39 protein-coding genes (1 of these 39 running past the window's edge) are annotated in these 40699 nt (G+C 37.4%); 29 read left to right on the top strand and 10 right to left on the bottom strand.

Annotated features, from left to right (window positions below; genetic code table 11):
• Positions 1–903 precede the first annotated feature (903 nt).
• Together J7E67_RS12120 and J7E67_RS12115 are read left to right on the top strand one after the other, a co-directional pair.
• Entirely contained in the window at positions 904–1773 is an 870-nt protein-coding gene (locus J7E67_RS12120; protein ID WP_214713244.1) for a Cof-type HAD-IIB family hydrolase, read from the top strand.
• A 233-nt stretch (positions 1774–2006) separates the two neighbouring features.
• The gene (locus J7E67_RS12115) at positions 2007–2798 is read left to right on the top strand and encodes an enoyl-CoA hydratase (RefSeq protein WP_214713243.1); all 792 of its coding nucleotides are present in this window, start codon (positions 2007–2009) and stop codon (positions 2796–2798) included.
• A gap of 38 nt (positions 2799–2836) precedes the next feature.
• Here the strand turns inward: J7E67_RS12115 and J7E67_RS12110 are convergent, their stop codons facing one another.
• A complete protein-coding gene (locus tag J7E67_RS12110; RefSeq protein WP_214713242.1) occupies positions 2837–3022 on the bottom strand; it encodes a YhzD family protein in 186 nt (61 codons plus the stop codon).
• A gap of 122 nt (positions 3023–3144) precedes the next feature.
• Here J7E67_RS12110 and J7E67_RS12105 point away from each other — a divergent pair, with 122 nt between their 5' ends.
• The 6 genes from J7E67_RS12105 (at position 3145) to J7E67_RS12080 (ending at position 10993) form a co-directional block, all read left to right on the top strand.
• Positions 3145–4044 (top strand): ABC transporter ATP-binding protein, encoded by a 900-nt coding sequence (locus J7E67_RS12105; RefSeq protein ID WP_214713241.1) that lies wholly within the window; start codon positions 3145–3147, stop codon positions 4042–4044.
• Positions 4037–5290, top strand: coding sequence for an ABC transporter permease (locus J7E67_RS12100; protein WP_214713240.1), 1254 nt, complete (start codon positions 4037–4039; stop codon positions 5288–5290). The genes J7E67_RS12105 and J7E67_RS12100 overlap by 8 nt, the downstream gene beginning before the upstream one ends.
• 148 nt (positions 5291–5438) lie before the next feature.
• Positions 5439–6659: a metallophosphoesterase family protein gene (locus J7E67_RS12095; RefSeq protein WP_214732015.1), complete on the top strand. Its 1221-nt coding sequence runs from the start codon at positions 5439–5441 to the stop codon at positions 6657–6659.
• An 18-nt stretch (positions 6660–6677) separates the two neighbouring features.
• Positions 6678–9683: an AAA family ATPase gene (locus J7E67_RS12090; protein ID WP_214732012.1), complete on the top strand. Its 3006-nt coding sequence runs from the start codon at positions 6678–6680 to the stop codon at positions 9681–9683.
• A gap of 50 nt (positions 9684–9733) precedes the next feature.
• Positions 9734–10678 carry a 3'-5' exoribonuclease YhaM gene (gene yhaM / locus J7E67_RS12085; protein WP_214732011.1) on the top strand — a complete coding sequence of 315 codons (945 nt, stop codon included), beginning with the start codon at positions 9734–9736 and terminating at the stop codon, positions 10676–10678.
• A 114-nt stretch (positions 10679–10792) separates the two neighbouring features.
• Positions 10793–10993 (top strand): sporulation YhaL family protein, encoded by a 201-nt coding sequence (locus tag J7E67_RS12080; protein ID WP_168242420.1) that lies wholly within the window; start codon positions 10793–10795, stop codon positions 10991–10993.
• 45 nt (positions 10994–11038) lie between these two features.
• On the opposite strand, the gene J7E67_RS12075 is transcribed toward J7E67_RS12080, so the two are convergent.
• Entirely contained in the window at positions 11039–11911 is an 873-nt protein-coding gene (locus tag J7E67_RS12075) for a peptidylprolyl isomerase (RefSeq protein WP_214713237.1), read from the bottom strand.
• 209 nt (positions 11912–12120) lie between these two features.
• Here J7E67_RS12075 and J7E67_RS12070 point away from each other — a divergent pair, with 209 nt between their 5' ends.
• Both J7E67_RS12070 and J7E67_RS12065 read left to right on the top strand, forming a co-directional pair.
• Complete coding sequence (locus J7E67_RS12070) at positions 12121–12207, top strand: YjcZ family sporulation protein (protein WP_214713368.1); 87 nt, start codon at positions 12121–12123, stop codon at positions 12205–12207.
• Positions 12208–12242: 35 nt separating this feature from the next.
• Positions 12243–12335 (top strand): YjcZ family sporulation protein, encoded by a 93-nt coding sequence (locus tag J7E67_RS12065; RefSeq protein ID WP_066251949.1) that lies wholly within the window; start codon positions 12243–12245, stop codon positions 12333–12335.
• Between the two features lie 93 nt (positions 12336–12428).
• Here the strand turns inward: J7E67_RS12065 and J7E67_RS12060 are convergent, their stop codons facing one another.
• Complete coding sequence (locus tag J7E67_RS12060) at positions 12429–12608, bottom strand: hypothetical protein (RefSeq protein WP_214713367.1); 180 nt, start codon at positions 12606–12608, stop codon at positions 12429–12431.
• 241 nt (positions 12609–12849) lie between these two features.
• Between J7E67_RS12060 and J7E67_RS12055 the strand changes: the two genes are divergently transcribed.
• Complete coding sequence (locus J7E67_RS12055) at positions 12850–13185, top strand: DUF1878 family protein (protein WP_214713236.1); 336 nt, start codon at positions 12850–12852, stop codon at positions 13183–13185.
• Between the two features lie 7 nt (positions 13186–13192).
• On the opposite strand, the gene J7E67_RS12050 is transcribed toward J7E67_RS12055, so the two are convergent.
• A complete protein-coding gene (locus J7E67_RS12050) occupies positions 13193–13768 on the bottom strand; it encodes an HTH-type transcriptional regulator Hpr (protein WP_214732009.1) in 576 nt (191 codons plus the stop codon).
• Positions 13769–14104: 336 nt separating this feature from the next.
• Here J7E67_RS12050 and yhzF point away from each other — a divergent pair, with 336 nt between their 5' ends.
• Complete coding sequence (yhzF, locus tag J7E67_RS12045) at positions 14105–14296, top strand: membrane protein YhzF (protein ID WP_168242423.1); 192 nt, start codon at positions 14105–14107, stop codon at positions 14294–14296.
• 57 nt (positions 14297–14353) lie between these two features.
• Here yhzF and J7E67_RS12040 read toward each other — a convergent pair whose 3' ends face one another.
• Positions 14354–14881: a tryptophan transporter gene (locus J7E67_RS12040; protein WP_088086002.1), complete on the bottom strand. Its 528-nt coding sequence runs from the start codon at positions 14879–14881 to the stop codon at positions 14354–14356.
• Between the two features lie 145 nt (positions 14882–15026).
• On the bottom strand, positions 15027–15446 hold the full coding sequence (locus J7E67_RS12035; protein ID WP_214732007.1) for an HIT family protein: 420 nt from the start codon (positions 15444–15446) through the stop codon (positions 15027–15029).
• Between the two features lie 596 nt (positions 15447–16042).
• Between J7E67_RS12035 and J7E67_RS12030 the strand changes: the two genes are divergently transcribed.
• The 3 genes from J7E67_RS12030 (at position 16043) to J7E67_RS12020 (ending at position 18811) form a co-directional block, all read left to right on the top strand.
• Positions 16043–16783, top strand: coding sequence for an ABC transporter ATP-binding protein (locus tag J7E67_RS12030; protein ID WP_214713234.1), 741 nt, complete (start codon positions 16043–16045; stop codon positions 16781–16783).
• A complete protein-coding gene (locus J7E67_RS12025; protein WP_214732005.1) occupies positions 16776–17987 on the top strand; it encodes an ABC transporter permease in 1212 nt (403 codons plus the stop codon). The genes J7E67_RS12030 and J7E67_RS12025 overlap by 8 nt, the downstream gene beginning before the upstream one ends.
• A gap of 98 nt (positions 17988–18085) precedes the next feature.
• The gene (locus tag J7E67_RS12020; RefSeq protein WP_214732003.1) at positions 18086–18811 is read left to right on the top strand and encodes an EcsC family protein; all 726 of its coding nucleotides are present in this window, start codon (positions 18086–18088) and stop codon (positions 18809–18811) included.
• A 16-nt stretch (positions 18812–18827) separates the two neighbouring features.
• Here the strand turns inward: J7E67_RS12020 and J7E67_RS12015 are convergent, their stop codons facing one another.
• Positions 18828–20006 (bottom strand): M20 family metallopeptidase, encoded by a 1179-nt coding sequence (locus J7E67_RS12015; RefSeq protein WP_285291924.1) that lies wholly within the window; start codon positions 20004–20006, stop codon positions 18828–18830.
• 146 nt (positions 20007–20152) lie between these two features.
• Here J7E67_RS12015 and J7E67_RS12010 point away from each other — a divergent pair, with 146 nt between their 5' ends.
• The gene (locus J7E67_RS12010; protein WP_214713231.1) at positions 20153–20791 is read left to right on the top strand and encodes a phosphatase PAP2 family protein; all 639 of its coding nucleotides are present in this window, start codon (positions 20153–20155) and stop codon (positions 20789–20791) included.
• Positions 20792–20830: 39 nt separating this feature from the next.
• On the opposite strand, the gene J7E67_RS12005 is transcribed toward J7E67_RS12010, so the two are convergent.
• A complete protein-coding gene (locus J7E67_RS12005) occupies positions 20831–22228 on the bottom strand; it encodes a hypothetical protein (protein WP_214713230.1) in 1398 nt (465 codons plus the stop codon).
• Positions 22229–22529: 301 nt separating this feature from the next.
• Between J7E67_RS12005 and hemE the strand changes: the two genes are divergently transcribed.
• The 8 genes from hemE to J7E67_RS11965 all read left to right on the top strand — a co-directional run bounded on the left by hemE (position 22530) and on the right by J7E67_RS11965 (position 33653).
• Positions 22530–23576, top strand: a complete 1047-nt coding sequence (gene hemE, locus J7E67_RS12000; RefSeq protein ID WP_214713229.1) for a uroporphyrinogen decarboxylase — start codon at positions 22530–22532, stop codon at positions 23574–23576.
• Between the two features lie 172 nt (positions 23577–23748).
• Entirely contained in the window at positions 23749–24681 is a 933-nt protein-coding gene (gene hemH / locus J7E67_RS11995; RefSeq protein WP_214713228.1) for a ferrochelatase, read from the top strand.
• Positions 24682–24711: 30 nt separating this feature from the next.
• Positions 24712–26154 carry a protoporphyrinogen oxidase gene (gene hemY / locus J7E67_RS11990; protein ID WP_214713227.1) on the top strand — a complete coding sequence of 481 codons (1443 nt, stop codon included), beginning with the start codon at positions 24712–24714 and terminating at the stop codon, positions 26152–26154.
• A gap of 212 nt (positions 26155–26366) precedes the next feature.
• Positions 26367–28721, top strand: coding sequence for a YhgE/Pip domain-containing protein (locus J7E67_RS11985; RefSeq protein ID WP_251026722.1), 2355 nt, complete (start codon positions 26367–26369; stop codon positions 28719–28721).
• Between the two features lie 108 nt (positions 28722–28829).
• On the top strand, positions 28830–29564 hold the full coding sequence (locus tag J7E67_RS11980) for an MBL fold metallo-hydrolase (RefSeq protein WP_214713226.1): 735 nt from the start codon (positions 28830–28832) through the stop codon (positions 29562–29564).
• A 16-nt stretch (positions 29565–29580) separates the two neighbouring features.
• Positions 29581–30570 (top strand): lipoate--protein ligase, encoded by a 990-nt coding sequence (gene lplA, locus J7E67_RS11975; protein WP_214713225.1) that lies wholly within the window; start codon positions 29581–29583, stop codon positions 30568–30570.
• Positions 30571–30721: 151 nt separating this feature from the next.
• Positions 30722–32284, top strand: a complete 1563-nt coding sequence (locus J7E67_RS11970; RefSeq protein WP_214713224.1) for a fatty acid--CoA ligase family protein — start codon at positions 30722–30724, stop codon at positions 32282–32284.
• A 97-nt stretch (positions 32285–32381) separates the two neighbouring features.
• Positions 32382–33653, top strand: a complete 1272-nt coding sequence (locus J7E67_RS11965; protein WP_214713223.1) for a M48 family metallopeptidase — start codon at positions 32382–32384, stop codon at positions 33651–33653.
• Between the two features lie 162 nt (positions 33654–33815).
• On the opposite strand, the gene J7E67_RS11960 is transcribed toward J7E67_RS11965, so the two are convergent.
• Entirely contained in the window at positions 33816–34052 is a 237-nt protein-coding gene (locus J7E67_RS11960) for an IDEAL domain-containing protein (protein WP_088086018.1), read from the bottom strand.
• 192 nt (positions 34053–34244) lie between these two features.
• Here J7E67_RS11960 and J7E67_RS11955 point away from each other — a divergent pair, with 192 nt between their 5' ends.
• Positions 34245–34820, top strand: a complete 576-nt coding sequence (locus J7E67_RS11955; RefSeq protein ID WP_246869705.1) for a competence protein ComK — start codon at positions 34245–34247, stop codon at positions 34818–34820.
• A gap of 21 nt (positions 34821–34841) precedes the next feature.
• Here the strand turns inward: J7E67_RS11955 and J7E67_RS11950 are convergent, their stop codons facing one another.
• Positions 34842–35207, bottom strand: coding sequence for a YhjD family protein (locus J7E67_RS11950; protein ID WP_088086020.1), 366 nt, complete (start codon positions 35205–35207; stop codon positions 34842–34844).
• Positions 35208–35478: 271 nt separating this feature from the next.
• Between J7E67_RS11950 and J7E67_RS11945 the strand changes: the two genes are divergently transcribed.
• The 4 genes from J7E67_RS11945 to addB form a co-directional block, all read left to right on the top strand.
• Entirely contained in the window at positions 35479–36414 is a 936-nt protein-coding gene (locus J7E67_RS11945; protein WP_168242440.1) for an LCP family protein, read from the top strand.
• A 41-nt stretch (positions 36415–36455) separates the two neighbouring features.
• Positions 36456–37121, top strand: a complete 666-nt coding sequence (locus J7E67_RS11940; RefSeq protein ID WP_214713222.1) for a TVP38/TMEM64 family protein — start codon at positions 36456–36458, stop codon at positions 37119–37121.
• Complete coding sequence (lepB, locus tag J7E67_RS11935) at positions 37111–37665, top strand: signal peptidase I (protein WP_214713221.1); 555 nt, start codon at positions 37111–37113, stop codon at positions 37663–37665. The genes J7E67_RS11940 and lepB overlap by 11 nt, the downstream gene beginning before the upstream one ends.
• Positions 37666–37834: 169 nt before the next feature.
• Positions 37835–40699: the 5' portion of a helicase-exonuclease AddAB subunit AddB gene (gene addB, locus J7E67_RS11930; RefSeq protein WP_214713220.1), read on the top strand. It continues 618 nt past the right edge of the window; the window shows 2865 of its 3483 coding nt (coding positions 1–2865); the start codon lies at positions 37835–37837; its stop codon lies off the right edge, out of view.

Here is a 40699-nt window from a genome sequence, read left to right as displayed (position 1 = left end):
TAATAATTCACCGCGTTAATTTATAATAATAATAATATATAGGATTTTCAACTAGTCTGTTGATTTGCGCTCCAGGCGCTTCGCTTTCCGCGGGCGTGCCGGGGAGCCTCCTCGTCGCTTTGCTCCTGCGGGGTCTCCCCTGCCCCGTACTCCCGCAGGAGTCTGCGCGCCTTCCGCTCCAATCAACGGTGTAGTATTCAATTTAAGCTCTTCAACTCATCTAAAAAATACGCTCTTTTCTAAAAGAATGTTGCTTCTTAAACTCGCTCATAAAACACGAGATTCGCTCATAAAAGCTCATTATTCGCTCATTGAAACCCAATATTCGCTCATTGAAGGAAAAAGACGAATAATATATCATGAATGTTCAAATGTTGAAGTGTAATTTTACACAAAATATCCTTTTTAATTATCTGATCATTGATTTATAACAACATTATCTTCTAAAACAGCCAAAGAATATAAAGAATAAGTGTGAAATCAATGTTTAAGCCAAAATAGTTTTGCCAAAGTGAATATGAATTTGTGTCTATTGATGAACTTATATCAGAAGATTTAGTTGGGCTAGAAAAAGAATGTTGCAATGCTTTAGGTTAATTTGTCTCCCTGTTGATTGGAGTGGAGGGCACTCGACTCCTGCGGGACAGAGAGGTCACGGGAGACCCCGGAGGCGCCAAAACGCCGAGGAGGCTCCAGGACCTCCCCGCGGAAAGCGAGTGCCCGGAGCGGAAATCAACAGGCCAGTTAGCAGGGACAATCAATTAATAATTTCACCCATACCTAACGACTATGCTTTGGTCAATATGCCTGTAAGGTAAAGCTTCCGCTTTTCTGTTCTATAAATGCCTAAAAAATCATAAAAGTGATATAAAGGCTAATTCACCAAGAACAGGGGGCAACGTAATGATTTATCGCTTGCTTGCTTTAAATATTGATGGCACACTTCTTCAAACAAATGGAAAAATTCATAAATCAACAAAAGAAGCAATCGAATATGTTCAACAAAAAGGGATATATGTCACACTCGTTACATCAAGGAGTTTTCCTTCTACAAGGAAAGTAGCGAAGGCCTTAAAAATAAAATCACCATTAATCACTCATCAAGGCGCTTTTATTGCCAGTTCAGAGGACAAACCAATTTATGTGAAAAGGATAAATGAAGATATAACCTACGATACAGTAAGCTTTTTAGAGGCCCTGCCCTGTCAAATTCGTCTAGTCCACGAACAATTTTCATTAGCAAATAAATTAAAGATAAATAATAATTTGTTGGCTAAAACCGTTTTTACCTCAGGAGATCCAGTCTTCTATTCACAGCAATTTGTTTCATCACTATCGGAATATTTACATGACCAACCAGTGAGCCCGCCTAAGATTGAAGTATATTTTGAAGAAGAGAGTGACCTTCAAGATGCCAAAAAGGCGCTTAGAAAAATGTTTACAGAGATTGAATTGATTGAGCTTGACTCGTTACGGTTAGATATTGTACCCGTGGGTGTTTCAAAGTTATCAGGGTTATCCTACCTAGCGAGCCAACTTGGAATCCATCGAAAAGAAATGGTCTATATCGGTGATGGTCTAGATGATATTCCATTGCTTGAAGCCGTAGGTCTAGGAGTATCAATGTGGAATGCCGATTTCGAAGTAAAGAGAGCATCCGATTGGGTTACCAGATCAGAGAATGAACATGGTGTTGCATATATGGTCAAAGAACATTTTAGAAAGCAGCAGCCAATTGAGTTTTTAAGAAGGATGAACATTATCAAAAAATAATCCCAGAAAGATATCAGTGGCAGAGCCGTTGATATCTTTTTTTGTTTGAACTATTATCTAAATAATTTCCACTGTATTGATTTAACTTTCAGTGGGTATTCCTTTGCCTTTTTGACTGTGATAAGAAAAAGATTAGGTAATAGAAAATTCACTATATTTTAAAAACTTTTATTTATTTATCCCATCAATTCCCTATATAATGGAATTGATGAAAGAGGATGGGAGGGTTGGGCATGTCGATAAATTTTATTACCGATAAGGTGCATGTGAAGATTGCTGGCCGTGTTGCAACATTAGAAATGAATAGACCCGAAGCTTTAAACGCAATGGATCCAGATATGATTAGGGGGCTTGTCTGCAAGCTTAAAGAAATCAGTGAATCCGATGAAATTGATATTGTTGTAATAACCGGAAAAGGTAGAGCCTTTTCAGCCGGCGGTGATATTAAAACAATGATTTCTAGCATGAATGAAAATGAATTTTATCCAGTCATGGATAGCATTAGTGAGCTTATTATTACTCTTTATAGTATGCCGAAATTAACGATTAGCGCTGTATCAGGGGCAGCAGCAGGCTTGGGATTCAGCCTAGCATTAGCTACAGACCATATCATTGCCGAAAAGACTAGTAAGTTTGCAATGAATTTTATTGGAATTGGTTTGATTCCTGATGGAGGTGCCCATTTCTTTTTAGAGAAAAAATTAGGAGAAGCAAAAGCGAAACACGTAATCTGGGACGGTAAAATGATGAATGCTGCTGAGGCATTGGAGTTGGGGTTAATTGAAGAGGTAGCCACTGGAACGCTTCAGGAGACATTAGATGCTAGAATCGCAGATTGGTTAAGCAAACCGGTTCAAGCAATGATAAAAACAAAAAAAATATTGGCAGACATGAATCGTCCATATTTACTAAAAATATTAGAATTAGAAAAACTCTCCCAACAAAAAATGCGTGAAACGATTGACCACCAAGAAGGAATTCGAGCATTTATTGAAAAAAGGCCACCTAGATTTATAGGAAAGTAAACAAAGAAGCCACCCGGCTTCTTTGTTTTTTAGCCATTTTAAGAATGAAACAGTAATAATTTTCCACTTGGCGAGGTGCAGCGATGTGTACATTCTAATAAGTTTTTTTCAGTTAACATCTTTTCGGCTAATTCTTTTGCAGCCTCATCATGTTCAGCCTGAATAGATTCGTCTAAAATCTTTTCTCCATTGGTTTCAAATGCTGTTAATTTATAAGTCTTCATTCCACCAACCCCTTAATAAACTAATGTTACTTAATATTTTCACATAATTAAAAAAAAAGTGCAAAAAGAAAGTGAAACAATTTTGTGTAATATTCGTAATTAAATGGAGAGGAGTGTGTGAAATGGGTCTGATACTTGAACATGTCACGAAAAGGTTTGGAGATTTTGCTGCTGTTGACGATTTATCTTTAGAAATACCCGAGAAAGAAATGTTTGGCTTTTTAGGGGCAAATGGAGCAGGAAAAACAACGACATTCCGTATGATCTTAGGTCTACTCGATTCTAGCGGTGGAAAGATTACATGGGACGGGAAGCCGATTGATTATTCTTCGAGTCACTTAGTCGGCTATCTTCCGGAGGAGCGAGGCTTGTATCCAAAACTAAAAGTCCGTGACCAAATTGTCTATTTAGCAAGATTAAGAGGGATGCGAAAGACGGAGGCACTTGCAGAATTAAGGTCATGGCTTGAGCGATTTAAAATTCAAGAGTATGAGAATAAAAAAGTCGAAGAACTTTCCAAGGGGAACCAACAGAAAATTCAATTCATTGCTGCTGTCGTACATAAACCGAAATTATTAATTCTCGATGAGCCATTTAGCGGGCTTGACCCGGTAAATGTGGAAATGCTGAAGGAATCAGTTTTATCCTTAAAAGAAAGTGGAGCAACCATCGTGTTTTCGAGTCACCGGATGGAACATGTAGAAGAAATGTGTGAGCATCTTTGCATTTTACACAAAGGAAGTCCAGTGGTCCATGGTTCATTAAAAGAAATAAAGCGGTCGTTTGGTAAAAAGAACTTGGTTATTCATGCTGATTTTTCGTTAGATTCCTTAAAAAGTTATCCTGGAGTTGTTAAGTCAAAACCTACTATGGAAGGAATTCATCTACAAATTGAAGGAGAGTACATAGCCGAAAAAATTCTTAAAGAGATAGTAAATCAAGGGTTTATTCGGAAATTTGCTCTTGAAGAGCCTTCTTTAAATGATATTTTTATTGAGAAAGTAGGTGACTCTTATGAATAGTTTTTGGATTATTTTGTTCCATACTTATATAAACAAATTAAAAACAAAATCCTTTATCATCACAACCCTTTTAACAGTTGTAATCGTCTTAGTCTTAACTAACTTATCAAATATCATTGATATATTTGATAAAAATGATGGGAAAGAAATGGTTGTTGTTTTAGATGAAACAGGACAATTATACAAACCATTGGAAAAACAAGTTAGATCAATTAATAAAAATATTAAACTGTCTCTTTACGAGGGCAGTGAAGCTGAAGCTGAAAAAGCGGTAGAAAAGGGAGATTATCAAGGAATTCTTCTGCTCAGTTTCAATGATGAAAAACTGCCAGAAGCACAATTTAAAGCCATGAGTATGGCTGATTCAGCCTTGTTTACTGATCTTCAAACGAGCCTCCAGCAATTAAAAACAATGCTCGCAGCTTCTCATATCAATCTGACACCCGTCCAGCTTCAAAAGCTTTATGAACCCGTTTCTTTTGAGAAAATTGCCCTTGAGAAGAACGCAAAAACAGAGGAGGAATTAAATCAAGCAAGGGGTCTTGTCTACGTCCTGCTATTTATCATTTATTTTTCAGTTATTATGTATGCAAATATGATTGCGATGGAAGTTGCGACAGAAAAATCTTCAAGGGTAATGGAAATCTTAATATCAAGTGTCTCACCGATTAAGCAAATGTTTGCAAAAATAATCGGAATAGGTCTTTTAAGCCTGACACAACTTGCTGTATTTCTCTCTGTAGGCTATTTCTCGTTTAAACAGAATATGGAATCCTTAAAAGAAGGTTTTTTTGGTGTATATGGTTTTGGTGATATCCCTGGAGATACGATCGTGTATGCGGTCATTTTCTTTATTCTAGGCTATTTTCTTTATGCCACACTTGCAGCATTTCTCGGGTCACTTGTCAGCAGAATTGAAGATGTTCAGCAAATGATTACGCCAATGACCATGCTCGTTGTTGCTGGATTTATGATTGCTATGTTTGGCTTGGGAAAGCCTGATGCACCGTTCATCACGATAACATCTTATATACCGTTCTTTACACCAATGATCATGTTTCTGCGTGTTGGAATGTTGACAATTCCGGTCTGGGAGGCTCTATTAGGAATAGCTATCCTGGTAACAACTATTATTTTCTTAGCGATATTTGGGGCTCGCGTATATCGTGGCGGAGTCTTAATGTATGGACAGTCAAACTCCTTTAAAGATATTAAAAAAGCATTACAGTTAACTAAGAAAGAATAAAGGTGAACTTGAGTTTTTACCTAGGGTAAAAGTTTTAGCTTTTACCCCAGGTAAAAGCTCTTTATTTTTTCATCCTACTATTAACAAGAACGTGCATTCGTATTTCAGAGGTGCTACAATGGAGAAAAGATGAGGAAAGGAATTTTTTATGAAAAAGATAACGTTTATTCATGCAGCTGATCTGCATTTGGACAGCCCGATGGTTGGATTAAAGTATTTGCCTCATAATATCTTTTTACGAGTGAAAGAAAGTACGTTTACAGCCTTAAAAAAGGTTACGGCAGCTGCGATTTACCATCAGGTCGACTTCGTTATATTAGCAGGGGATTTGTTCGATGGTGAGGACCGCAGCTTGCGGGCACAATCCCGCTTTCGGACCGAGATGCTTAAGCTTGCAGAAAAAGAAATTCCTGTTTATATCGTCCATGGTAATCATGATCATTTAAACGGGTCCTGGGTTCACCTCGACATGCCACCAAATGTACATGTTTTTAATAATGAGGTAGGAACCAAAGTTTTACATACAAAGAGCGGAGAAATCATCCATCTATATGGCTTTAGTTATCCAACGAGACATGTCTATGATAGAAGAATAGATGATTATATAAAGAAAGAAGGAGCCGACTTCCATATCGGAATTCTTCATGGAAATGAGAGTTCTGGGGTTGAGCATGATAACTATGCTCCATTTACAGTTAGTGATTTGCTTCGAAAAGATTTTGATTATTGGGCATTGGGCCATATCCATAAAAGAACGATCCTATCTGATAAACCGCCGATCATTTATCCAGGCAATATCCAAGGTAGAAATAAGAAAGAAACAGGAGTAAAAGGAATTTATCATGTATCGTTAACCGAACTTGATCTGAAAATGACCTTTTTAGAAACAGCTGATATTATTTGGGAAGAAGCAGTGGTTGATGGATCTTCAGCCAGAAGTTTTCATGAACTATTACAATTATGCCAAACTCAAATCAATAGTGTAAGGAAGGAACAGAAGGGGACGCTATTATCTCTTGTTTTGAAAAATATTCAATTAGACGATGAACGGGAAAAAAGAAGCGTCGATGCCGAACTTTTAGAGCTTCTCTTAGAGGATGAAAAAGATGAGGAATCATTTGTTTGGGTTGTCGACTTAACCATCACAGTTAGTCAGCAAATAGATAAAGAACAAATGAAAAGGGACGCTAATTTTTATGCAGAGCTCTTTGAAACCATTGACCATTATGACGATGTGGAGCATGCTTTGGCTCCATTGTACGAACACCATTTAGGGAGAAAATATTTAGCTCAGTTTACGGCTGCAGAGCAAAAAGAACTAGTCGGAAAAGCAGAGAAGTTGCTTATACAATTACTTTATCAAGCTTAGGGAAGGTGTGAGGGAGATTTGAAAATCCTCGAACTACACATATACGGGTATGGCCAATTAGAGAATGTCCAAATTACCAACCTTCACGATTTTCAAGTTTTCTATGGAGAAAATGAAGCTGGTAAGTCCACAATTATGGCCTTTATCCATGGTATCCTATTCGGTTTTCCTACAAAACAACAATCATTAGTGCTCCGATATGAGCCAAAACATAGTACCAAATACGGAGGAAAAATTAGAATTTATCATGAAAGTCACGGCGGGGCTGTGATTGAACGTGTTAAAGGAAAAGCTGCCGGCGATGTCAAGGTCGCTTTGGACAATGGTAGGATGGGCGGCGAGGAATTACTTAAAGAATTAACTGGAAACTTTGATAAAAGCTTATTTCAAGCTATTTTTTCTTTTAATTTGCATGGTTTGCAAAATATCCATCAAATGAAAAGTGAAGAGATAGGGAAATTCCTATTTTCCGCTGGAACATTAGGAACTGAAAGGTTGTCAAAAACAGAAGGTTTCCTGCAAAAAGAGTTAGACGCGCGCTTTAAGCCTTCAGGAAAGAAACCTTTATTAAATGAAAAGTTACAAGCACTTCATGAAATCAATGAAGAATTGAAAATAGCAGAAGCAAAAAATAAAAATTATTCAAATCTAGTAGAAAAAAAAGAGATGCTCCAGGAAGAACTAACCGGAATAAACAGGTCTATACAGGAGCTTGGGGCAATGATTGAAAAACTAAATGAATGGAAAAGGATCGAATCCACCGTCAAGGATGAAAAGTGGACATCGAAGGAGCTAAAGGAACTAGGAGAGATTGGGTTTCCGGCACGTGGTATTGAACGGGTCGAAAACATAAATCAACTCATCCATCCTTATCGTGCAGAGATTAACAGTATGACCGAAAGAATTGGAATTTTAAAAAAAGAAATAGCGATGATTCAGCCAGACCATTCTTTTCTAAAAAACGAGCCGGCTCTTCTTTCCTTGCTTGACCAAGTCCCGCTCTATGAGCAATTAAAGCAGGAGAAACTGAAATGCGAAACGAAACTTTTAGCTATTGAAGAAGAGCTTTCTATAACTAAAGAAAAGCTTCATTTAAATTTAAATGAGGAAAATATCTTTTCTATTAATACAAATATTTATATGAAAAACCAAGTTGATGTAGTTTCTCGGAAAGTTCAAAGGCTAGAAGAAGTAAAGGAAGAATTAGAAAATCAATATCAAGAAGAAAAAGGCAATTTAGAAGAAATAGAAAAAGAGGTCCGACTAACAGAGAGACATGTTCTAACTGTACAGGAACGGTTGCGGCTTGAAGAGAAGTTAACTTCGGGAAATGATAAGAAGAGCATAGAAGGAGAACTAAGGGCCTTACAAGATAAAATAGAATTCTACCATCAGGTAAATGAACGAGATAAAGTAGCTTCAGTCAAGCAAGAGAAGCAGAAGAAACATCAGTTATATCTTTTTGAGTTTATTCTAGCTGCAGTTACACTTTATGGCATACTTTCAAAGCAATGGTTTTTAGTTACTTTAGGTTTACTAGGGTGTAGTTTAATAGCCATTTTTATGACTAAAAGGAAGAAGCAATCGAAGGAAGTAGACTTAAATCAAACATTAAACGGTTTACGAGAAAAGGAAAAAGAGTTAACGAAAATACTCCACTCAGCTGAATATATCGAAATAACAAATTTTGAGGAGCAGTTAGAGCTTGATAACCAGAGGAAAGAAGAACTGCAAATAGTAAAAATGAAGTTAAAGCAGCAGCAAGCTCAATATGAAAAGGTCATTGCAAAATTTGAACAATGGGAATTGGAGTCAGCTCAAAATAAAGAAAAGCTGTTATCCATTAGCAATGAATTAAGGATTCCTGAATATATTGCAAATTCCTTTTTACTAGAAGCATTTGAACTAATTGAACACTATAAGTTGATTTATAGAGCGAAAAAACAATTACATTCAAGAATTGAGCAAATAAATCAGCAGCAGGAAAAAATAATAAAGAGTCTCCATCATTTTGAGAAGCTTTATTTAAATGAAAAAGGTTTAGATTTGTATAATGCTGCCTATGTATTGCGAAACAAGTTGAAAGAAGAACATGGCAAGCTAATAACGAGTCAAGAGAGACTAGCTAAGCTTACCGACCTTGAAGCTGATTTAAGGCAAAAGTCTCAGGAGTTGACTCATCTGCAATCAGAATATAAAAAACTTATCTCTTCTGCACAGGTGGAAACGGAGCACCAATTTTATGAACTTGGGGCAAAGGCAGAAAAGAAAGTAAAGCTGACTGAAAGATTAGAATCATTGCAGAGCCAACTACAATATTCGATTCTCTCTGAACAGGAACGGGAAAACTTCCTCCAAATGCGACCTAGTGATGAATTACTGACTGAATGTAATCAGGAGGTCCAATTATTACAAGCAAAATTAAAAAAAATTCTGGAAGAACAAGCTTCCACTAAATATGAAATTCAAGTCCTAGAAGAGGGGGGCATTTATTCAGATATTCTCCATCACTACAAGCAGAAAAAATTTGAATTGGAAGAGGCAGCGAAAGAGTGGTCCGTCTATTGTTTAGCACAAGAGATCCTCTCAGATACGATTGAAAAGTATAAAAATATTCATTTACCAATGATGCTCTCCAAAGCAGAGGAATATTTATTGTTTCTCACTGATGGCAACTATCATAGGATTCACTTACAGGACACAGGATCGGGTTTTTTAGTTGAGCGCAAGGATCGTACTATATTTGAAGCAAATGAACTAAGCCAAGCGACAACCGAACAATTATACGTAGCCATACGACTTGCCTTTGCAGTTACGTTATATGAGAAACATCTGCTCCCAATTATTATTGATGATAGTTTTGTAAATTTTGATGCAAATAGAACAGAAAAAGTGATAGAACTACTAAAAGGGCTGGAGCGAAATCAACTATTATTTTTCACTTGTCATAAACATTTGCTTCCACATTTCCCAAGGGAAAATGTTCTTTTTTTAGAAAAAGGTGCTGTTCAGATAATTTCATAGAGTGATAATTGGATATGTTATACTCTTACTAGTGGAAAGGACGTGAAATTATGGGTAAAGGAATATTAAAGCATGAAGTAGGGGAACAGGTGGAACTTTTTTTATTAATAAAAAGTTCTACTAAAGGAATTGCAAGTAATGGCAAACCTTTTTTAACACTAATTCTCCAAGATAAAAGTGGGGAAATAGAAGCAAAGCTTTGGGATGTTAATGAAGAGGATGGAAAGAGTTATGCACCACAAAGCATTGTAAAAATACAAGGTGATGTGCATAGTTATCGAGGGAAAAGTCAACTTAAAATCCGTCAAATTCGCCGTACTGGGCCGTCAGATGACGTAAAATTGGATGACTTCTTAGAGACCGCTCCACTAAGCCAAGAAGAAATGTCAGGCAAACTCACTCAGTATATTTTTGAAATGAAAAATCCTAATATCCAAAGAATTACACGACATTTAATTAAGAAGCACCAGGAGGCTTTTTTAGAGTTTCCAGCAGCAACTAAAAATCATCATGAGTTTGTGTCAGGACTTGCATATCATGTTGTGAGTATGCTTGATCTGGCCAAATCAATTGCCATGCTTTATCCAAGCCTTGACAAGGATTTACTCTATGCAGGGGTTATTTTACATGATATGGGTAAAGTATTGGAACTATCCGGTCCCATTTCGACGGTCTACACGATTGAAGGGAATCTGCTTGGGCATATTACGATTATGATTAATGAAATAGGCAAAGCAGCTGAAGAACTCGGTATTTCTGGGGAAGAAGTCCTTATTCTCCAACATCTTGTTCTAAGTCATCATGGAAAAGCAGAATGGGGCAGTCCAAAACCGCCAATGATTAAAGAAGCTGAGATTTTACATTATATCGATAATCTTGATGCAAAAATGAATATGCTTGACCGTGCATTAGAAAGAGTGAAGCCAGGTGAATTTACCGAGCGAATTTTCGCCTTGGATAATCGTTCCTTTTATAAGCCAGTTTTTCATAAATAAAATAACCCTCTTTTGGGTTATTTTTTTTGCTTTAAAAGGTAATATGAATAATTTCATTTTAAGGGAATATCATTTAGTAAAGGTGGACAACCACTAAGAAAGGAGCAAGAAAAATTGACTATTCCTATTTGGGTATATGCTGTTGTGGTTGGTATTGTAGTGAGTGCACTAATGGCACTGAAAACAGGAAGAGAAGAGCGACTAATGGAAATGGAAAACATTGAGCAGGAAGGCGAGATCTATATGAAACGCCTGGAGAGAGAAAAGGAATTGAAGGAAGAACTTAAAGAAGAACTTAAGGCAACTGGTGAATAAGAAAAGCGGAAGCGCCCATAGGAGGCGTTCCGCTTTTTTCATTTCTTATTGTGCAGCAGTTGCTGCTCCTGTTTGTGGGTTAAGTGCGTCTTTTAAGTCTTTATCACTAACCTTTACATCTGCAGCTTTAAGTTCACGTTCCATAGCTTTATTAATTTCTTCAGTGGTTAATTTAGAAGATTTTACTTGTGTTTCAATTTCGTCCTTCATTTCTGCGTATGGTTTTTTCTCTTTTTTGTCAGTTAATTGGATAATATGATAACCAAATTGTGATTTTACTGGAGCACTAATTTCATTGACTTTTAAAGCATATGCAGCTTTTTCGAAGTCAGGATCCATCTTTCCAGTTCCAAACCAACCTAAGTCCCCGCCGTTTGCTTTAGAGCCTTCATCTGTTGAATACTGTTTTGCCATATCTTCAAATTTCGCTCCACCATCAAGCTTTTTCTTCACTTCATTTGCTGTTTTTTCATCAGCAACAAGGATATGACGAGCCTTTATTTCAGGTTGATAAGTAGCGTAGTAATCCTTTAATTCCTTTTCAGTTACCTTAACGCCTTTCATCGCAGCTTTTTCCTGCATCATGCCGAGCTTCATCGTTTTCTTCAAGTCATCTTCGCTTTTATAACCATATTGTGCAAGCGTAGATTCAAAATTTGCACCAAGATCTGTTTTTAATTGGTCGATTTTCGCATTTAATTCCTTATCAGTAACCTTGTATTTCTTAGATAGAACTTTTTCATATACAAGCTGCTGAAGGGCTTGGTCCCCGTATTTATCCTTCATTGTGTTGTAAAGTTCTTCTTGCGTAACGTTACCAACTTTGCTCTCTGCCACTGTATCAGATCCGCTTTGATTACATGCAGTTAATGCAAGTACTCCACCAGCCAATGAAAGGGCTAATAACCATTTTTTCATGATGAAATCTCTCCTAAACAGTAAATTCTTGTCCACAAACTCTACTATAACATAAATGGGAACTACTGCAAAAATTATAACGATGTTTATTTTTTGAAATTTATAAAAAAGGCAACCTAAAAATCATTTCAAAAAAAGTGGGAAGTGCCTAAACGAAATGAATACGGTTTGAATAGTATATCGTAGTAAATGAAAAAGGAGGTATTACGATGAGCCATGGATATGGAGCGGGCTTTGCTCTAATTGTAGTACTTTTCATACTATTAATTATTGTCGGGGCTTCTTGGATTTGGTAAGACCAAATTAAACATTTATGAATGGAGGTAAATATATGTCTGGTGGAGCAGGTTACGGTGGAGGATTTGCCTTAGTGGTTGTCCTATTCATTTTATTAATTATCATTGGAGCTTCTTGGGTTTATTAATAAAGTACCAAACTAAAAGCGATGAGAAATGCTCTCATCGCTTCTATTTTTAATGAATACAAATCCCTTCGTTCGCTAAGAGTTCTAATTGGATTATGTATATAAAATTTCCAAATATGAAGAGATCAGAAGAATCGTAATTAGGATATTAATGGTACGAAACACCTTATGTTGGCTTTCTTCAGGAATTTCTTTTTGGATACAGAGTGAATTGGTCATTTTATTTACATAAAACAAGATAAAAATAGCGAAGACAATAAAAATGGAGATCATCAATGATTCCCTCCCTGATGTTCGTGTTATGATTAATACAATATCAAAAATCACCCAAAAAAGATAGTCAAAAAGAATGGAAGAATGTTAGGCTCTTAATGGATGCTTTAACCATTTATATTCTGTCTGGAACTACTAATTAATAATTTTACCTGTTATTATTAAAAATGGTTTACCCAATGTTTTAAAAGGTTAATAATAAACATATAAAAATGTTAAAGTTCTGAAAAGAGGGCATAGGATGAATGAATATGAATTACTGGAAAGAATAAACTTGCTTGAATATCATCAAAAGCTATTATTAAAATTGCTTAATGATCCCAAGCTTGAATTATATAAACTAATAATTGAAAATGGGATTACCGAACAGGAAATAGAGAAGTTTTATTCTTTATGTGAAAAAATGAACCTAAAAATGGAAGAACAAAAAGCGGAGGGATATGTTTACTTCCATCCGCTTTTTCATGAATTATCTGTATCATTACCATCTACGCTAAATATAAGAGAAGTAATTAACGCGTGTTTAACGCAAAAGCTTTACTTACCTCTTTTTCAAGAGATGGTAAAGTACTTATAATACAATATTAAACGAGTTCTTGTTCAGTATTTTTTGATTTTCTTAGCTTACCATCTTCTTCAACAAACCTACTTTCAATATTATGAAATGAACGTTCAAAGATTTCCATGAAATCTTCCCCATAAATGTTACGGACGATCGCCATCATTTCAACAATCTCTGGAAACTTGCCGTATAAGTCACGAAGCGGCAAAGCACCAGAAAATACAGCATTGCCATTAGGCTCATAGGTTTCCATTAGTTGAAGTAAAATCTCTTCACCCTTTTCAGTAAGCTGGATATAAGTATTACGTTTGTCATTTTCCTTTTTTGAAAATTGAAGCAAACCTCGTTCTTCTAACTTTTTCGAAAAGTTAAATGCTGTTGAAACATGCATAACCCCGAACTTGGCCACATCCGATATAGAAGCCCCATTTAAATGGTAAGCAATCCATAGAATATGATGTTCATTAATATTTAAATCAAAAGGCTTTATCCATTGCTGCCAATCTTTCTCAATCGATTTCCACAAGGCTTTACTTAATTGTGCAACTCTCTGAGTAAAAATCATCGCTTCCTTCATTGAATATTGTTTTTCAGTCATCCCCATTTTCACCCACTTTATATTTCTCTATTTTCATTATGCCAATAAAGTAAAAATTAATAAAGTATAAATTCACAAAATTTTTAAAAATTCGAATAATATCCTATTGAATTTTAAAAAAATATGCATATTCTTGAAAAGAATCATATTTTTTGACTAGATCCACCGAAAAATAGCAACATTTAGAAAATTCACTCTAGAAATTTATTTAAAGAAAAGTTCCCATTCATCCCTTTTTTTAACTTATAGACCTTGTTCATAGGAATGGACGCCTAAACATATAAATAGTTACAACAAATGGTCGAATTTTTGAAACTAAATAGGGGGATAAGATAGATGAAGCTTGCTGCAACCCTTTTTTTTATTTTTGGTGCGATCCTTTTATTAGGAGCAATTAAATATTTTTTAAGATTAACAAGCCCCGGTGTATATCCACCTAAACAAATATTAAAGAAAAGAACATTTGCATTAGCTGGAGGTGGAGGGATTTGTCTGGTAATTGCTGTAATGATCACCTATTTTTTATAGAAAGTATATTAAGAAAAGAACCCCTCTGGGTTCTTTTCTTAAAAAGGATCCCGTTCATTATTTTTGAATGACGGAAGGTGTTGTTAATTTAGTTCGCTTAACAATTGATTGAGCTACTGGATACAAAATAACCATTGTAACGGTATTGAGTGCAATGGCCGGCAAAACACCTGCTGCAAATAGTGCGGTAAAAGACATAGGTAAGCCTACAAGATAGAATGCTGATGTTAAAAAGATTGTCCCTGAAACAGCAGTTCCAACCGCAGTTAAGACGGCAACACTTACAATAGAGTTTCGGTATTTTTTTAAGGATAAAAATAAACCGAGGAAGACCAAAGCAGTGATGGGCTTATCAATGATATTTGGAATTTGTCCACCTGGAAATCCAGTTGTTAATGCAGACAATACTCCGGTCACAATAGACAAGAGCAAGACACTCTTTATCTCAGGAATAAGGATTATTCCTAAAAACATCATAGCAAGCATCATGTCAGGTTTAATTCCAAGAAAACTTGGCATTACCGTATGCAAGACCACCCCAATCCCCGCTAATAGGGCTAAAATTACAATGTTCTTCGTATTCATTTCTCTTCTCTCCTCTGCTATACTAATCTATTTGTTCCTCCTGCAGTGCTCTAGTTGCCTGCAGCGAAAAACCTGCTTTCATTATAACATAATTATATAATAATAATAAAGATATAATTTTCAGACAATTAAAAATACATCAGTTTTACACTTGATTGTTAATATTTGCAGCCATTTCTTCTAACATTTGGAAAGTATATTCACTTTGATTACTTTTCCATATAGCTCCAAATCCGTCCCCTTTTCCATAACGCGGAAGTAAATGCATATGAAAATGAAATACGGATTGACCGGCATGTTCACCATTATTATTTAGAGTATTTAATCCAATCGGTTCAAATTCTTTTTTTAAGGCATTCGCAATGGCAGGGACCACTTCAAAAAGGTTCCTGGCAATTTCTGGAGTTAGTTCAAATAAGTTTTCCTTATGTATTTTCGGAATAACTAATGTATGTCCTTTTGTTACCTGTGTAATATCCAAAAAGGCTAATACATGCTCATTCTCAAAAACTTTTGCGGATGGAATTTCTCCATTAACAATTTTACAAAAAATACAATCGCTCATTACATACACGATCCCTTCTAATTGGTTTGTATTATTTTACCATACAAACTCCAAAAAGAAAAAGGCAGGATCCGCATGGAATCCTGCCCTCTCGAAGGGGAATTGCTTCAAAAGGTACGTTCAATAGGAGTGTTCTTTGATAAACACCTCATTTTTCATAGAGTGTTTTTTATAAAGAGACATTATTGTTCAAGCTGACCATCCCCTATATTGTTTTTATATGTTTTCCCAACTTATAAAAACAGGTAGCGATCTGCGGTAAACACCTCATTTAATGTTTATTTTTTTAAGATAAACAGTTACTTGGTGTTACTAGAACTCAAAATGGTTCCTGTGCACTTTGTACAAAACAACCATCCCCTTATCTGAAACGGATTGGAAGCTCACTTATTTGAAATGTAAATTGTCTTTGACAGACACCTCATCTCAAGTTTTGATGAATCGCTTCATCGAAGTAAGTTATTTCCCCTTCGAATATTATGATGTCCGATGTGAAAAGAAATATACAAAAAAAAGATAAAAAATTGAATTTCTATTTTTATCAAGGACAATTTGTTAAAATAATAAAATAATCGTGCTTAGGAAGGACGTTGCAAATGTCTTTATTAATGATCGAAAATCTTGTCGGTGGATATACCCGAAACCCTGTCTTAAAAGATGTTTCCTTTGAAGTAAAGGAAAAAGAAATCGTCGGCCTTATTGGATTAAATGGGGCGGGCAAAAGTACAACCATAAAACACATTATTGGATTAATGGAACCACACCGTGGTGCAGTAAAAATAAATGGACAAACCTTTACAGAAAATAAAGAAGCTTATCGTAAATTGTTTACGTTTGTTCCAGAAACCCCGGTTTTATATGAAGAATTGACCCTTGAGGAGCATTTGAAACTTACGGCAATGGCATACGGTCTTGATGAGGCCACTTATAAAGAGCGTATTACATCATTGCTGACAGAATTTCGTATGGAAAAGCGTTTAAAGTGGTTTCCTGCCCATTTTTCTAAAGGCATGAAACAAAAGGTAATGATTATGTGTGCATTTTTAATTCAGCCGTCTCTATATATTGTTGATGAACCTTTTGTCGGGCTTGACCCGCTGGGTATTCAATCTCTACTTGATTTAATGAAAAAAATGAAAGATAACGGTGCAGGTATTTTAATGTCCACTCATATTTTGGCCACTGCGGAAAAGTATTGTAATCGATTTGTGATCTTGCATGAAGGAAAAATACGTGCAAAAGGGACGCTTGAGGAGTTGAGGGTGCAATTTTCCATGCCAGCTGCTTCTTTAGATGATTTGTATATTCAATTAACAAAGGAAGAAAATTATGTTTGATGAAAAAAAGCTTTGGAAAGACCGAGCTAGCAGTCGTATTAAAGATTTAGGCAGGTATTTACGCTATATTTTCAATGGGCATCTGGTCGTTGTTTTATTGTTTTTAATTGGAACGGCCTCATTTTATTATCAAAAGTGGATTGAAACCCTTTCAGATGGTTTTCCTGCAGAAATAATTATCGCTGTATTGATTGGTATCTTGTTAACCTATAGTCCTGTTTACAATTTCCTGCTTGAAGCCGATCAGGTGTTTATACTCCCGCTTGAGGATAAATTAAAAGGATATTTTCTTCGTTCAGGAGGAGCGAGTCTTGTTTTTCAAGGGTATCTTCTCCTTATGGTGTTGGCAGTTTTGATGCCAATGTATGCCCAAATAAGTAGTACTGGCTTCCGTTCATTTATCCCCTTTCTAGTTATACTTTTGGCCATAAAGGCTTGGAATTTAGCAACTAGCTGGCGAATCGACTATTTCGTACAATCTTCTATCCATAGATGGGACAACTTTGTTCGCTATTTAATAAATGCAACTTTTACATATTTGTTATTTAAACAAGCGAGTATTTTTATCCTATTGCTAATTGTGGTAGTTTATATTTTTTATTACTTTTACTTTTATGTTCAAACTAAGAAAATGGGCCTTAAATGGGATTTATTAATTAATCAAGAAGAGAAAAGGATGGCGTCCTTCTACCGGCTGGCAAATATGTTTACAGACGTACCAAAATTAAGGGATACGGTAAAAAGAAGAAAATGGTTAGATTTATTCATTAACCGAATTGCCTTTTCCCGAGATAAGACCTATCAATATTTGTTTTCGAGAGCCTTTTTACGGTCATCTGATTATCTAGGACTCTTTACGCGCTTAACAGTAATTGGTGCACTTGCGATTTATTTTATTGCTTTTGGGATAGGTCAAATTTTACTTGGAATTTTATTCTTATATTTAACGGGTTTTCAGCTTCTTCCACTTTGGAATCATCATCAAAATAAACTATGGGTAGACTTATATCCTGTGGAACAAAAATATAAAACAGGAGCATTTTACTCTTTATTAATGACCATTTTAGCGATCCAAGCAGTCATCTTTTCATTATTTATATTGTTTAAAGGTGATTTGTTCATATCGTTGCTATCTTTAGGTGCTGGACTTGTTTTTAGCTATGTTTTTGTTTATTTTTACGCTAGTAAACGATTTAAATCATAATCGGAAATCCCCTTTTAAATCATAGAAGGGGATTTTTTTGAAACTATTGGGCGGAGAACTTCGTATGTATGCATATTATTATTGTGGAGGGGTTGCCAATGAACGAGTATGAAATAAAGGTTTTTGAGGAAGTCGAAGAGTGGAAACGAAAATTAACGAGACGTTCAGGGATGATGAACCGATTATCGAAAAAAGCTCAAGTGAAAATAAATGAATTAATTCCTGAAAAGGTTCATGAGGTAATGACAGAAAGTATCAAAGCAATGGTAAAAGCAACGTTATTCGGCTCGCAGGTGACAACAAATAAGGATCAGGCATGTGGGTTAACGCTTGCTGAAAGAGATGAATTGGCAGCTAAAAAAATCACTGCCTTTCAAAAGACAGCGATGATTGAAGGTGCGGGGACTGGGGCTGGTGGTATTTTGCTTGGACTTGCTGACTTTCCGTTACTGCTTTCCATTAAGATGAAATTTCTATTTGAAGCAGCATCCATCTATGGGTTTAATACAAAGGAATATGCAGAAAGACTTTTTATTCTTCATGTTTTTCAGCTTGCATTTTCAAGTGAGGACATACGTAAGAGTACACTAGATGAAATTGAAAACTGGGAGAATCGAAAGTGGGTTCTTGTGGAAATGGATTGGCGCAAGTTTCAGCAGGAGTATCGGGATTATATCGACTTAGCTAAAATGCTCCAACTAGTCCCGGGCATTGGAGCTTTTGTCGGTGCTTATGCCAATCACAATCTCCTTAAGCATTTAGGAGAAACAGCTATGAATGCCTATCGATTAAGACTACTGCCAAAATCCCCTGACCCAATTTGAGTTCAGGGGATTTTCCTTAATCATTACCATGAATACTAATTGCGGCCACACCCAATGTTTTCGCTGCAATTAACATTGCCTTTTCATCAATATCAAATTTGGGGTGATGATGAGGGTATCCTGTTTCGCTACCTACCGGCTTTGCTCCAGTGAAGAAGAATGTACCTGGCACGTTTTGCAAATAATAGGCGAAATCTTCACCGCCCATTTGCGGCTCGCTTTCTTCCATAGTGGTTACTTCTGCGACCTTCTGTGCACAGGAAGTCAAATAAGCGGTTTCTTTCTCATGATTGACCACCGCAGGGTAGCCCCGATCAAACCTAAATTCATACGAACTGCCTGACATAGAGCATGTACCAGCAATAATTCTTTCCATTTCATCCTCGATAAATTGACGGACGCTATCATTAAAAGTCCGCACAGTGCCAATGAGACGCGCTTTGTCAGCTATAACGTTGAAGGCATTCTGTGCCGTGAAAGAGCCAATGGTGACAACAGCGGAATCAATCGGATTAATCCTGCGACTGACAATTTGCTGTAGATTTAAAACAAGCTGAGAAGCAATTACGATGGCATCTACCGTTTTATGTGGCTGGGCACCATGACCGCCTTTACCCTGGATGTCAATTTCAAAGCGGTCAGCCGCCGCCATGATTGGTCCGGTTCGATATTGGATGGTTCCCGTCGGTTCACTTGCCCATAAATGAGTACCAAAAATCACATCAACACCATCTAAACATCCATCTTCAATCATTGAAATCGCACCACCAGGAGCATACTCCTCAGCGTGTTGATGGATAAAAACATATGTGCCTTCTAATTCCTCTTTTAAATCGTTGATTGTTTTTGCAAGGACGAGGAGAGTAGCCGTATGACCATCATGTCCACAAGCATGCATCACTCCTGGAACTAAGGATTTGTATGGAACTTCCTTTTCATCCTGAATGGGTAATGCATCAAAATCAGCGCGTAATGCAACAGTTTTACCAGGCTTCTTTCCATAAACCTTAGCAACTACACCATTACCACCCACGTTAACTCTTACTTCAATTTGGAGCTTCTCATAAAAGGATTGAATGAATTTTGCTGTATTATATTCCTGAAAAGATAACTCTGGATGCTGGTGCATATAACGGCGTAAGGCAACCATTTCTTCATATGACCCTTCTAAGACAGCAAACAGCTTGTTTAACAAATCGATTCCCCCAAACGTATCAGAAATAAAGAATGTATTTTCAAACTATTTTATCACTTTTATCCTATAAAGTAGATTTTTATATTCCTTTTCATTATACTTTTATTAGAATTTCTACTAGATAGATGCAGGAAAGGGTTTGGGGAATGGGGAAAAATCAAAACAAGTGGAATCCTTCTTTTATTTTTATGTTTATTGCTGTATTATTTGCCTTATTTACTACAATCAAAGTTGGTATCCACAGCCAATTTTGGATTGATGAAAAAATAGCAGGGTTATTCTCACATGTACCTAAGACAATCATTCCATTATTTATTCAACTAACAGAAATGGGGGATAAAAAAGGGATTGGGGTTGTGGCCTTGCTTGCGTTAGCCTGGTTACTACTAAAAAAAAGGAACTATGTTGGTGCTGCCGTCCTGGCCTTATCAATAGCATTAGGTAATGAAATTAGTAAGCTTTTAAAAGATCTTTTTGAGCGCCCAAGGCCAGACCTTGAACATCTTGTCAATGTGAAAAGCTACAGTTTTCCGAGCGGTCATGCCATGGTAGGGATGATTGTTTATTTTATGATTGCGTATCTTTTAATTGAGGGAACAAAATCAAAGGCAGGAAAAATAACCATTGCTGCAATTACAACCATCTTACTATTATTAATAGGTGCTAGCCGAATTATATTACATGTTCATTATCCTTCTGATGTCCTTGGAGGCTATGCTTTAGGTTATCTTTGGGTAGTGATTTGGATTCAAATATATACCTATTTAAAAAAAGCTATAAAATAAGTAAAGAGGCTGATCACTGGATCAGCCTCTTTACTTGGTTTAAATGAGAAACATTGCTGCAATCGTTGTCACGACGAGACCGATCACAACTGGTAGAAGGTTTCGTCTGGCTAGTTCAAATGGATCAACATTACAGATAGCGGCAGCCGGGATTAACGCCCATGGTACAAGTGTTCCGCCGCCTACCCATATAGCAGCGATTTGCCCGAGTGCAGTCAATGTGGCAGCACCTTTACCTATAGCCACAGCAAATAGGCTGGCAACGGATCCGGCAAGCGATATGCCTGAAAAGCCTGAACCATCCAGACCAGTGATGGCCCCTACAGTAGTTAGGGTAATCGCCCCAACTTCTTTGCTTAACGGAACGATATTCGCGAGAGAAACGCCTAAATCATTGACAATCCCTTGGGAAGCCTTCGGTAAAAAGTCACCAATGATTTTCCCAAATCCGGCGTCACCCAAATAGAAGAATGCGGCAATTGGAATAACAGGACCAAAAACTTTAAAACCAAATTGGAATCCTTCTATTAAATATTGTGTTGTTTTTTCTAAGCCTTTATTTTTATGGCTCGTTAAAGTGATTAACAGAAGAATTAGAATGGAGGTACCACCAATTAATGCTGTGGCATCACCACCTGCTAAATCAAGGATTGACATGGCGGCAACATCTGCAGCAAATAATAATGGTACTAATATAGCAAAGAAGCGTTTTTGAGCAAGTGATAAAAGCGCAGGATGGTCAGTGCTGCTCGAAGGCGAATCCGCGCTGACAGAAGTTGTAGTGGTTAGAACACCACGCTTCATATCCCTTCGTAAGAAGTAGAATGCCGTAACGGTTGTAACAAGACCCATAATAAACACTAATGGAATGCTGGCATTAATAACATCTTGAATTGGAATACCGGCCGCATCAGAGGTTAGTTTGGGGGCAGCTTGGATCACGAAGTCACCAGATAAAGCGATTCCATGACCAAACAAGTTCATTGCCATGGCAACGCCAAGGGCAGGAAGTCCTGCTCGAATCGCAACTGGAAGTAGGACGGCACCTAAAAGTGCAACAGCAGGGGAAGGCCAGAAGAACCAGGAAATAATCATCATTAGAATTCCTATTGTCCAATAGGCGAGAGTGGGGTTACGGATAAGTTTTCGAAAAGGTGAAATCATGACATCATTAATTCCGGTTACCGTTAATGTATTGCTCATCGCTACAATTATTGAAATAACAAGAATAGTAGATAATAATTCTGTAATGGCATAACTGAAACTGTTGAAAATACTACTTATCGAATGACTTAACGACCCGGTTGCTGTGATAGCAATTAGGAAAATACCGACGATACAAACAATGGATGTGTCCCTTCTCATTACCATAAACCCAATAATAAGAACAATAAAGGTCACATATATCCAATGAAGTGCAGTAAGCTCGACAATCATACAAGTTCCTCCTTTCTTTCACCCAGGGGGGCTATAGCCCTGTTGGATGTAATACAGAATATGAAAATTGCATCAAGTGGTGAGAGCTAAAAGTGAAAAAATATTGGGAAGTCAGCCTGCAGATTTAACGAATTTTAAAACATAAAAACGACTTTTTTTTGACAGTTAATAGCGTTATCTATACACAAATAGGATTAATAGATATAGTAAATACAGTTTAGAAAGAATCAGAGAGTTTTAAATTCATGCTATATATATTAAAATGGACAACAGACATGTTTTTGAAAGGTGGACTACCCTAATGACAAGACCGATTAATGAAACATTTTTAAAAGCAGCCAGAGGTGAGAAAACTGACCATGTACCTGTATGGTATATGCGCCAAGCTGGTCGTTCACAACCAGAGTACAGAGAGATTAAAGAAAAGTATTCCTTATTTGAAATCACTCACCAGCCTGAGCTTTGTGCGTATGTAACGCGCTTGCCTGTTGAACAATACAACGTCGATGCAGCCATTTTATATAAAGATATAATGACACCCCTGCCAGCGATTGGCATGGAGGTAGAAATAAAAGGTGGGATTGGACCAGTTATTGACAATCCAATCCGTTCTTTAGCAGATGTTGAAAAACTAGGAGAAATTAATCCAGAAGAAGATGTTCCTTATGTATTGGACACCATTAAATTATTAACCCAAGAGCAATTATCCGTGCCATTAATCGGTTTTTCTGGTGCACCATTTACTTTGGCAAGTTATATGGTCGAAGGCGGCCCTTCTAAAAACTATAATAAGACCAAAGCGTTTATGTACACCGAGCCAAAGGCATGGTTTGCACTTATGGAGAAACTTGCGGACATGATCATTACATATGTAAAGTCGCAAATTAAAGCTGGTGCAAGGGCCATCCAGATTTTTGATTCATGGGTGGGAGCACTCAATGTAGAGGATTATCGTTATTTCATTAAGCCTGTCATGAATCGTATCTTTACTTCATTAAAAGAGGAAAATGTTCCGTTAATTATGTTCGGCGTTGGTGCTAGCCATCTTGCATTAGAATGGAATGACCTGCCACTTGATGTTGTAGGTTTAGATTGGCGTCTGCCAATTCACGAGGCAAGGGAAATGGGCATTCATAAAACCGTTCAAGGCAATCTTGACCCGGCTATTTTGTTAGCTCCATGGGAAGTAATCGAAGAAAGAGCGAAAGCAATATTAGACCAAGGAATGGCACAAGATGGTTACATCTTTAATTTGGGTCACGGTGTATTCCCTTCAGTTAACCCAGAAACGTTGAAAAAATTAACTTCATTTGTCCATGAGTATTCAGCATCAAAACTCAGTCGTTAAGTTTCCATCTTAAGTCTTTAAATTGGTAAGCAGTCCAATTTTTTGGCACAATAATATGGGCTGCTTGATATTGGGTCTTTAAGAGTACTCCAGCTTTTATTGGCCCGCAACCTAATCAGTCGTCCAACATTGAATACGGAAAAGCGAAGAGACTTGAAAATGAGGTGCGGACATGACAAAAAAGAAAATGGGTCTGCTGGTAATGGCATATGGTACCCCATATAACTTAGATGATTTAGAGGGGTACTATACACATATTCGCCACGGCCGGAAGCCAACTCCAGAAATGATTGAAGAGCTTCGCGGTCGGTATGAAGCGATTGGCGGGATTTCCCCTTTGGCAAAGATCACACTCGAGCAAGCAGAAAAACTCGAAGAACATCTAAATAAAATTCAACAAAATATAGAATTCAAAATGTATCTTGGTCTAAAACATATCCAGCCGTTTATTGAAGATGCTGTTCATCAAATGCATGCTGATGGGATCGAAGAGGCTGTAAGTATAGTTCTTGCTCCGCATTTTTCAACCTTTAGCATAAAATCCTATAATGGAAGAGCCCAAGAAGAAGCAGAAAAATTAGGCGGGCTAAAGATAAGAACAATTGAAAGCTGGTATCAGGAACCAAAGTTTATCGATTATTGGGCAGGAAAGATTAAGAAAATCTTTGACCAAATGCCTGAAGAAGAAAAGGCTGATGCTGTACTCATCGTTTCAGCGCATAGTCTGCCAGAGAAGATTCTGCAGTTTGGGGATCCATATCCGAGTCAACTGAAAGAAACAGCTGACTTAATTGCTGAACAGGCTGGTGTAAAAAAATACGTTGTTGGCTGGCAAAGTGCTGGGCAAACTCCAGAGCCTTGGCTGGGTCCAGATGTTCAGGATTTAACAAGGGATTTATATAAAGAGCATCATTATAAGGCATTTGTTTATGCACCTTTAGGGTTTGTATCTGAACACCTTGAAGTGCTTTATGATAATGATTATGAATGTAGAAAAGTGACGGAAGAATTAGGTGTAAGCTATTATCGACCGGAAATGCCAAATGCAAAGGAAGAATTTATTGATGCATTGTCGACTGTTGTTCTTAAAATGACAGCTGAGTAAGATTCAGATTAGTGGAAGAAGGTGAGCACCGTGGCGGAAGAAAAACAAAAGATTATCATCATTGGGGGAGGAATTGCTGGGCTCACATCAGCTTTTTATCTTCAAAAAGCAATTCAAGAACATAATCTCCCGTATGAAATTAAACTCATCGAAGCATCACACCGTCTCGGTGGCAAAATGCAAACCGTTGTCAGGGACGGTTATACGATTGAGAGAGGTCCGGATTCATTTTTAGCACGAAAGACAAGTATTTCCAGGTTAGCTGCGGAAGTAGGGATGGATGATCAATTAGTCCATAATTCCACGGGAAAATCATTCGTTTTAGTTAACGAGAAACTTCACTCAATGCCCGGTGGTTCGATCATGGGAATTCCAACGGAAGTAGGACCTTTTCTCACAACAGGTCTTTTTTCTATTCCCGGTAAACTAAGAGCTGCGGCAGATTTCCTTTTACCTCGGTCCGAAAGCGGAAGAGACCAATCATTAGGAGAATTCTTCAGAAGAAGACTAGGCGATGAGGTTGTCGAAAATTTAATTGAACCATTATTATCTGGGATTTATGCGGGTGATATAGATCAATTAAGCCTCATGTCTACTTTCCCGCAATTCTATGAGGTAGAACAGAAATATAGAAGCCTGATCATTGGCATGAAAAAATCTACCCCTGCCCAACCCAGCAAACCTGAAAGTAAGGAAAAAGCTAAAGGAGCTTTCTTAACATTTAAAACGGGGCTTCAATCCTTTGCAGAAGCCATTGAAGCAAAATTGGATCCAATATCTATTTTAAAAGGACATCGTGTAGACAAAATCACCAAAGTTGAGAATAAGTATGAAGTTTATCTCAATAATGGGGAAACAATGGTGGCAGATAGCGTCATTGCAGCGACTCCTCATAAAATAACACAGGCGATGTTTGCAGAGTATAGTTTTTTTGATCCTTTGAAATCAGTCCCTGCTACATCAGTAGCAACAGTAGCTTTAGCATTTCCGGAAGAGGCAGTGAAAAATGACATCGATGGAACAGGTTTTGTTGTTTCTAGAAATAGTGATTATTCGATCACTGCATGTACTTGGACACATAAAAAGTGGGATCATTCAACACCGAAAGGGAAAGTATTACTCCGCTGCTATGTTGGGAGGTCTGGAGATGAAGCCATCGTTGACCTCTCTGATGACAGAATTATTAAGATTGTACTAGATGACTTGAAGAAAACGATGGACATCACAATGAATCCGGATTTTGCAATCATTTCACGTTGGAAAAATTCAATGCCCCAATATACAGTGGGACATAAACAACGTTTAGCTGACATTTTAAAGCATATGAAAACGGATCTACCTGGTGTATTTTTAGCAGGTTCTTCTTATGGTGGTGTTGGACTTCCGGATTGTATTGATCAAGGAGAGGCAGCTGTCAAAGACGTCCTGGAGTTTTTATCAGGAAAAGATTTTTCTAAAGGAGCTGTTCATTGATAACAGCTTCTTTTTTCTGCTTGCAAACAGGCAGGAATCGTTGTATACTCTAAAAGTATTAAATGACCGAATTGTTCAAGTGGTCATAATTTACTATGGTGGTTAATAGTCAATTATAGGGTTGTCTATGGGATAGTCCTTATTTTTTGATTAAAAATGACCAAATGAACAAAATGGTCATAAATATAAAAGGAGGATCATTAGTGAAAAACATGCTATTTAAGGAAGAGCTCCTTGCTATTGTAAGGAATAAAAAAGTGTTAATCCCAATTATTGCTGTCATGTTTGTCCCCGTATTATATGCAGGAATGTTTTTATGGGCATTCTGGGATCCATACGCAAAACTTGATGAACTTCCAGTTGCTGTTGTCAACGAAGATGCGGGTGCAACACTCGATGGGACCCATTTGAAGCTGGGTGATGATTTAGTAGCTAAGCTAAAGAAAAATAAACAATTTGGGTTTGAGTTTGTCGATAAAAAAGAGGGCTACGATAACTTAAAAGAACAGAAATATTATATGGTCATCGAAATCCCGAAGGATTTTTCAAAAAATGCGACAACTTTATTGGATGAGCAACCGGAAAAGCTGGAATTGGTTTATACACCTAATGAAAGTTATAACTTCTTATCTGCGCAAATCGGCGGCACGGCTGCAGAAAAAATCAAAACAGCTGTTGCTGAAAAGGTAACTGAAACTTATGCTGAAACCATGTTTGATAAAATCAGTGAGCTTGCCGATGGTGTTGTAAAGGCGAGCGATGGTGCTGTCCAGTTAAGTGATGGTTCTGTTGACCTTGAAAAAGGCTCAAAGGATTTAAATGAAGGACTTGCAACCCTTGCTGAAAAAACAAGTGAGTTTAACGGTGGAATGAAAGCAGCTGATGCCGGATCTAATAAGCTTGCAGTTGGTTCGATGGATTTGTATAACGGACTTACTACTTTAGCAAAAAAGTCGATTGAATTCGACAATGGTGTGAAGGCAGCAACTTCCGGCTCTAAACAAGTAGCCACAGGATCGACTGAGTTGAAAAAAGGGCTAGCAAAAGCTGATGCCAATCTTCCGTTGCTTATTGATGGAACGAAGGAGGTATCTGCAGGTGCAGAACAATTAAAACGTGACCTTCCCGCAGGAATTGCTGCAGGAATTGAAAAAGAATTGACTGGTAGTGTTGGCGAACTTAATGCGGGTATTGATCAATTTCAATCACAGTTAACTAACACATTAGTATCCCAAATTGCGGATCAAACAATAACGCAACAAACAGAGAAAATGCAGAAACTAGCCCAAACCTTAATTGAGAACAAAGTGGATCCAGCACTTGTTCAAGGAATAATGGCTAATGAGAAAAAAAATGCGCCAACGAAAGAACAGTTAGAGCAGCAAATTTTATCAGAACTTAACCCTAAAATGGAAGCTGGCTTTAACCAATTCAAAACAGGGGTAGATGAAAAATTAGCAGGTTCATCGAAGGGCTTAGAGGATAAAATTAAAGCACAAACAACCCCTTATTTTGATCAATTAATTGCCGGTATTGGCAAAGTTAATGGCGGTCAGCAGGAATTGCAAAAAGGGATCCATGATTTATATGCAGGTTCATCAAAATTAACAGATGGCACTAACAATCTTTCTGATGGGATCAGTCAGTTGGCAGATGGTGCTGATAAAATTACCATAGGAACCGGACAATTAGCATTAGGTTCGGGAAATCTGAAAAAAGGAGCCGCGGATCTTACAAATGGTATGAATCAATTAACAGCGGGTGCGTCTGCCCTAACATCTGGAACGGGACAATTGGCAGATGGTTCCGGGCAGTTAAAAGACGGTACATCCAAACTTTCTAATGGGGCCAAGGAATTAGCAGATAAACTTTCAGAAGGTGGAAAAGAAGTTGCAAAGGTTCACTCAAATGAAAAGACTTATAATATGATGGCAGCTCCGGTAAAGCTAGATAGTGAAAAAATTAATCATGTGCCAAACTATGGAACGGGATTTACACCATATTTCCTATCATTAGGCTTGTTTGTGGGTGCACTTCTTCTCTCAATTGTCTTTCCACTTCGTGATACAGCGATTGCTCCGGCCAATGGATTTAACTGGTTTTCTAGTAAGTTTTCAATCATGGCTGGGATTGGAATTTTCCAAGCTTTATTGGCAGATGTGATTCTTCTTGTAGGATTAGGTCTAGATGTTCAAAGCGTACCAAAATTTATTCTTTTTTCAATAATAACAAGCTTAACGTTTATCGCGTTAATTCAGCTCCTTGTCTCGGTATTTGCCGATGCTGGCCGCTTTATTGCGATTATTATCTTGATTTTACAATTAACTACCAGCGCCGGGACATTCCCGCTTGAGTTAATCCCGAACTTCTTACAGCATTTCAATGCCTATCTGCCGATGAGCTATTCGGTTCAAGGCTTTAAGGCTGTTATTTCAAGTGGCGATTACAGTTTCATGTGGCAAAATTTCATCATTCTAATAGGCTTTATGCTTATTTTCTCTGTAGGAACCATCGCTTACTTTACAATGAGATATAATCACAAATATAAACACCAAATGAATAATTAATGAAAAACCAGCCGTGAAAAAAATGCGGCTGGTTTTTTGTACTATACTGAAAAGAAATCATTTTTTGAGTATATTAGGAATATAAACATTGAATTGGAGGAGTTTAATTTGAAACTTACGGTTATTGGTTTTTGGGGTGGATATCCGAAACTGAATGCGGCTAGTTCGGGTTATTTACTTGAACATGAGGGATTTCGGCTATTAATCGATTGTGGAAGCGGGGTACTTTCTAAGCTCCAAAATATTATCCAGCCCGAAGAACTAGATGCTGTTTTACTTTCGCATTATCACCCAGATCACATTGCAGATATTGGTGTTTTGCAACATGCAAGATTAATCCAAGGCTTTTTAGGAAAGAAGACCTCAACCCTACCTCTATATGGACATGATATGGATCCATATGAATTTAGCAAATTAAACTATAAAGAGATTACAAAAGGAGTAGCCTATAATCCTAGTGAGATTCTTACAGTTGGTCCATTTCAAGTTTCATTTCTAAAAACAGACCATCCAGTCCCTTGTTATGCAATGAGAATAGAGGCAGATGGAAAAGCAATCGTCTACACTGCTGACAGCTCCTTTAAGGATGAATTTATCGAGTTTAGTCGGAATGCGGATGTATTATTATGTGAGTGCAACTTTTACGGACATCAAAACGGTAAGTCGGCAGGACATATGAATAGTATCGACGCCGGAAAATTTGCGCAAAAAGCTGATGTTATGCAATTAATTCTTACCCATTTGCCGCATTATGGCTCAATATCTGAGTTAATCACCGAGGCAGCCAGTGAATTTACTGGTATAATAATACTTGCAGAAGAATTTCAATCTATTTCACTCTAAGAAGGGGAAGTAAACTATGTTATTCATCGATAATAAAGGGATCACTGATCCGCAAATAAATTTGGCAATCGAAGAGTACGCACTGAAGAATCTTGATATTAATGAAACGTATTTATTATTTTACATAAATGAACCTTCTATCATAATTGGAAAGAATCAAAATACAATTGAAGAAATTAACACGGAGTATGTGGAAGGAAATGGAATTAAAGTAGTCCGCAGGCTTTCAGGCGGTGGAGCGGTTTATCATGATCTTGGAAATTTAAACTTTAGTTTTATTACCAAGGATGACGGGGAAAGTTTTCATAACTTCCGTAAATTCACGGAGCCGGTCGTGGCAGCATTGAAAAAGTTAGGAGTAAATGCGGAATTAAGCGGCAGAAATGACTTAGAGGTTGGAGGTCGAAAAATCTCTGGTAATGCCCAATTTTCAACAAAGGGCAGAATGTTTAGCCATGGTACATTGATGCTTAATTCAGAAATCGAAAATGTGGTTTCAGCTTTAAAAGTAAAAAAAGATAAAATTGAATCAAAAGGAATTAAATCAGTTCGCAGTCGGGTTGCAAATATTTCTGAGTTTCTTACTGAAAAGGTGGAAATTGCTGAATTCCGGTCTTTATTGTTAAAGAATATTTTTGAAGGGCAAGATGAAATACCAGAATATGTTTTGACGGACGAGGATTGGGAAAAGATTTACCAGCTATCAAAAGAACGCTATCAAAACTGGGAATGGAACTATGGGAAGTCACCTAAGTTCAATCTACAGCACTCTCACCGCTTCCCAGTAGGCTCCATTGATGTCCGCCTTGAAGTTAATAAAGGTGTCATTGAAAATTGTAAAATCTACGGTGACTTTTTTGGTGTTGGTGAGGTAAGTGAAATTGAGGAGAAGTTAACAGGCACCCGCTATGGAAAAAATGAAATTGACAAGGCGCTTGCAGATATTGATACAACCCATTACTTTGGAAATGTTACGAAAGATGAGTTTTTAAACTTACTATACTAAGACCAGGGCACAGCGTTTATTGCGCTGTGTTTTCCGTTTTGTGTGAATATTTAGTATTATACTTGAATAGATTACTTTCTTTTAATATAATATATTTAGAAAATTGTAACAATTTTATGAATGAGCATTCATTCAACTTAGGGGGAGAAATATGAATCTTTTATCACAGTTTGAAGAATCTGCGAAGAACTTTTCCACTAAACCGGCCTATTATTTTATGGACCAAACATGTACTTATGCTGAATTGGATGGGGCAATTACGAAATTTGCATCGGGTCTCGAAAAATTAGGGGTGAAAAAGGGGGATCATATCGCATTATTGTTGGGTAACTCCCCTCACTTTGTGATCAGCTTATATGGGGCATTACGGTTAGGGGTAACTGTTATTCCCGTGAATCCCATTTATACTGCAGATGAGATTAGCTACATATTAAATAATGGCGATGTCAAAGTAGTGATTGCGCTTGACCAAGCGATCCCGTTAGTCGAAAAAGTGCATACTTTCCTACCGAAAATTAAGCATTATATTTTTTGTGAAACGACCCCAAATAGCAGAATAGAATCGAAAATTGAAAACCTCTCAGGATCTTCAAAAATGAAATCGTTTACAGCGATCGTGGCTTCTGGAGAATTAAACTTTAAGGGACCAAATCTCGAAGACGATGATACAGCCATTATTCTTTATACCTCGGGTACAACTGGCAAACCAAAAGGTGCTATGTTAACCCATAAGAATTTGTATAGTAACGCTAAAGATGTCAGCGAATATTTGAAAATGAATCCCGATGATAGAATAGTAACGGTTCTGCCGATGTTCCATGTTTTCTGCTTGACGGTCGCTTTAAATGCACCATTATTAAGTGGGGCGACACTATTAATTGCACCCAAATTTAGTCCAAAGGAAATTTTTGAGCTTATCAAGAATAATCAGGCGACTGTTTTTGCTGGTGTCCCGACCATGTATAATTTCCTCTTCCAATTTCCTGATGGTAATCCTGAAGACCTAAAATCCTTACGTTTATGTATTTCAGGAGGAGCTTCATTGCCTGTTGTCCTCTTAAAGAATTTCGAACAAAAGTTTAATGTTGTAGTATCTGAAGGTTATGGTTTATCGGAGGCTTCACCTGTTACTTGCTTTAATCCGCTAGACCGCCCGCGCAAGCCCGGTTCAATCGGAACATCTATCCTGCGTGTCGAAAATAAAATTCTGAATGAGCTTGGTGAGGAAGTACCTGTTGGTGAGGTGGGTGAACTTATTGTTCGTGGTCCCAATGTAATGAAGGGGTATTATAAAATGGCAGATGAGACGGCGGCGGCCATTCGGAATGGGTGGCTTCATACCGGTGACCTAGCCAGAATGGATGAAGATGGTTATTTTTATATTGTCGACCGAAAAAAGGACCTAATCCTTGTTGGAGGCTATAATGTCTACCCGCGAGAAGTGGAGGAGGTTATTTATAACCATTCGGATGTTGTAGAGGTGGCTGTCCTTGGCGTTCCAGACCCAAATCTTGGTGAGGCTGTTAAAGCCTATGTTGTAAGTAAGAATCCAGGGCTAACGGCAGAACAATTACTAGATTATTGCAGGGAACACTTGGCTAAATATAAACTTCCATCTTCGATTGAATTTATCAAAGAACTTCCAAAAAATACAACTGGGAAAATATTAAGGAGGGCACTAAAGGCACAAGTAACCCAAACTATCAGTAACTAATTCTTAAATAGTTGGGCAGGTCACTTTTACAGTTCTAATTTGTCCTTTTTTAACTAAACTAAGTATAGAGAGTCTGTACACAAAGGAGGGACAAATTATGGCTAGAAAAATGGGAGTCTATGCGGTTATGGGCTACATTCTATATGGATTATTTTTTTATTGGTATTTATTCCATTTTACCGATACAAACCTGCCATTTGAATACGAAGGATCAAAGGCGGACCCGACGACCTTTTTAAATGGCAGGGAACTTATGCTGAGCGAGGAGTATTCAAAAATAAGGAATTTATTATTTTTCCTATCTACACCTTTTGAATGGCTTTTATATTTCTTAATTTTATTATTCGGTTTTTCCAAGGCATTCAAGCGCTGGGCGGAAAACTCATCAAAGTATAAGCTGCTTCAAACAGCCATTTATCTTATTTGGTTATCGGTATTCGCTTATTTGGCGACTTTTCCTCTAAGCTATATTAGTTTTTCTTTATCAAAAACATATAATATTTCAACTCAAACCTTCGCTTCCTGGATGAAGGATGAGTTGATTGACTTTTGGCTTAATTATGGGACATGGTTGATCATTGTCCCCGTATTATACTGGCTCATGAAGAAAAGTCAAAAGCGGTGGTGGCTATATGGATGGCTTTTATCGATTCCATTTACATTATTTATGATGTTTCTCCAGCCAGTTGTTATTGACCCGTTATACAATGACTTTTATCCATTAACAAATAAGGAATTGGAAACGAAGATACTGGCTTTGGCCGATAAGGCTGATATTCCAGCACAACATGTTTTTGAAGTGAATAAGTCAGAGGAAACGAATGCTTTAAATGCCTATGTTACAGGAATTGGGTCTAATGCTCGGATTGTCCTGTGGGATACTACCTTAAATAAATTAACAGATGATCAAATTTTATTTATCATGGCTCATGAAATGTGCCATTATGTCGAGAAACATATTTACTTTGGAATTGCAGGATATTTGCTAATTTCGCTGCTCGGATTGTATTTGACGTATCGGATTATGAATTGGGCAACAAGACGCTGGGGCAAGGAATTAAATATCTCAGACGTTAGAGATATCCGATCACTTCCATTATTTTTTATGATTCTTTCGATGCTCCTATTTGCTGCAAGTCCACTGACGAATTTTACTTCTCGTTATCAGGAAACACGCGCTGACAAATATGCGATTGAGATGACCAAAAATCCAGAAGCAGCGATTACTTCTTTTCAGGAATTAACCCGCTCTGGATTAAGTCAAGTAAATCCACCGCTATTGGTGAAAATTTTCCGCTATACCCATCCTTCAATGCTTGATAGAATTTCAATGCTTGAAGATTATGAAGTTAAACATAGGAACAAATAAATACAATCCATGGGAAGGCTGAGACATTTTGATATGTCTACAGTCTTTTTTTTTACAAAAATATGTTATTTGACGAGCCTTCGTCCACTTACATTTCCTATTTACGTGTTAGAGAAATATACAATAAAAAAGCCGTCAATCTATGACGGCTTTAACAAAATTCTACGTTCCAAATCGTTTGTTGATTTCATTGAGCTGTCCGGATAGAAGGAGGAATGACTTTTTGTCTTGACAATCAATGGCCACATCAATTTTCTGTAATAATTTTTCTTTTTCTACTTTTAGTTGAATTTCGGACAACAGCATTTCGATGTACAAATCTTGGACGAAGTTCTCCTTCAGACGATTTCGTTTCATGGCTCCTAGTTTCATTAATTCCGTGTATGATTTTTCATTCATGAAAATCACCTCTGTTGCTTTTTAAAATTATATGGTTTTTTTTGAAGAATATCATTAGTTTTTATAATTTTCTGATAAATATTTCTTTGACATGAATTTTGTGAATAAATTAGGAACAATTCAGAAAAGTGAGGGAATTAAAAACCGGTAGTGGTAAGATATGGTGGATAATATGAAAAGGAGTTGAATGGGTTGAAGCATCCTCAAATCGAAGAATATGAGATAAATACGTGGACGATGTTTGTAGAACCGGTGACATATGGAGGGAAAATTTATTCACGTGCAGTAGAATTGGAAGATGAATTCTTGTCACCCTTTAAGCCATTGGATATCATCAAAAAAGGCTGCGTTTATTTTGGTGTTGATTACGAAAGCAGGAAAAAGGGAACAAGACAACTAATTGGCTATTCTCGAAAAATCCCAATTGTTATTGAACCAACTAACCACATCTATTTTTTTCCTACCGTATCACCGCTAACTCCTGAGTGTATATGGATTTCACTTGAGCATGTGGAGTGTTATCGTCGCGTTTCCTCTAAGAAAACGATGATTATTTTCCGCAATAAGCAATCTCACATTTTTCCAGTTCCAATTGGTACAATTGAGGGGCAAATGTTAAGAACCTCATTACTAAAAACAAAACTTTTGCAAAGAATAGAAAGTAATGGGAGAAAGTTATTTTATCAGCCTAACGGGCCCCAGTCGTTAAATGCCTTGGAAAGATCCCGTGAATATGATGCTGATTCCCATTCAAAAGACCCGAAATAAAGGGTTGAATTTTCTTAACTATTAACGGGACAGATGTTTTTTTAATAAATAGGCCTCCATTAATTCTTGGACTTTGTTGCGGATTCTTGGATTAAAGTAATTATGATTTTCTTCATAGCCTTTATAAATAAACCTGTACAACGTAAAAGCATCGTCCCGTTTTGTTTCAATCACCTGAAGTTTATTCTTTTTCATATATAGTTTTACCTCAGCAAGTTCCCTTTGGATCTCCTTCATCGTTTCCTCAATCAAATCCAAATATGGTTGTTTTAATTTAAACGGGCTATTTGCAACTACAGTTAAATCCCTGTTTAAGATAATTAGAACCATTGGTAAATACATAGCCTTTTCCATTATGTCTCGATCATCTTCGGGGATTCTAGTCATTTTTTCAGTCACACCTTTCTAAATTAAACGAACAAACGTTCTTCTTTATTTTACAAAAAAGAACCGTCAAAAGCAATAGGACTTTCCATTTACAAAAACCCGTCATTGGGCGAGTTTTATTTATTGAAATGTTTAGTTGATATATGAGAAAGTTTTTATTAATAGAAGGATATCTGATAGGGGAAAATGAATTAAATGAAGAAACCCTGAGAAAGAAAAAACAGTTATAAATTTAGGAGAATAAAAAACCTGGATGAATAGGTGATTAACAATGAGATCTGATAAATATCAAACCAAGAAAAAGAGAAGATGGCCATCCGTTTTACTTGTCTTCTTACTGCTAATAGGTGCAGGGGCAGGTTATGCTTATTATCAATACAAGCAGGGCGTTAACCAATCATTAAAAAAAATGAATAACAAAGCATCAAATGTTGTCTATGCTTTCGAAGGAAAAAAGGATCAGTATGGGGGGACAAATATCCTCGTGCTTGGTAGTGATGCTAGAGGAAAGGAAAAATCTCGGGCAGATACAATCATGATTGTTCATTATAATGAAGACAAAGGAACATTTAAACTAACTTCTATTATGAGGGACAGTTACCTTGAGATTCCGGGACATGGACAGCATAAGGTTAACTCCGCATTCGCACGCGGTGGTCCAGAATTAATGAGACAAACGATTAAGCAAAATTTTGATATTGACCTCCAATACTATGTCATTGTGGACTTTCAAGGATTTGTGCAACTAATTGATGAAGCATTCCCCAATGGTGTAGAGATCGATGTGGAAAAGAAAATGTCAAAAAATATTGATGTCACTTTAGAACCAGGTCTGCAAAAATTAAATGGAGCAGAAATGCTCGGGTATGTCCGCTACCGTCATGATGCGATTGGTGATTTTGGAAGGGTAGAACGTCAACAAAAAGCGGTTAAGGCCATTGGGGACCAATTGATGGGCCTCCAAACGATTCCAAAACTCCCGAAGCTAATTGGAGTTGTCACGCCTTATGTGAATACAAATATGAGCACTTCCGACATAACATTTATGGCTAAAGATTTCTTTTCGAATGATCGAGGAAATATCGATACGTTACGGATTCCTGTTGAAAATAGCTATTCCGATGCTCGAATCTCAGGGGAGGGAGCCGTATTAGAGATCGATGTCGAAAAAAATAAAGAGGCACTCCATCAATTTATTACAAAGTAATCATAGGCACAGCTAATTAGTAAAAAATGAGGAGAAACCGGATGGATATTGAATCATTAAAAGCATGGTTTACGCTTGAACATATTATGAGTCTTATTCAAGAATACCGAGCTCTTGGACCCATACCAGGCATATTGCTTATTGTCATTGAATCATTCTTGCCATTTCTCCCATTGTTTTTATTTGTAATGGCTAATGCCAGTGCCTTTGGACTTTGGTTAGGATTTTTGTATTCATGGCTTGGAGCCTGTATCGGGGCACTGCTCGTATTTTCGCTTATTAGAAGGTATGGGCAAAAAAGGTTATTATCCTTTCTACCTAAGCACCCTCAAGTCCGTAAGCTAATGGACTGGGTAGATCGTCATGGGTTTGGCCCACTCTTTCTACTGCTTTGTTTTCCATTTACACCCTCGGCAGTTGTTAACATTGTCGCTGGTCTTTCCAAAATTCGATTTTCCCAATACATGCTGTCCGTTTGTATTGGGAAAATGGTGATGATTTTCACGATTAGTTTTGTTGGCTATGATATTCAGTCATTACTGACGAAGCCTCTTCGGACTGTTGTAGTATTGCTTGTTATTTTCATTCTTTGGTATGTTGGTAAAAGAATTGAAGGCAGAATGAATAAGGGCACGGAAACTGACCATAATGGTGAAATAGATAGAAATTATAAGCAGGAGAAACGGAGGAGCTTTAATGAAGATTGAATGGAAAAAGGAAGGCATGGAATGGGCAAAGGCTTTTGCGATTGGTATCATTATTTTTGCTTTTATTCGTACATTTTTCTTTTCAAATTATGTGGTAGAAGGCGAATCGATGATGCCGACGCTACAGGATGGTAACAAACTGGTAGTCAACAAGCTTGGTTATCAAGTCGGGGAATTGAACAGATTTGATGTCATCGTTTTTCATGCCAATGAAAAAGAGGACTTTGTCAAACGTATTATTGGGCTGCCAGGGGATAAAATTGAATATCGTGATGATCTATTGTTTATAAATGGGCACAAGTATGAGGAGCCATTTTTAAATGTTTATAAACAAAAATCACCTGGAATCAGGATTACTGGAGATTTCAGTTTAAAGGAAATAACCGGTGAAAATATAGTTCCTGATGGGAAATTGTTTGTCCTTGGTGATAATCGATTAGGTAGTTGGGACAGCCGCCAATTCGGTTTTATCTCAGCTAGTCAAGTTGTCGGCAAAGTTGATTTACGTTATTGGCCATTAACTGAAATGGACGTCCATTTTTAGATGAATAGATTAAGGGAGGAGCACGATGATTAAATCGTGTTTTTTTCTGTCATAAAATTACCATTTCTGCCTCTAATCTGTTTTATGGCAATACAAACGTTTGTGCTTGTTTTATGATAGAATGAGAGATATGAAGTTTATGAGTGGTTGTGGAAAGCGAGGTTTTTTCATGTCATTAAGAATGGTAATCGGGCGGTCAGGAAGCGGAAAAACAGCTATGTTCCTTGATGAAATAAAGGGGCGGCTTGTGGAAAACCCAGATGGGACACCGATCATTTATATCGTTCCAGAACAGATGACGTTTTTATCTGAATATCGCTTGGCAACTGACCCAGCAATTAGCGGAATGATTCGTGCCCAAGTCTATAGTTTTTCCCGCTTGGCGTGGCGTATCTTGCAAGAAACAGGCGGGATTAGCCGAACACATTTAAGTAGTGTCGGGATGAGTATGTTAATACGCAAAATCATCGATGAGCAAAAGGAACAACTAAAGCTTTTTCAGCGAGCTGCAGATAAGAATGGTTTTATCCAGAAGCTTGAGCAAATGATAACAGAATTTAAACGTTACTGTATTAGGCCAGAGGAGCTAATTCAAGGCTCATCCTTATCGGGTGAAGATACCAATGCCTTAAATGATAAACTTCAAGATTTAGAAATGATCTATAAAAAGTTTGAGGACGAAGTATTTGGTAAATATATCGATTCGGAGGATTACTTTCAACTCCTATCCGAAAAAGTATCCTTCTCTTCGTATTTAATAGATGCAGAAATATATATTGATGGTTTTTATAGTTTTTCACCGCAGGAATATCAAGTAATGATCGAATTGATGAAACATTGTAAAAACGTTTCAATTGCATTGACGACTGATCACCTCTCGATTGATTCTCCACCGGACGAGCTTGATTTGTTTCGCTTATCAGGTGAGACTAGTTATTCTCTCTATGATTTAGCTAAAGCTAATGGTATTGAAATCGAGCAGTCTGTTGTTCTAAAAGAACAAAGAAAATGGACAGAGCCGTCTTTAAGTCATTTTGAAGAAAAATTTGATGCCCGGCCTGCAGTATCATATGTTGGTGAGACAAAAATTAATATTTGCCAAGCCGTAAACCGTAGAGCTGAGATTGAAGGGATTGCAAGAGAGATTCGCCAATTAGTCAGGACAAAGGGATACCGGTACCGGGATATCGCTTTATTAATTCGAAATGGCGGGGACTATCATGAGATTGTTGAACCAGTTTTCGACGATTATCAGATTCCCTATTTTATTGACCAAAAAAGAACGATGCTGAACCATCCATTGATCGAATTCATTCGCTCAAGCCTTGAAGTCATTAATTCCTACTGGCGCTATGAGCCGGTGTTCAGAGTGATCAAGACAGAATTGCTATATCCCCTACAAGAAAAGCCAGCAAAAATGCGTGAGAAAATGGATAAACTAGAGAATTATTGTTTAGCTTACGGAATTAACGGAAGTAAATGGACGAAAAAAGAGCGTTGGAGCTATCGACGCATTCGAGGACTGGAATTAGAGGTAAACTCGCAAACAGACCTTGAAAAAGAAATGGAACAAGAGTTAAATGAATTAAAGCTTATGGTAACTGCACCCATTTTACGGTTATCAAGACGTTTGAAAAAAGCGGATTCAGGCCGAAAATTTTGTGAAGCCATCTATTTGCTGCTAGAGGAATTGGATGTCCCAACAAAGCTTGAAAAATGGAAAGCAGCTGCCGAAGAAAAAGGTAATCTTGTAAAAATGCGGGAGCATGAACAAGTATGGAATGCCGTGATTGATCTCCTGGACCAATACGTTGAAATTCTAGGGGAAGAGCAAGTCACATTAAAGGCGTTTGCTGCTGTTTTAGAGTCAGGATTTGAATCCTTACATTTTTCACTTATTCCGCCGGCACTTGATCAGGTACTGATTGGGGATTTAGAAAAATCAAGGCTAAATGAAATCAAAGTAGAATTCGTAGTTGGTGTTAATGAAGGAATTTTGCCTGCAAAAATATCTGATGAAGGAATCCTCTCTGATGAAGACAGGGAAATGCTCCTAGCAACAGGTGTTAAAATCGCACCAAGCAGCCGGACACGTTTGCTGGATGAAAATTTTCTTGCTTATAAAGCTTTTACAGCACCATCAGAAGCCCTTTATGTTAGTTATCCACTTGCGAATGATGAAGGAAAAGCGTTAATTCCTTCTTCGTATATTAAGAGAATAAAAGATATGTTTCCTAATGCTAATGAGCTATTTTATGTGACAGACCCATCACAAGTTTCGGAGCCCAGTCAACTAGGCTTTATTTCAAATTTTACAACGACGTTATCTTTCCTTAATGCGCAGCTTCAATGGAAAAAGCGAGGGTACCCCATTTCAAATTTATGGTGGGATGTATATAACTATTACCTTGGAAGTTCGGGAAAGGGCAAAGCTCAAAAAGTGTTTTCAAGCCTTTTTTATACAAATTCAGCCGTACAGCTCTCTAAAGACTCAGCGGATGAATTATATGGTGAGGCCATTCAAGCCAGTGTTTCTAGAATGGAATTATATAACTCCTGCGCATTTTCTCATTTCGCTCAGCATGGACTAAAGCTTCGTGACCGGCAAGTGTTTCGTTTGGAGGCTCCGGATATTGGGGAGCTGTTTCATGCGGCACTAAAGCAGATTGCAGATATTGTTAATGAACAAAACCTTTCTTGGGCCGAGCTGTCGAGGAAACAATGTGAAAACCTTTCTAAGGAAGCGGTCAAGTCACTAGCCCCTAAACTGCAAAACGAAATATTGTTAAGCTCAGAGCGCCATCATTATATTAAACGGAAATTGGAGCAAATTATTACACGCGCTTCTGTCGTATTAAGTGAGCATGCAAAGGTAAGTGGATTCTCACCGATTGGTTTGGAATTAGGCTTTGGACCCAATGGAAAACTGCCGCCACTAACATTTTCACTGAAAAATGGAAAGAGAATGGAATTGGCCGGAAGAATTGACAGAGTCGATCAGGCAAAAGCGGAAGACGACAGCGTCTTTTTACGA

This window comes from Bacillus sp. ISL-46 (assembly GCF_018613205.1).
This window is presented reverse-complemented; position numbering and strand designations above follow the sequence as displayed.

Bases quoted from the DNA above. Each gene is read 5' to 3' on its own strand.
- J7E67_RS12120 (WP_214713244.1), top strand. From the start codon at position 904: ATGATTTATCGCTTGCTTGCTTTAAATATTGATGGCACACTTCTTCAA.
- J7E67_RS12115 (WP_214713243.1), top strand. From the start codon at position 2,007: ATGTCGATAAATTTTATTACCGATAAGGTGCATGTGAAGATTGCTGGC.
- J7E67_RS12110 (WP_214713242.1), bottom strand. From the start codon at position 3,022: ATGAAGACTTATAAATTAACAGCATTTGAAACCAATGGAGAAAAGATT.
- J7E67_RS12105 (WP_214713241.1), top strand. From the start codon at position 3,145: ATGGGTCTGATACTTGAACATGTCACGAAAAGGTTTGGAGATTTTGCT.
- J7E67_RS12100 (WP_214713240.1), top strand. From the start codon at position 4,037: ATGAATAGTTTTTGGATTATTTTGTTCCATACTTATATAAACAAATTA.
- J7E67_RS12095 (WP_214732015.1), top strand. From the start codon at position 5,439: ATGAAAAAGATAACGTTTATTCATGCAGCTGATCTGCATTTGGACAGC.
- yhaM (WP_214732011.1), top strand. From the start codon at position 9,734: ATGGGTAAAGGAATATTAAAGCATGAAGTAGGGGAACAGGTGGAACTT.
- J7E67_RS12075 (WP_214713237.1), bottom strand. From the start codon at position 11,911: ATGAAAAAATGGTTATTAGCCCTTTCATTGGCTGGTGGAGTACTTGCA.
- J7E67_RS12070 (WP_214713368.1), top strand. From the start codon at position 12,121: ATGAGCCATGGATATGGAGCGGGCTTTGCTCTAATTGTAGTACTTTTC.
- J7E67_RS12065 (WP_066251949.1), top strand. From the start codon at position 12,243: ATGTCTGGTGGAGCAGGTTACGGTGGAGGATTTGCCTTAGTGGTTGTC.
- J7E67_RS12060 (WP_214713367.1), bottom strand. From the start codon at position 12,608: ATGATCTCCATTTTTATTGTCTTCGCTATTTTTATCTTGTTTTATGTA.
- J7E67_RS12055 (WP_214713236.1), top strand. From the start codon at position 12,850: ATGAATGAATATGAATTACTGGAAAGAATAAACTTGCTTGAATATCAT.
- J7E67_RS12050 (WP_214732009.1), bottom strand. From the start codon at position 13,768: ATGACTGAAAAACAATATTCAATGAAGGAAGCGATGATTTTTACTCAG.
- yhzF (WP_168242423.1), top strand. From the start codon at position 14,105: ATGAAGCTTGCTGCAACCCTTTTTTTTATTTTTGGTGCGATCCTTTTA.
- J7E67_RS12040 (WP_088086002.1), bottom strand. From the start codon at position 14,881: ATGAATACGAAGAACATTGTAATTTTAGCCCTATTAGCGGGGATTGGG.
- J7E67_RS12035 (WP_214732007.1), bottom strand. From the start codon at position 15,446: ATGAGCGATTGTATTTTTTGTAAAATTGTTAATGGAGAAATTCCATCC.
- J7E67_RS12030 (WP_214713234.1), top strand. From the start codon at position 16,043: ATGTCTTTATTAATGATCGAAAATCTTGTCGGTGGATATACCCGAAAC.
- J7E67_RS12025 (WP_214732005.1), top strand. From the start codon at position 16,776: ATGTTTGATGAAAAAAAGCTTTGGAAAGACCGAGCTAGCAGTCGTATT.
- J7E67_RS12020 (WP_214732003.1), top strand. From the start codon at position 18,086: ATGAACGAGTATGAAATAAAGGTTTTTGAGGAAGTCGAAGAGTGGAAA.
- J7E67_RS12010 (WP_214713231.1), top strand. From the start codon at position 20,153: ATGGGGAAAAATCAAAACAAGTGGAATCCTTCTTTTATTTTTATGTTT.
- J7E67_RS12005 (WP_214713230.1), bottom strand. From the start codon at position 22,228: ATGATTGTCGAGCTTACTGCACTTCATTGGATATATGTGACCTTTATT.
- hemE (WP_214713229.1), top strand. From the start codon at position 22,530: ATGACAAGACCGATTAATGAAACATTTTTAAAAGCAGCCAGAGGTGAG.
- hemH (WP_214713228.1), top strand. From the start codon at position 23,749: ATGACAAAAAAGAAAATGGGTCTGCTGGTAATGGCATATGGTACCCCA.
- J7E67_RS11985 (WP_251026722.1), top strand. From the start codon at position 26,367: ATGCTATTTAAGGAAGAGCTCCTTGCTATTGTAAGGAATAAAAAAGTG.
- lplA (WP_214713225.1), top strand. From the start codon at position 29,581: ATGTTATTCATCGATAATAAAGGGATCACTGATCCGCAAATAAATTTG.
- J7E67_RS11970 (WP_214713224.1), top strand. From the start codon at position 30,722: ATGAATCTTTTATCACAGTTTGAAGAATCTGCGAAGAACTTTTCCACT.
- J7E67_RS11965 (WP_214713223.1), top strand. From the start codon at position 32,382: ATGGCTAGAAAAATGGGAGTCTATGCGGTTATGGGCTACATTCTATAT.
- J7E67_RS11960 (WP_088086018.1), bottom strand. From the start codon at position 34,052: ATGAATGAAAAATCATACACGGAATTAATGAAACTAGGAGCCATGAAA.
- J7E67_RS11950 (WP_088086020.1), bottom strand. From the start codon at position 35,207: ATGACTAGAATCCCCGAAGATGATCGAGACATAATGGAAAAGGCTATG.
- J7E67_RS11945 (WP_168242440.1), top strand. From the start codon at position 35,479: ATGAGATCTGATAAATATCAAACCAAGAAAAAGAGAAGATGGCCATCC.
- J7E67_RS11940 (WP_214713222.1), top strand. From the start codon at position 36,456: ATGGATATTGAATCATTAAAAGCATGGTTTACGCTTGAACATATTATG.
- lepB (WP_214713221.1), top strand. From the start codon at position 37,111: ATGAAGATTGAATGGAAAAAGGAAGGCATGGAATGGGCAAAGGCTTTT.